The organism is Brucella haematophila (assembly GCF_005938105.1).
Classification (GTDB): Bacteria; Pseudomonadota; Alphaproteobacteria; order Rhizobiales; family Rhizobiaceae; genus Brucella; species Brucella haematophila.
Genome location: NZ_VCPE01000013.1, coordinates 1 through 56,444, shown reverse-complemented (window position 1 = coordinate 56,444; position 56,444 = coordinate 1). Strand labels below are relative to the sequence as shown.

Genomic DNA, 56,444 nt, shown 5'->3' with positions numbered 1-56,444 from the left:
CGGGAAGCTGTTTCAGGTCTGTCATGAGAAAGCCGGGATTGCAACGATCATTCTTTCGTCATGTTCTTTCTTCTCGCTGGGACTGCGTTGACATCACCGGCGAAACTGCCGAAAAGAGAGCGACCGAAATGGGATTTCCAGACGTGAAACAAAAGCGATTGCGGGCTGAAGGGGTTCGGCGGATGCGACTTCCACACTTCCTAGCTGTATTTTCCGCTGTGTTGCTTGGCGCACTCGGCATGACATCTGTGGAGGCGCGGGCCGATTTCCGCGTATGTAATTCGACGCAGAATCTTGTTGGCGTCGCCATCGGTTACCGGGCCAAGACCGGCTGGGTAACGGAAGGCTGGTGGCATATCGAAGGCTCAACGTGCAAAACGCTGATCGAAGGCCCGCTGACTTCGCGCTATTATTACCTCTATGCCGAGGATGCCCAGGGCGACGGTCGCTGGCAGGGCAATGTGAATATGTGCGTCGCGGAAAAGGAATTCCGCATTTCAGGCGTACAGGATTGCTTTGCGCGCGGCTTCCAGCGCAACGGCTTCCAGGAATATGATACCGGGGAACAATCGAGCTGGATGGTTCAGCTTGCAGACGAAACACCGCCGGAAACCCCCACTGTTACAGGAACGAATAGTCAATGAAGCGCAACCGCAAGGTCAAGATTCTCGCAACGCTGGGTCCGGCGTCTGGCGAGGAAGCCGTCATCCGCAAGCTCTTTGAAGCCGGTGCCGATGTTTTCCGCATCAATATGAGCCATGCCGACCATGACCTGATGCGCACCCTCGTGAAGCGCATCCGCAATGTGGAAAAGGCTGTTGGCCGCCCGATCGGCATTCTCGCCGACCTTCAGGGCCCGAAGCTGCGCGTCGGCAAGTTCAAGGATGGAAAGGTCGATCTCGTTCCCGGCCAGACCTTCACGCTCGACAATAACGAAGCACCAGGCGACGAAACCCGCGTATTCCTCCCGCATCCGGAAATTCTGGAAGCGGTCGAGCCGGGCCACCGCCTGCTCATCGACGATGGCAAGCTGCATCTGGTTGCGGAAGCAACCGACGGCAAGTCCATCCGTTGCAAGGTCATTTCCGGCACCCGCATTTCCGACCGCAAGGGCGTCAGCCTGCCGGACACCACGCTCGGTGTCGGCGCGCTGACCGAAAAGGACCGCAAGGACCTTGATGCCGTTCTGAAGGAAGAAATCGACTGGGTTGCGCTGTCCTTCATTCAGCGTCCCGAAGATCTGGCCGAAGTGCGCAAGGTTTCGCGCGGCAAGGTCGGCATCATGTCGAAGATCGAAAAGCCGCAGGCTGTCACGCGTCTTGATGAGATCATTGAGCTTTCCGACGCACTGATGGTTGCCCGTGGCGATCTCGGTGTCGAAATGCCGCTTGAAAGCGTTCCCGGCATTCAAAAGCAGATCACCCGTCGTGCCCGCCGCGCTGGCAAGCCAGTCGTCGTGGCGACCCAGATGCTCGAATCCATGATCACCGCACCGGTGCCAACCCGCGCCGAAGTGTCGGACGTTGCAACGGCTGTGTTCGAAGGCGCGGATGCCATCATGCTTTCGGCTGAATCCGCATCGGGCCAGTATCCGGTTGAAGCGGTCGCCACCATGAACCGCATTGCCGAGCAGGTTGAGCAGGAACAGACCTATTCGACCATCATCGATGCGCAGCGTGCAGCACCTGAGCCAACCGGCGCCGATGCGATTTCGCTCGCAGCCCGCCAGATCGCCGAAACGCTGAAGCTCTCGGCCATCGTGACCTACACGGCTTCCGGCACCACCGGCCTTCGTGCTGCCCGCGAGCGTCCACGCACGCCGATCATCGCGCTGTCGCCGGTCGTCGATACTGCCCGCAAGCTGTCGCTCGTCTGGGGCCTGCATTGCGTCGTGACCGCCGATGCGCACGATCTGGAAGATATGGTCGATCACGCCTGCCAGATCGTCTTCGAAGAAGAATTCGGCAAGGCTGGTTCCCGCATCATCATCACCGCCGGTGTGCCTTTCGGTACGCCAGGCGCGACCAACATGCTGCGCATCGCCTATATCGGCGCGGACGGCAAGTCCGGCGTCTAAACTGGCGATATTCGGGCTCTGGTGGCCTGCAAATGGCGCGTCTTTGAGCTTCCGGTGCTCATGTACCTTTAAGTACATTCCGCTCCGGGTCTCAAAGCCCCACCATTTTCGGCACACCATCATCCCGAATCTCATCCAGTTTTAGGTGCTCATCCGCATAAGTTCGAAAAACGCGCTCCTTTCGGGGCGCGTTTTGCTTTGTGGGATAGTTCTGTTTGCAGATTAGCACTACAGTTGCAAATTCGTCAGGCCGTGGCGAAACGAGTGATTTTCGAGCACCGGAGCGGAGCGTACTTCAACGTACGTGAGCACCGGAGCACAGGAAATCGCTCGTTGCAGACCGGCATCACGAAGAATGCAGCTGTAGTGCTAGGTGCGGGTGTCGGCCAACTCGTCGGCAAGATCGGTGACACTCTTCTGGGCGTCGCGCATCATCGGATAAACGATCAGCGCCTGCTCATAGGCCTTCATCGCCTGCTCCTTGAGGCCACGGGCGCGCAGAATCGCCGCCATGCCCGTCAGGGCGCCGTAATGGCGCGGTTCCAGCTCAAGCGTACGATTGATATCGTACATGGCGTGGGCATAGTCTTTTTGCAGGAAATAAACGGTCGCGCGGCGGTTCCATGCTTCAGCATAATCCGGATTGAGAGCGATGGCCTCATTCAGGAAATCGAGCGCCGATGTATAACGACGTTCGAGCAGGGCCGCATTGGCCCATTGCACCAGAAGGTCAATCGTGGCGCTGCCGGATTGCGACCAGAGCGTATTGATCTGTGAGGCGATGCGCCGTGCCTTTGCCTCGTCCGTCGTTTTGCGCAATTCCGCAAACAGCTTGTCGAGGCGCTCTTCCGGCGTCTGGGGCTCGGCAGTTTTGGCAGGGGCAGGTTGCGCCGAATCTGGTTTCTGCTCGCTGTCTGCGCCAATCTGCACGGGCGTGAGTGGAGCGATCAGCGGCGAATTCAAAGGCGCCTTATTAGGCGTCATCTCGGCGCGTGCGCCGTCGACGGCCAATGTCGCCGCGCTGAATGCGGCAACTGCCGCAAAGATCTTCAGACATGCAAAAACGTTCCGCATATGCATAGATTTCCCTATGCACGGCGGAACGTCAAATGCAAAATCAAAAATAAGATTAGCCCTGACGAGCCTTGTAGCGCGGAGCAGTCTTATTGATGATGTAAACGCGGCCCTTGCGGCGGACCAGCTGGCAGTCGCGATGACGGCCCTTAAGCGCTTTAAGCGAGTTCTTGATCTTCATGTCAATCACCGGTCTGGTTGGCCCATCGACATGAACACGCCGCCGGGCTTCATAAAAACAGCGCCCAAGGCGCCAATTGATTACAGACACGGTATATGTGCCTGAAGGGTTGGCCGAAATACACAAGGTTTCGGGTAAATGTCAACTCCTGCGCGGCAGATTCACGGGCGAGGGGCCGAAAATCTTGTCGCAGACGGCGGAGTCATCGGGAATCGTCAAGATTCCCGACAAAGCCTAGCTGGCGCGCGGCTTGATATGGGTCACATGGCCCATTTTCCGGCCTTCACGGGCTTCCTTTTTGCCGTAGAGATGCAGCACGGCATTGGGTTCTGAGAGAATCGCTGGCACCTTGTCGACATCATTGCCGATCAGGTTTTCCATCACGCAATCGGAATGCCTGTCTGTATTGCCAAGCGGCAGTCCGGCAACGGCACGGATATGCTGCTCAAACTGCGAGATCGCGCAGGCGGCTTCCGTCCAGTGGCCGGAATTGTGCACGCGCGGTGCAAATTCATTGGCGAGCAGCGAGCCGTCCTTCAAGACGAAGAATTCAAGCCCCAGAACGCCGACATAGTCCAGCGCATGCAAAAGCTTCTCTGCGGCCTGTCGCGCAGCATCAGCCGTCTGTGCGGTGATGTGGGCAGGAACAGTCGACGTCGAGAGAATGCCGTCCTTGTGTACGTTTTCGGCAATGTCATAGATGGCGACATTGCCGCTGCGGTCGCGCGCGGCAATGACCGAGACTTCACGTTCGAAATCGACAAAACCTTCGAGGATGGCCGGGGCCTTGTTGATGGCGACCAGTGCGGCATGGGCCGCTGTCTCATCCAGCGACGTCAGGCGAACCTGTCCCTTGCCGTCATAGCCGAGGCGGCGGGTTTTCAGGATGCCGCGTTCGCCAAGCGCACCGAGCGCTGCGATCAACGTTTCCTCGTCATCGACCAGACGCCAGGGCGCGGTCTCGATGCCGCTTTCGTTGAGGAACTGCTTTTCGTTGAAGCGGTCCTGCGAAATTTCCAGCGCTGCCGGAGGCGGCAGCACAATTGCGGTCTCAGCGAGCTTGTCGGCGGCGCTGACCGGCACGTTTTCGAATTCATAGGTAATGACGTCGGACGCAGCGGCGAGTTCGGCGAGCGCTTTTGGATCGTCATAGGCCGCTACGATCTGGCGGTTTGCAACCTGCGCCGCCGGGCAATCTGCCTGCGGTTCGAGAATGACCGTCTGGAAGCCGAGGCGCGCGGCGGCCATGGCGAGCATGCGGCCCAGCTGTCCGCCACCGATGATGCCGATCGTCGCTCCGGATTGAAGTGCGGAATTTTCCATATCAGACCTCATTGGTGGGACGTTCAGCCACGCTCTCGGTCTGGGCGCTGCGCCACTCATCAAGACGGGCGGCAAGGGCGTCGTCGTGAAGCGCCAGCACGGCAGCGGCGAGCAGGGCGGCATTGACGGCGCCGGCGCGTCCAATGGCCAGCGTGCCGACCGGAATCCCTGCGGGCATCTGCACGATGGAGAGGAGTGAGTCCTGACCCGACATCGTCTTCGACTGGACCGGTACGCCGAAGACAGGCAGCGGCGTCATGGCGGCGGTCATGCCGGGAAGATGCGCCGCGCCGCCTGCACCGGCGATCACGACCTTGAAGCCTTCAGCCTTCGCGCCCTTGGCGAAAGCGACCAGCCGGTCCGGCGTGCGATGAGCGGAAACGATACGGGCGTCGAAGCTGATACCCAGCGCCTCCAGCGTGTCTGCGGCATGGCGCATGGTTTCCCAATCAGATTGGCTGCCCATGATAATGGCGACGTTGGCTGTAACGCTCATTGATCTGTCCTGCTCCGTTTCACTCGTTCGCGGATGAGATGTTGCGTGGATAAAAATGATAAAGCCGGGCGAACCCCGGCTTTGCTTTCGATATGAGGCGCAATCAGGCGATGATGTCAGGAATGACCTGATCTTCCATTTCCTGAAGCTTGTCCTTGATCGCGAGTTTTTTCTTCTTCATGCGCTGGACGCGCAACTGGTCGCAGCCGACAGCGATCATCGCATTGATGGCTGCATCGAAATCCGCGTGTTCCTGTTTCAGACGTGCGACGGCCAACCTGATCTCGGCCTGTTCCTGATCGGACATGCGGAACCCCATTCTGTTGAATAGTTTTACGGGCTGCGCCGAACCTTGATCAAGGCACGGCACCAGCCCGTTTCGGGCAAGCCCTTATCACATTTTTCGCGATTGGAAAATGCTACCACGACAAAATCGACTTTGCACCAAACTCATGCCAAACTGTCATGGTTCTGTCATGGATAGCGGCTGTCGAAGGCGACAAATCAAAACCGCGTCTCTGACAGCCGGGACTGTGTGTTTGGCCCGGATAAACAGGAGGTGTGCCGGGCGTTCATGCAGTTGAGCAAATGGAACAACAGCACCTGCCACGGAGGTTGGTCTGGCTGTTTCATTATTGTGTGGAAATCAACCAAGGAGAACTGATGATGGCTATCGAGTCCCATCTTGCCACGCTTGAAAAGAAGCACGGCGCTCTGGAGCAGGAAATTTCCGATGCTTTGGCGTCACCGGCAATGGATGATCTTCACGTTGCGTCTCTCAAGCGCAAGAAGCTTATGCTGAAGGACCAGATCGAGAAGCTTAGATCTCAGGTAACGCGTCACTGACGCCAGCGCCCGCCGGGCGCACAAACAGGGAAAGCCGCAAAGGCGCTTCAAGCCATTTCATATCGGACGTGGGACAGACCGGCGAAAGCTGGGTGTTGCTGCCCTGATATCGCGTTAAGCATCTCGGCCAGAACGGTCGAATGGCGGTTGCGCCTTTAACGGTAACATCTGGGGCTAGATTTGGCGGCTGTGCCTCAGCCGCCGAACATTTCGATTCACATATTTTATCAGCGCATTTTTTTTCGCTTTGGCGCTTCACACGGCCTGACCAATCACATCAGCTTTCTGCCTCAGCTCTCGGATCGAGGTTCATCGCTTCCGGTGTCGCACCACGTTCGGAAGGCATGCTCTTAAACTGATCTTTTTCTTCTTTCGGCACAGCAGCACGCTGGCGCGAGCGGAACAGCGCGTATCCGGTAATGGAAATATGCGCGAGCATGGTGATGGCAAAGAGCCCGGACGGCCAGAATATATCCATGGCCGCAGCGGCCAGAAGCGGGCCGAGCATGGTGCCGAAGCCGTAAAGCAGCAAAAGACCGCTGGAGACCTTCACAAAGCTTTCCGCCGTTGCATGGTCGTTGGCATGCGCAACCGCGACCGGATAGAGCGCATAGGCAAGCGCGCCGTAGCAGCCTGTCATGACGATGATGACCGGCCCGCTCGATGGTCCGACGAGGAATGCGATCAGACCGACGAAGGCGGCCAGCGCTGCGACGCCGGCCAGCACAAAACGGCGATCCACCAGATCGGAAATACGTCCGATGGGGATCTGCATCAAAGCGCCCGCAGCGATGGTCACGCTAACCATGAGAGCGATTTCGGTGGTCGAAATGCCGGATTTCGCGCCAAAGACAGCGCCAAGCGTGCCCCATGCGCCATTTGCAATGCCGATCAATATGCAGCCGACGAAGGCGGCGGGTGAGTTGCGGTAGAGCGCCTTGAGATCAAGCTGGACTTCGGTGAGTGGTCGCGGGCTGACAGCGGTGGAAATGGCGGTCGGAATGAGCGCGAGGCAGAAGAGAATGCCGCAGATCATGAACAGATGGTCGGAGTGCACATCACCGCCAGCAACCAGCATCTGGCCGGTCATGGTGGCCCCGTAATTGACCATCATGTAGAGGCCGAAAATCTTGCCGCGCGATTCATTGGTGGCGCGTTCGTTGAGCCAGCTTTCGATGACCATGAAGGCGCCCGCCATTGAGAAGCCGGTGAAGGCGCGCAGGATGACCCACATCGTTGCATCGACGAAGATGCCGGAAAGAAGCGCAATGACTGCCGCCGATGCGGCAAAGCAGCCGAAGGCGCGCACGTGGCCGACACGGCGCACAAGGCGCGGGGCAAAGAGGCAGCCTGCTACGAAGCCGCCTGCCCAGGTGGTGCCCAGCATGCCGAGCGATGCGACTGAGAAGCCCTCGGCGCCGCCGCGCAAGGGCAGCAGCAACCCGTGTAGACCCGATGCCATCAGGAGAAAGGCTGTGCCACAGAGAAGGGACAGGACCTGAATGTAAACGCGCACAACGACATTCCTATGTGATTGCCCCGTGGATGAATGCCCGGAAACTGGCCGAAACCGCCTTATGCGGCTTCGATGGGCATCAAGGGGTTTGGTCTGGTTGAGGTGGCTTCAATATGTGTGATCGGATTGAAGCCGCTTCAGCTCTGTCAGAGCTTATCGAACCGGCAAAGCCCGGAGGCTTTCATTCTAGCGAAACAGGGCTTCGGCCGCCGCGCGGCTGTCGCCTTTCTTCAGTCTCTGGGTTTTCAGTCGCTCGATTTCCGATTGCAACAAGACAATGCGCTGATCGATCTCCGCGACTGAAAGCAGCGACAGTTCATCTTCGCTGAGCACCGCGCTGTCACGTGGCTTTATTGCATCTTCTTCGAAACCGCTCATGGCCTTCCTCCGTGGTCAATGATGGCTTAGTCACCGAGAAAAGATTTAACACCTTGAATCTTCGCATATATATTTGGGAAAATCGATTACGATTTCTCTAACGGAATTGCGTGTGTCCCATATCGGACCCAGATCAGACCTTATGTGAGGCATTTCTGCGACGGTGCGAAGCTGTGTAAGGCGCACAAGATTCCGGCTGCGTTCGAACAGGAGTTTTGATGATGATGGCCGATTTACCTTCCCGGATGACTGCAATCGAGATTTCCGAACCGGGTGGCGCGCATATGCTGCGCCCCGTTCAGCGGTCCATGCCGGAACCGGGGGAGGGGCAGGTGCTGGTGCGCGTGCGGGCTGCGGGCGTTAATCGCCCCGACGTGTTGCAACGTCAGGGAAGCTATGCGCCGCCGCCCGGCGCATCCGATATTCCGGGACTGGAAATCGCAGGCGATATTGTCGCTCTCGGTGCGGGAGTGAAGCGCTTCAAAAAAGGCGATCAGGTCGTGGCGCTGTTGCCCGGTGGCGGCTATGCCGAATATGCCGTGGTGCATGAAACCAACGCACTGCCACTGCCCTCCGGCTATGGCTATATCGAGGCTGCCGCCATCCCGGAGACTTTCTTCACCGTCTGGCACAATGTTTTTCAACGCGGTGGGCTGAAGGAAGGCGAAACTCTGCTGATTCACGGTGGTTCGTCGGGCATCGGTACGACCGCCATCCAGTTGGGCAAGGCGTTTGGAGCAAAGGTCATTGTGACCGCCGGTTCGAAGGACAAATGCGATGCCTGTTTGAAACTTGGCGCAGACCGGGCAATCAACTATCGCGATGAGGATTTCGTCACCGCCGTCAAGGACGCGACTGGTGGCAAGGGCGCCGATGTTATTCTTGACATGGTGGGCGGCGATTATGTCGACCGTAATTATAAGGTCGCAGCCGAGGATGGCCGCATCGTGCAGATCGCCTTCTTGAATGGCGCCAAGGCAACCGCCAATTTCGCGCTGCTGATGACCAAGCGTCTGACCCACACCGGATCGACCTTGCGCGCCCGCCCGATTGAGTTCAAGGCAGGTCTCGCACGCGAGCTGGAGGCCAAGGTCTGGCCGCTTTTGGCTGAGCGCCGCGTTGCACCAGTCATGGACATGATCTTTTCCCTGAAGGATGCCTGGCGTGCCCATGAGCGCATGGAAGAGGGGCGAAATATCGGGAAGATCGTGCTCGATATAGCCTGAGAATTCCGGCTCTGACGGCCTGCAAATGGTGTGGTTTTGCGCTTCCGCTTATCAAAGCCCGCCATTTTCGGCTCGTTATAGCCGCAATTGGGAATTCACGCACAGATTGTTGTGACGGCTTCAGCGCATTCTTGCCCTGCTGCCAAAAAACCTATATATAGGCCGTGATTTCCCGGAAATTGTGGTTTTTTCCACGTCCCGCACCACCGGAGCGGACGAACAGAAGGATTATATCTAATGGCCACTCAGCTTCTTATGCCGAAGGCAACGGCCGTCTGGCTTGTCGATAATACGGCTCTGTCGTTTGATCAGATTGCAGCTTTCTGCAAGCTGCATCCGCTGGAAGTGAAGGCGATTGCCGATGGCGAGGCCTCGCAGGGTATCAAGGGTCTCGATCCGGTCATTACAGGACAGCTTTCGCGCGAGGAAATCGCGAAGGGCGAAAAAGACCAGTACTACCGTCTGAAACTTGCCGACCCGAAGGTTCGCGTTCCTGAAGCCAAGCGCAAGGGCCCACGCTACACGCCGTTGTCGAAGCGTCAGGACCGTCCGAACGCGATTCTCTGGCTGGTGCGCAATCATCCTGAACTGAAGGATGCGCAGATTTCGCGCCTGATCGGTACGACCAAGTCGACCATCGAACAGATCCGCAACCGTTCGCACTGGAACTCCGCCAATCTGACGGCGATGGACCCGGTCACGCTCGGTCTTTGCTCGCAGATCGATCTGGACATTGAAGTCGAACGCGCAGCGCGCAACCGTCCGGCTGCACCGGAATCCGACAGCACGCTGCTGCCAGCTTCCGCAACGGAAAACTTCGATTATCGCGACGAACCGGCTGCAGAAGAAGAACTCGACGCGGACAAGGTTTTCGCGAAGCTCTCGTCGCTCAAGGGCACGAACACCGACGAAGACGAAGAATAATCGTCAGGCATTCGCCTCTCGATATAAGTCAGTTGACGCCCGGCTTTATGCCGGGCGTTTTCGTTCAGGCCGCTTTGTGATCGGTTGCAACTGACGGTGTTGCGGCTATCCAGTGCTCCAGCGCCTGAACATAGCGGCTTGCCGCGCTTTCCAGTGCATCCGGCGCTAGTTTGTCTGCTGCATAAAGAAAGAATGGCTCGGTCCATCCCAGTCCGCAACGATTGGCCGTTGCACGCAAAGGGGCCATCAGTTCGCTCATTGGAAACATATTGCGTCCGCCCGGCGTGTAGGCCTCTGGCACGTTGCCTGCGGTCGCGGCGATCATGAAAGGCGTTCCTTCCAGCGCCCGCCCTTCCTGTTCATAGTTCACGTAGAACATGCGGGTCAGCACGGCATCCTGCCAGGCTTTTAAAAGCGGCGGTGTTGAATACCACTGGACCGGGAATTGCAGAACGATGCGGTCCGCCGTGAGAAGGCGTTGCGCTTCACGCTCGCCATCTTTGTAAAAGTCGATCCCGTCGGGACAGGCTGTCTGCATATCGACAATGGTCACCCCCGGCAGTCGGGCGGCCGCGGCAGCCAGCGCGGCATTGGCTTTTGACCGCGACGGATCGGGATGAAATAGCAAAATCAACGTTCTGGACATCATCTGTTCCTTCCAACTGTTGCTGATGTTGGAGCGATGATGAAATCGAACCGATGATTATTCCAATCTATTATCGGTATATGCTATTATTCAATTTATGAATTTAAGAGCGCTCGATCTCAATCTTCTGGTCATTCTGGATGCGCTTCTCGATGAGGCGCATGTCAGCCGCGCGGCGGATCGCCTGAACCTCACCCAGCCTGCCGTATCCAACGCCTTGCAACGCTGCCGCGCCGTTTTCGGCGATGTGCTGCTCGAACGCGGGCGTGGCACGATGCGCCGCACGGCGCGTGCGGAAGCTTTGCGCGCACCGTTGAAGACACTGCTTTCCAGCGTCGTGGCGCTGGTCGATCCGCCGCAGGTTTCATTGGCTTCAGTCCGTCAGACAATAAAAATCTGCACGGCTGATTATCCGGCCATTTTTGTCATCAAGCCGTTGTTGCAAGCTCTTGCCGTCGACGCGCCGGGTATCGATATTGTGATGCAACCCTGGCATGGTGCGGCGGCGGCAAAAGAAGCGCTGGTGAGCGGCGCAAGCGATCTTGCTGTATCGGTGTTTCCGGAGACTGACGACGATCTCCAGCGCAAGCACTTGCTGGATGAGGATTACCGCGTCGTCATGCGGCGTGAGCATCCGGCGGCAAGTGAGTTCACGCTCGATCGCTGGTTGGCATATCCGCATATATTGGTGTCGGGACGCGGTGATATGAGCAGCCCGACAGACAAGATTCTCGCTGAAAAGGGGTTGAAACGGCGCATAGGTCTCGTGGTGCCCAATTTTGGCATGGTGCCGGATCTACTGAAAAGCACGGATATGATCGCCATGCTGCCATCGCACTGCATTCCGAATGCCGATGCCGATCTTGTTGCCTTTCCACCGCCCATCACGGTCGGTGGTTTTCCACTGCATATCGCATGGCATAAGCGCCGAGAAGATGATCAGGGCCTTCAATATATCGTCGCGCAGCTCGGTGCGATTTTGACTGACCGCTGAAGAATGAACTCCGCCGAATGCAGAACATTCGACGGAGTTTGAGTTGCAGTCGTCTTGGGTGATATCAGTCCTTGAAAGCGTTGTACTCGCTCATTTCCATCAGGCGATAGAAGTCAGCCAGCGTCTTGCCGCGCTCGGCCCGAAACCGGCGGCCAGCTTCACTTGCCTCGACAATGCGGTCGGTGCGGAAGGTGCGGAACGCATTGCGCAGTTCGCACCAGCCGATCACGGTCCATACCTTGCCCCAGAACCACAGGCCGAGCGGGCGAATGTCGCGTTCGCTCTCGCGTGCTTCGAGATCGCGGTAGCGGATATTGAGTACGCAGCTTTCGTCCACCGCGCGCTCGACGGCGTCGATGATGCGGCGCTCGTCGATGCTGATTCTGGCAGTAGGGGCGTGGATTTGTGTGCCGGTGATCCGCGCGCGCTCTTCCTTGGGCAGCACGGCCTCGATCTTGACCAAAGCTTCTTCGGCGCCGCGCGCCATGGATACGCCGCCCCAGGCGCGAATGAGGCGCGCACCCGCTACCAGCGCGACGATTTCATCACGTGTGAACATCAGGGGCGGCAGCTCGAAACCCTGCCGCAATATATAGCCGACACCGGCCTCGCCATCGATCGGAACGCCGGTCGATTGCAGGTCGGATATGTCGCGATAGATGGTTCTCTCGGAGACTTCCAGCCGTTCGGCAAGCTGGCGCGCGGTGACAAGCCTGCCACCGCGCAGGTGCTGAACGATCTGGAAAAGACGGTCTGCTCTGCGCATTCCGGGTTCACTCTCCGTTGCAATATGTTGTCTTGCGCTGTTCCAGATAGCGATCTGGCCAGCCCAAATCCTTGCGCAGATCTTTCGGCAAACCGTCCAGTGCGCGTTGGGTGCGGACAAAACGGCGACGCTCATCATGCCTGCGCCGGTATTCCTTCAAGATTGCGATCAGCGGTGCGATTGCGAGTGCCATAGTTCATCTCCCTCATCCTTAGGGAAACACTATCGCACACCCCTCCTGACAGCTTTCTGTCAGGAGCAAAGCGATATTATTATGTCGCTAATATATAGGTATCGGTACGAGCGCTTCGCAAGCACTTACGGTTTGAAACGTGGTTCGGCCATATAGCTGAGCGGCAGACGTCCGCCATCGGCATAGATCGTCTGGCCAGTGATATAACTGGCGTCCCGCGATGCGAGGAAGGAGGCGATGGATGCGATTTCCGCCGGTTCTCCGATTCGGCCAAGCGGCGTGCGTGACAGGATCGTCTTGCGCGCCTCGGCGTCGGTATTCACTGCCGACAGCATGTCTGTCTGGATGGAACCGGGACCGATGGCGTTGACGCGGATGCCCCATTTCGCGAGCGCTATGGCCATGGTGCGTGTCAGCTGGCTCAGTCCGCCTTTGGAGACGGAATAGGCGAGCTGTTCCGGCAGTCCGAAAATGGCGTTGATAGACGACATGTTGATGATCGTGCCCGCTTCGCCACCGGCTTCCACACGGGCGACCATGCGCTTGGCGACAGCCTGTCCGCACAGGAATGCGCCCTTCAGATTGACGCGCATGACGCGGTCGAAATCCTCTTCCTTGAGGTCGAGAAAATCCGCCTTGTGCACGATACCGGCATTGTTGACGAGAATATCGATCTCACCGAGATTGGTGACGGTAAAGGTCATCAGATTATGGATATCGAGCTTGTCGCCGACATCCGCCGCCATGGCACGCACATCGCCGAATTGTTCGAGGTCTTTGACCGCCTGCGAGGTGGCCGTGGCGTCAATATCTGAAAGAACGACGCTGGCGCCGTCCATGAGGAAGCGTTTTGCGATGGCATAGCCAATACCGCGGGCAGCACCGGTGACGATGGCTACCTTGCCTTCAAGCTGCATGGTCTGTTCTCCGTTTCGCGCGGAGAGTGGACCGGCGAAAACCGCCGGTCAATAGTTTGGGTCTGATGCCGCCACCAAGCTCAGGCGAAGGCCATGCCGATGTGGCGTTCGCGCAGGATCGTGCTGATTTCATCGAGAACCGCCGGATCTTCGATGGTGGCGGGCATTTTCCATGTTTCGCCATCGGCGATTTTCTGGATGGTCGAGCGCAGGATCTTGCCGGAACGGGTCTTGGGCAGACGCTTGACGGTCAAGGCCAGACGGAAGGCTGCGACCGGGCCGATAGCATCGCGAACCATGGCGACGCATTCCTTTTCGACCTCGCTTGTATCGCGGTCAATATTGGATTTCAGCACCAGAAACCCGCAAGGCGCCTGACCCTTGACCGGATCTGAAATGCCGAGAACCGCGCATTCCGCCACATCGGGATGGCTGGAAAGGACCTCTTCCATCGCGCCCGTCGACAGACGATGGCCCGCGACATTGATGATGTCGTCGGTGCGGCTCATGATGTAGAGATAGCCGTCACTATCCATATATCCGGCATCGGCGGTTTTGTAATAGCCGGGGAACTCCGCGAGATAAGCTTTCCTGAAGCGCTCATCGGCATTCCACAGCGTTGGCAGACAGCCGGGCGGTAGCGGCAGCTTGATCAGGATATTGCCGAGCTGGCCGCGTTCGACCTCGTGGCCTTCATCGTCCAGCACGCGGATATCATAGCCCGGAAGACAGACTGCCGGCGATCCATATTTCGTTTCCAGAAGGCCGAGGCCAAGCGGATTGGCGACCATTGGCCAGCCGCTTTCGGTCTGCCACCAGTGATCGATCACCGGGCGTCCGATCAGGTTTTCTGCCCAATGGATCGTGTCCGGATCGGCGCGTTCGCCCGCCAGAAACAATGCGCGGAATTTCGACAGGTCATATTTGCGGACGAAATTCCCGTCAGCATCTTCCTTCTTGATGGCGCGTAGTGCCGTTGGCGCGGTGAACATCACCTCCACACCATGTTCGGCGATGATGCGCCAATAGGTGCCAGCATCGGGTGTTCCGATGGGCTTGCCTTCGAACAGGATCGTCGTGGCTCCAGCCAGCAGCGGCGCATAGACGATATAGGAGTGGCCGACCACCCAGCCGACATCCGAGGCGGCCCAGAAAACCTGTCCCGGTTCCACGCCGAAGACGTGTTTGAGCGACCAGGCCAGTGCCACCATGTGCCCGCCATTGTCACGCACCACACCCTTCGGCTCGCCAGTGGTGCCGGACGTGTAGAGCACATAAAGCGGATCGGTCGCGGCGACAGGCGTGCAGGGGATGTGACGACCGCGCGCCGCGTCGACGGTGGTTTTGTAATCGATGTCGCGCCCGTCAACGGGGGCGTGCGCATATTGTTCGCGCTGCAAGATGATACAATGGCCGACCTTGTGATCGGCGGTTGCAATGGCCTTGTCGAGCATGTCCTGATAGGGCACCACACGCGTCGGTTCGATGCCGCAGGAACCGGCAATGATCATCACCGGCTTTGCATCGTCGATGCGCGTTGCGAGTTCATTGGCGGCGAAACCACCGAAGACCACGGAATGCACAGCGCCGATTCGTGCAGATGCGAGCATGGCGACGGCAGCTTCAGGCACCATCGGCATATAGATCAGGACGCGGTCGCCCTTCGTCACGCCGTTGTCGAGCATGACAGCCGAGAGCGCCTCCACTTCCTCCAGCAGTTCGCTATAGGTGAATTTGCGCACCTTGCCGGTGACGGGGCTTTCATAGATCAGCGCCAGCTGATCGCCGCGCCCATTGGCGACATGACGGTCGAGCGCATTGTAGCAGGTGTTGCATTCCGCGCCGGTGAACCAGCGGCCATAGACGCCTTCGTCGCCTGCAAAAACCTGATCCCATGGCTTGAACCAGTCGATCGCCTGCGCGGCTTCCGCCCAGAAACGCTCAGGACCGGCCTGCCAGGCGGCATAGGTCTCGGCATATTTCGAAGTCATGCTGTTCCTCCCAGAAACACGCGCCAGTCACCGCCCGCATGACGGGCGTTTCATGATGCGATTTTTCATCAGATGTCAGCGCGAGAGCGGCCTCCTCAGACCGAAATCCTCCCGGATTTCCCAGTGCGCTTTCATCTCCTCCATCCTTAATTTACGCCGAGCCGCAAAGCTTCGTCCATGGGACTTAAGATGAAGATGGGAACATAAAGCGGCGGCATTTTGAGGGCGGTCTAATTGTTTGTTTTTACGCGCATCTTGACGGAATGGCGCTTTGCATTTTTCGAGATGCGCTTCAGCAAGAGTGCTTGCAGCTTGCAGGCACCTGCGTCACAAGGAGGGGAGAGGTGTCGCCGTGACCAAAGTTCTGCCTGTGCTGCTTGTCCTGCTGATGGGACTGCACATCATCAAACCGCTCGGCTTGCCGGGATTGAAGCGTCGCGGCGATTTCTGGAAAATTGCCGTCATCGCCTTGTTCGTCATGGCGCTGGCTGTCGGCTTTCATTTCCGCGAATCATAAAAAAGCCCGGTCAAAACCGGGCTTTTCTTCATATCTCTGGCTCTGAAATGGATCAGGCAGCCTTTTCGAGTTCTTTTTTCCAGCCGCCGGTTGCGGCAAGGCCGTTCATGCGGGCGCGGTGCGTGAAGGCGCGCTGACCAGCAGCAACATTCTCCGGCTTGCCGCCCCATGCCTGGAGCGCTGCTGCCTGAAGAGCACGACCGTAGGAGAAGGTCAGCTGCCACGGCATGTCATAGCCTGCATTCATGGCCGAGAGATGCGCGGTTGCTTCTTCGTCGGACTGGCCGCCCGAAAGGAAGGCGATGCCCGGAACGGTTGCCGGTACGGTCGCCTTGAGGCAACGCACGGTCTTTTCCGCAACTTCCTCGACCGATGCCTTGCGGGCATTCTTGCCGTCGATGACCATGTTCGGCTTGAGGATCATGCCTTCCAGCTTGACGCGGGCGTCATAAAGCTCGGCGAAGACCGTCTTCAGAACCAGTTCGGTCACTTCATAGCAGCGGTCGATGTTGTGATCGCCCGGCTTGCCGTCCATCAGAACTTCCGGCTCGACGATCGGCACAATGCCAGCTTCCTGGCAAAGCGCTGCATAGCGCGCCAGCGCCTGTGCATTCTGCTTGATCGCACCCCAGGTCGGCACGCCATTGGCAATGGCGATGACGCCGCGCCATTTGGCGAAACGTGCGCCGAGACCGTAATATTCGTTCAGGCGTTCGCGCAGGCCGTCCAGACCTTCGGTGATGGTTTCACCCGGGAAACCGGCCAGCGCCTTTGCACCAGCATCGACCTTGATGCCCGGAATCGAACCCGCATTGCGGATGATCTCTGCGAGCGGCGTGCCGTCCTTGGCTTTCTGGCGGATGGTTTCATCGTAAAGGATGACGCCGGAAATGTAGTTCTTCATCGCATCGTCGGCGCGGAAGAGCATCTCGCGATAATCGCGGCGCGCATCTTCCGTGGACGTCAGATTGATCGAATCGAAGCGCTTCTTGATGGTTCCGGAGCTTTCATCAGCGGCCAGAATGCCCTTTCCGGAAGCGACCATGGCAATCGCAATATCTTCGAGACGTTCGGTCATTCGTAAAGCTCCTCTACAGGCCAGGCCGACAGATATGGCTTCCGTCGGCATCGGAAATTAATGGCTCACCGCCGATAGCAGAAGTGTTCGGTAAAACAAATGGCAGCGCAACCGATTGAAACGATTGAAATTTTTTTAAACGATTTAGATTGGACAAGTTTTCTTACCGTCTGTCAGACGAGGCCCGTTCAAGGTTTTTTCGATGAGGGGTTTCATCTCGGCGACAAGACCCCATGTAACAATAACCTGCCATTCTCATCGTCAAAGCCTCCGAGGAGAAGACATGCGCGCCGCTCACCTCAGTCTACTATTTGCTCTCGCCGCATCGGTGACGTCTGTTCCGATCCATTCCGCCTGGTCCGCCAGCATCAATGCGGGCGACCGGAAAGCCGAGGCCGAGCTGCCCTTCAACGTCACAAGCGTTGCAGAATTTAACACGCCATGGGCAATTGCCTTCCTGCCCGATGGCCGTCTGGTTGTGACCGAAAAGCCCGGGAAGATGTTTATCGCCACCGAGGCCGGTAAAAAGACTGAAGTGTCCGGCGTGCCCAAGGTCGCCTATAGCGGACAAAACGGTTTGCTGGATGTGGAGCCAGCGCCAGATTTTGCGAAGAGCAAGGCGCTTTATTTTACCTATAATGAGCCGGCTGAAGGCGGAAGCAGTGTTGTGCTGGCGCGGGCCAAACTGGCGGAGAGCGACGGCAAGGCCGCGCTCGAAGACGTGACCACGTTGTGGAAGCAGGATGTGGTGGCCAAGGGCGGGCAGCCGGGCGGAAAGATCGCCTTCGCACCCGATGGCAAGCACTTGTTCCTATCGGTCGGTGAACGCATGCAGCCTGCCACCGCACAGGATGACAAAGCCCCCATGGGCAAGATCCTGCGCATGAATCTCGATGGGTCCGTGCCGGAAGACAATCCCCATGCGAGCGAGGGCGGTATTCGCGGCCTGACCTGGACGACCGGCCACCGCAATCCTTACGGGCTGGCCTTTGCGCCGGATGGCAAGCTCTGGGAAAACGAGATGGGGCCAAGGGGCGGCGATGAATTCAATCTGATCAAGCCCGGTCTCAATTATGGCTGGCCGCTGGTCTCCAATGGCGATAATTACAGCGGCAGGCCGATCCCCCGCCACAGCACCCGGCCGGAATTCGAAGCGCCGTTGCTGTACTGGACGCCGGTGATTTCACCGGGCGGTCTGGTCTTCTACAAGGGCGACATGTTCAAATCCTGGGATGGTTCGGCGCTGATTGCCGGTCTTTCATCCATGGCGCTGGTGCGAGTGTCATTCGATGGCAAAGGCCAGCCCGACGAGGCGCAGCGCTTCGATATGGGTAACCGTATCCGCGATGTGACTGTGGGCCCGGACGGCGCGATCTGGCTGATCGAGGATGATAATCCCGGACGCCTTTTGAAACTGACGCCGAAATCGTGACCAAATCCAGAAAAGAAAAGGCCCCGAAAACGGGGCCTTTTCTTTTGTTCATACGCATTTTCCCGCACGAAACCGCTTCGCACGTTTGCTGGAAATGCTTTATTTCTTGAGTACGTCGACACCCGGAAGCGGCTTGCCTTCCATCCATTCGAGGAAAGCGCCGCCTGCTGTCGAGATATAGGTGAAGTCGTCGGCCACACCGGCATGGTTCAGCGCTGCAACCGTATCGCCGCCGCCGCCGACCGAAACAAGCTTGCCAGCCTTGGTGCGGGCCGCAACGTGCTTGGCGGTCTTGACCGTTGCCGTATCGAACGGGCGCAACTCGAATGCGCCGAGCGGGCCGTTCCAGACCAGCGTTGCCGCATCATCGATAGCCGAAGCAATCAGGTCGGTCGACAAAGCGCCTGCATCGAGAATCATGCCGTCGCTTGGCACAGCATCGACGCCATAGGTCTTGTTTGGCGTGTCGGCGGCAAAATGCCAGCCCACAACCGCATCGACCGGCAGGATGATGGCGCATTTGGTCGTTTCGGCCTTGGCCATGATTTCACGCGCGGTATGGGCGAGATCATGTTCGCAGAGCGATTTACCGACATCGTGGCCCTGAGCCGCGAGGAAGGTGTTGGCCATGCCGCCGCCGATCACCAGCGCATCGACTTTTTCGATGAGGTTCGACAGGAGGTCGAGCTTGGTCGAGACCTTCGCGCCGCCGACAATGGCGACAACCGGACGGGCCGGATTGCCAAGGCCTTGTTCCAGTGCTTCCAGTTCAGCCTGCATGGCGCGACCGGCAAATGCGGGTAGCACATGGGCCAGACCTTCGGTTGAAGCATGGGCGCGGTGGGCCGCCGAGAAAGCGTCATTGACGTAGAGATCGCCATTGGCGGCCAGCGCCTTGACGAATTCCGGATCGTTCTTTTCTTCGCCCTTGTGGAAACGGGTGTTTTCCAGCAGCAGAACGTCACCGTCCTTCAGCGCGTCGACAGCGGCCTTGGCCTTGTCGCCGATGCTGTCTTCCGCGAAATGAACGCCGTGGCCGAGAACCTTGGCGAGCGGCTTCACGACATGCTTCAGCGAATTTTCGTCGGAAGCAACGCCTTTCGGGCGACCGAAATGGGCGAGCAGAATGACCTTTGCGCCCTTCTTCGACAGTTCGGCAATCGTTGGAACGATGCGCTCGATGCGGGTGAGGTCGGTCACCTGTCCGTCGGCCATAGGCACATTGAGGTCAACGCGGACCAGAACGCGTTTGGATTTGACGTCGGCGTCGTCGAGAGTGCGGAAACCCATAAGTTTTCTCCCTGGCTTGTTCCGGCGCTTCGCAAAGCAACTATCTGTTCGATAGCATGGCTTAAACGGGCAGGCGCTGGAAAAGGGTTGGATAATCGGTCACAAGCCCGTCTTCATCGACGGGCAGATCGGCGGTGAAAGAGCGGTCCGCTGCCGCGTAACGATAGAGCTTGCCGTCTTCCAGGCAGCTGTAACGCTGACGGTCGCGCAGCGGCTGAAAACTGTCAAACGGCACATAAAGCATATCGAGCTGAATGGTGCCGCTTTCCGGTGTCAGGCCCAGCCTGCGTATTGGCAGTGAGTTGGTGAATGGCGTTCCTGCCAGATCGATATCGATACAACCATCGAATTCCGGCAGAGAATCGCCGTTCATCGTCTGCCAATGGCCTTCGCCATCGGAGGAAAGTTCCAGCTTCTGGCCGGATGTGGTCTCGATAAGGAAATGAAGAACGCGCCAGGTGCTGTCGCAGTCGATGCTGTAGCGGACGCCGTAAGCATCGCCGCCGCGATTGCCGATCACCACGCTTTCGGCATGAATATTGCGGCCCGAGGGCGCAAGATTCAAATGTTCGAGCCCTTCTCCTTCCAGCGGACGCCAGCGGGCGACAGTGGGGAGAAGGGCTCGAAACATAGTCAGGCCACGAGGCTTAGATCAGCTTGCCGAGAGCGACGGCAGTGTCGCCCATACGGTTGGAGAAGCCCCATTCATTGTCGTACCACGACAGGATACGAACCATGGTGCCGTCCATGACCTTGGTCTGGTCCATGTGGAAGACCGAGGAATGCGGATCGTGGTTGAAGTCGTGCGAAACCAGCGGCTCGTCCGTGTAGCCGAGGATGCCCTTGAGGCGGCCATTGGCAGCAGAGCGGATCGCGTCGTTGATTTCCTGTACGGTGGTCGAACGCTTGGCGATGAAGGTCAGGTCAACGACCGAGACATTCGGGGTCGGTACGCGGATGGCGACGCCGTCCAGCTTGCCCTTCAGTTCCGGCAGAACGAGACCAACAGCCTTGGCTGCACCGGTCGAGGTCGGGATCATGGACAGGGCGGCCGCGCGGGCGCGGTAGAGATCCTTGTGCATGGTGTCCAGCGTCGGCTGGTCGCCCGTGTAGGAGTGGATCGTGGTCATGAAGCCTTTTTCGATGCCGATGGCATCGTTGAGAACCTGTGCCACCGGTGCAAGGCAGTTGGTGGTGCAGGAGGCATTGGAGATGACCAGATGGTCCTTGGTGAGCTTGTCGTGGTTGACGCCGTAAACGACCGTCAGGTCAGCGCCGTCGGCTGGAGCAGAAACGATGACGCGCTTTGCGCCAGCTTCGAGATGCATCGCTGCCTTGTCACGCGCGGTGAAAATGCCGGTGCATTCGAGCGCGATGTCGACGCCTTCTTCCTTCCACGGCAGTTCGGTCGGGTTGCGAACGGCATGTACCTTGATCGGACCATAGCCGACGTCGATGGTGTCGCCTGCGACCTTTACTTCCTTGGGGAAACGGCCATGGACGCTGTCATAGCGCAGAAGATGCGCATTGGTTTCCACCGGGCCGAGATCGTTGATCGCGACGACCTGAATGTCGGTGCGGCCCGATTCCACGATGGCGCGGAGAACATTGCGGCCAATGCGGCCAAAACCGTTGATTGCGACGCGGACTGCCATTTTCTGTAAATCTCCCGATAGGATACTGCACTTGCAGTGCTTCATAATTCAGCCGGTGCCGGGCATTCGGACGAATCCCGCGCGGCACTGACCGGAAACTTAAACGCCGGCGTTTTTGAGACGCCGGCGTTCAAAAATCATGCTGCGGCGTTAAGCTTCTTTTCCGCGGCTTCAGCGGCGTGTTCCGCCGTGATGCCGAAATGCTTGTAGAGATCGTTGATCTCGCCCGAAGCGCCGAAGCCCTTCATGCCGATAAACACGCCGTTTTCACCGATGAAGCGTTCCCAGCCGAGCGAGATTGCCGCTTCGATGGCAAGCTTGACCGGCGCATTGCCGATGGTTGCCTGCTTGTAGGCGTCGCTCTGGCCTTCGAACAGTTCGAAGCACGGTACCGAGACAACGCGCGTGGCAATGCCCTTGCCTTCAAGAAGGTCGCGGGCCTTGAGCGCGATTTCCACTTCCGAGCCGGTGGCGAAGATCGTCACCTTGGCTTCGTCGCTGGCGGTCGCCAGTTCGTAAGCGCCGTAAGCGGAGAGGTTTTCTTCGCGATGCTCGGTGCGGACGACCGGCAGGTTCTGACGGGTCAGAGCCAGCGTGGACGGGGTCTTGGTCGAATGCAGGGCGATCTGCCAGCATTCCGCCGTTTCCACAGCGTCAGCCGGACGGAAGACATTGTGGTTTGGAATGGCGCGCAGTGCCGCCAGATGTTCAACCGGCTGGTGGGTCGGGCCATCTTCACCCAGACCGATGGAATCATGCGTCATGACATAGATGACGCGGATGCCCATCAGGGAGGACAGACGCATGGCCGGACGTGCATAATCCGAGAAGGTCAGGAAGGTGCCGGAATAAGGGATCAGGCCGCCATGCAGCGTGATGCCGTTCATGGCAGCCGACATGCCGAGTTCGCGGATGCCGTAATGGACATAACGGCCGCCGTAGTTTTCCGGCGTGACAGCCTTGGTCTGGCTGGTCTTGGTGTTGTTCGAACCGGTGAGGTCGGCAGAGCCGCCGATGGTTTCCGGTACGATGCCGTTGATGACTTCCAGCGCCATTTCCGAAGACTTGCGGGTGGCGACCTTCGGCTTTTCAGCGGAAAGCTTCTTCTTGTATTCGACGATGGCTGCATCGAAACCGGCAGGCAGATCACCACGCATACGGCGTTCGAATTCCGCACGGGTTTCCGGATCGACAGCGGCAAAGCGCTTTTCCCACTCCTGGCGCTTCTTGGCGGCGTTGAGGCCTGCCACGCGCCATGCGTCCAGAATTTCAGCCGGAACGACGAAAGGTTCTGCCGACCAGCCAAGCGACTTGCGGGTGGCGGCGATTTCGTCAGCGCCGAGCGGCGAACCATGCACCTTGTTGGTGCCGGCCTTGTTCGGTGCGCCGAAGCCGATGGTCGTCTTGCAGGCGATCAGGGTCGGCTTGTCGGAAACCTTGGCCAGTTCGATGGCCTTGGCGATGGCGTCCTGATCGTGACCGTCAACAGCCAGCGTGTTCCAGCCGGAAGCGGCGAAACGGGCAGGCTGATTGGTGTTGTCGGCGATCGAGATCGGGCCATCGATGGAAATGTTGTTGTCGTCCCAGAAGACGATCAGCTTGCTGAGCTTCAGGTGACCGGCAAGCGCAATGGCTTCCTGGCTGATGCCTTCCATGAGGCAGCCGTCGCCGACAAGCGTATAGGTGTAGTGGTTGACGAGGCTGTCGCCGAACTGTGCGTTCAGGATGCGTTCGGAGAGCGCCATGCCGACGGCATTGGCAATGCCCTGGCCGAGCGGGCCGGTCGTCGTTTCGATGCCGGCTGCATGACCGTATTCCGGGTGACCGGCGGTACGTGCGCCGAGCTGGCGGAAATTCTTGATTTCATCGATGGTGATGTCTTCGTAGCCCGAAAGATAGAGCAGCGAATAAAGCAGCATCGAGCCGTGACCGGCGGAAAGCACGAAACGGTCGCGATCCGGCCAATGCGGGTTCTGCGGGTCGTGCGAAAGGAAGCGGGTGTAAAGCGTCGTCGCTATGTCAGCTGCGCCCATCGGCAGGCCGGGATGGCCGGAATTGGCTTTCTCAACCGCATCCATCGAGAGGAAGCGGATCCCGTTGGCCAACTGGTTCTGTTTGTCGGAATTGCTCATGGTCTCAGCCGTCTTTCCATGGGAGGGTTTAACGGGGTTGCGGCGATGCCTTTTGGCTGAGCACGAATGGCGCCGAAAACCGTCCTCCGTTTTTCGGGTCCGTACTCCAGAAGGCACCGGGACACATAGCACCTGCGCATGAGGAGTCAATAAATGCGTGGCTTTTGGGTAATAAACTGTCTGCGACTAATCGATTGAGTTCTGTGGAAAGCGACGCTGCAATCCCTTAAAAGCCATTTTTGCACCGATTAACGGTGCATGAAAGCTCATATGGACACCTCATTTGTTGCTTATCCGGCGGTCGATTATTACAATCTTTTCAAAGAGGCCTGTCCGGCAGACGCGATTCGATGCCGGTAAAAGGCATCAGAAAGGACATGGATGGCACCCGAAGCGACCCTCAGGCACGTTTTGGAACGGCTGGAAAAAGCACTCAACACGCTCGAAGGCGCGGTTGATCTGCGGCTGGACAAGGAAGGCGATTTCGCCGAAGCCGAGGAAGAGGTGCAGCGCATGAATGCTGACCGCAGCCGTCTCGCTCAGGAACTCGACCAGTCCGAAGCCCGTGCTGAACGGCTTGAAGCTGCCAACCGCGAAGTTTCGCGGCGCCTTGTCACGGCGATGGAAACCATCCGCGCCGTTCTGGATCGATAGGAGGCTATCATAGCGACCGTTACCGTAACCATCGATGGCAAGGCTTATCGCATGGCGTGCGATGAGGGGCAGGAAGAGCACCTCAGCGGACTTGCCGACCGTTTCGATCAATATGTCACGCATCTCAAATCGTCTTTCGGAGAGATCGGCGATCTGCGCCTGACCGTCATGGCCGGGATCATGGTGATGGACGAGATGGCCGAGATGCAGAAGCGCATCAATGGTCTGGAGAGCGAAGTTGAAACGCTGCGCCGCGCGCGCGATGAAGCGCTTGGCCGCGCCGACAGCAACGATGCGGCGCTGACCGGCATGCTGTCGGATGTCGCATCGCGTCTGGAACAGGTGGCATCGCGCATCGCGCCACGTGCCGGCTCGTAACACCCTTCTGAATTTTCTGAAAAGAATTCGTGGCGAAAGCTTGCGGACCACTGGCGCAGCCCGTCACGAGCGACTATATTCATCAGCGGCGTACTGCGCTTCCCGACAGGTGTAACAGCATCCCCGGGGCCTTATTGATCTCTAAGGGAACTGTCCCTGTGAAGGCTTGCGGGCTTTCGCATATGGTGCCCACCTACTTTGTAGGTTCCCGGGATCAATCACTACCATCGGTTGTCGTGGTCGCCGCTTTCCTTTCAGCTTGCAATGCTGATGCAAATTAAGTCCTCAAGACTTGATCTGTTCTGCGTATTGCCCGTAAACATGCGATAACATTCAATTATTCGCATGTTCTGATGGAAACGCCCCAAGCCACGCCTCCCCATACACCTCGCCCGTTTGAGAGACTGTCGGTCGCCGTGCCGGTGGCTTTCATCTATGGCCTGATTTTGTACATGCTGATCTGGTCCGGCGTGGCCGACGACGCGATGCCTTTCTTCGCCGGTCTCATGCTGCTGCCGATGGCGGTGGCGAGCCTTGCGTCCAGTCTGGCCGATCCGCGTGCCGAGAAGGACCTGTGGCGGCATGTCCGTATGGGCTGGGCCATCATCGGTGTGCTGGTCGTTGTCAGCATGGTGCTGTTTCGCGAGGCGGGCATCTGCGTCGCCATGGCCGCGCCCTTCTTCGTTGTGTTTTCTACGCTTGGTTCGACATTGACCTTGTGGATCATCCGCAAGCTGCGCTCGCGCCGTTCAACTATGCTGGTGATCGCCCTGCCGCTGGTTGTCTTTCCAGCCGAACTTCAAGTCTCCTACACTCCGCATGACGGGGTAGTGACGACTGTGATCGACATTGCCGCACCGCCGGAAGTGGTGTGGAAGCAAACCGTCGAAATCCGCAATGTGCGCGCGGATGAACTGTCCTGGACATTCAGCCACGGTGTTCTGGGCGTCCCGCAGCCGGTCGATGCGCGTATTGAAGGCGTTGGCGTCGGCGCTGTGCGTCAGTTGCAGTGGACGCGCGGGGTAAACTTTCAGGAGATCGTGACGCAGTGGGAAGAAAACCGCCTGCTGGCCTGGGATTTCCGTTTCGTGCCGGGCTCCATTCCCTCTGCCGTCGAAGCCCATATCAAGGTGAACAGCAGCTATCTGCAACTGGCCAATGGCGATTACCGGTTGGAACCTTTGCCGGATGGCCGCACCCGTCTGACACTGACCACGCATTATCGCATCGCAACGCCGATCGACTTCTATTGCGACCTGTGGGGCAAGGTGTTTCTCAACGATTTCCATGGTGTCGTGCTGAAAGTCATCCGCGACCGGTCGGAGCGGATTGCGGAGGCTGTCTGATCCATCACTTGACGGATCGTCTCATTGCGGTTCCACTGTTATAGTCGGATTATGCAAGCGGAGAGGTTTTGGGGATGGCAGCTACGAAACCGGAAAGCAGTCAGGAAAAACAGGCGCTGCGGCGTGCCGTGCTTGCCCGTCGTGATGCGCTGGATCCGCGCTTTCAATATGAAGCGTCGCTTGCGGCTGCAAAACATGGCGAAGAGGCGCTGGTCATTCCCAAGGGAACGCTGGTGGCGGGCTATTGGCCGATCCGCTCTGAAATCGATCCGCGTCCGCTTTTGTCCGTCTTGCGTGGCAAGGGCGCAAGGCTCTGCCTGCCGGTCGTGCTGGACAAGGAAACGATTGCTTTTCGCGAGTTTTTGCCTGATGCGCAGCTTGTGCAGACGGGCTTTGGCACCATGGGCCCCGATGCACGTGCACCGCTGGTCGATCCGGTCATCATGCTGATGCCGCTTGCCGGTTTCGACCGGCGCGGGCATCGCCTCGGCTATGGTGCTGGACATTATGATCGCGCGCTGGCGCGCTTTGCCGAGCGCGACTTGCAGCCGCTGCTTATCGGTATGGCCTATGACTGTCAGGAATTGGAGCGTGTGCCCGATGAGCCGCACGATATCGCGCTCAATCAGATACTGACGGAGAGCGGCTTGCGTTCGCTGGGCGCAGGCTTATAAGGCTCATCTCATGAGATTGCTTTTTCTTGGTGACATGGTGGGCCGGTCGGGGCGCACGGCAGTGTATGAAAAGCTGCCGGGGCTGATTTCCGATCTGAAGCTGGATTTCGTGATCGTCAACGGTGAGAACGCCGCGGGCGGTTTTGGCATTACCGAAGAGATTTTTCATGAAACGATCCGCGCTGGCGCGGATGTCGTGACCACGGGCAATCACGTCTGGGATCAGCGCGAGGCGCTCGATTTTTCCAAGCGCGAGGATCGCTTCCTGCGTCCTGCCAATTTTCCGAAAGGAACGGCAGGCAAGGGCGAGGGACTTTACATCGCCAAGAACGGCGCCCGCGTGCTCGTCTCCAATGTGATGGGGCGCGTTTTCATGCATCCCGATCTGGATGATCCGTTTATCGCGGCGGAGAAAATCCTCGAAGCCTGTCCGCTGGGCGAACAGGCGGATGCCGTGTTCTTCGATTTCCATGCGGAAGCAACCAGCGAGAAGCAGTGCTTCGGCCATTTCGTCGATGGTCGCGCCAGCGCTGTCGTTGGAACGCACACACATGTGCCGACTGCCGATTGCCAGATTCTGCGCAACGGCACGGCCTATATGTCGGATGCCGGCATGTGCGGCGATTACGATTCTTCGCTCGGTATGGATAAGGAAGAGCCGCTTAACCGCTTTCTGTCCAAGGTACCGAAGGGACGTTTCGAAGCGGCCAATGGTCCGGCAACTATCTGCGGCGTGGGTATCGAGATTTCCGACCGCACCGGCCTTGCCGAAAAGGCCGCCCCTCTGCGCATCGGCACACGTCTGGAAGAAACCATTCCGGAATTCTGGCGCTAGAGCGGTTCCAGCGGTGATTGAATCGTCGCAATCGCTCTAGCTGCTTGTTTTTGGCGCACATCTTATCCGAAAACCGCTTCGCACTTTTCGGGATGTGCTTTAACCCACAATCGCAAAAGAATCGCGCACCTTGCCGGAGGCCGTTCTGACTGGGCGGTGCCCGATCCACTGCACGTGGCGGGCGAGAATGGCGGCGGCGTGGTCGATGTCGTTCTTGCGCAGGGCACCCAGAATCGCCCGGTGATCATGATCGGTGCGCGTTTCCCATTCCGACCGCCAGGTCGCAAACAGAAACCGTGCGCTGGCCGCGTGCAGGTCGTCAATGGCGGCAAGCAGACGCGGCATCCGGCATGGTTCCAGAATGAGCCGGTGAAAGCGCCGGTTGGCATCTTCCCAGCTTCGTACATCCCGTGACTTGTCGCCGTCGAGCGTGGCGCGTTCCGCAGCGTCGAGCGTAGCGCGGGTGATGTGCGGGGCCGCGTGCCGCAAAGCGAGCACTTCAAGCGCTGCGCGCATCTCCGCCACTTCGCGAATCTCGCTGATGTCGAAGGATGCGACCCGCACGCCCCGGCGCGGCTCCGAAACGGCAAGTCCCTGCGCTTCCAGCCGCCGAAACGCTTCGCGTACCGGCACATGGCTGGTCTGGAACTCTTCGGCGATGTGATCCTGCCGCAATTTGGTGCCCGGCTCGATTTCCCCTTCGATGATGCGGTCGGCCAGAACACGGCTGATGCGGGCAGCGATGGTCTCGTTCGGGGCCTTTGGGGACGGGTCTTGCGGGCGTTGATTCATGATTTTATCGATAAGCTGCTTTGTCCCCCCGGTCGAGCACTATTGAATTTTTTGACAGGTGCGGGCGTCGATCCGCGCTTTTGCTGGACGAATGAGGCTCAATTCCTTATAACGCCGCCATTCTGCACGGAAAGCATTGTGGCCGGACTTGCGGCCCCGCCTGCGTGATACTCTCTGCGTGAGATTGTCTGTTCATGCGTAACGCTTTTCCGTGCGCGTTGATTAGAACAGAACAGGGGTGCCATGGCTGGCCATTCACAGTTTAAGAACATCATGCACCGCAAGGGCCGTCAGGACGCCGTGCGGTCGAAAATGTTTTCCAAGCTCGGACGCGAAATTACCGTCGCCGCCAAGCAGGGTCTGCCTGACCCGACGATGAACCCGCGCCTGCGTCTGGCAATCCAGAACGCCAAGGCGCAGTCGATGCCCAAGGACAACATCGAGCGCGCCATCAAGAAGGCTGCCGGCAATGACGGCGAAAACTATGATGAAGTGCGCTATGAGGGCCGCGGCCCCGGTGGCGTTTCGGTCATCGTTGAAGCACTGACCGACAACCGCAATCGCACCGCATCCAACGTCCGCGCAGCCTTCACCAAGTCTGGCGGCGCACTGGGCGAAACCGGTTCGGTTTCCTTCATGTTCGATCGCGTTGGCGAAATCGTTTACAAGTCCTCCGTCGGCGATGCCGACAAGGTCATGGAAGCGGCCATCGAAGCTGGCGCTGAGGATGTGCAGTCCGGTGAGGAAGAGCACGTCATCATCTGCGCTTTCGAAGATATCGGCGAAGTGTCGAAGGCGCTTGAAGCAGCCCTTGGCGAAGCCGAATCGATCAAGACGATCTGGAAGCCGCAGACCAACACCGAGCTGGACGAAGAAAAGGCCCGCTCCGTTCTCAAGCTTCTCAACACGCTTGAAGATGATGACGACGTGCAGAACGTCTACACCAACTTCGAAGTCAGCGACGAAGTGATGGAAAAGTTGAGCGCCTGATTTTCAACGCTCATGGATTTTCGTAACTCCCGGCCAAAACCCAAGTTTGTCCGGGAGTTTTTTATGCCCGCTTCTGGCAAAGAGCAGGCAATAAAAAACCCCGCCGAAGCGGGGTTCTTTGAATAGGTAACCCGGTATTAGATGCCGAGGTTGCCGAAACGGTTCTTGAACTTCGTAACGCGACCGCCGCGATCGAGCAGGGTCTGCGAACCGCCAGTCCAGGCCGGATGGGTGGTCGGGTCGATATCGAGGTTCATCGTATCGCCTTCTTTGCCCCAGGTCGAACGGGTCTGGTATTCGGTGCCATCGGTCATCACGACCTTGATGGTGTGGTAGTCGGGATGGATATTGGCTTTCATCTTCTCAATCCTGATAGTCTGGCCTGAAAGTCTGGAAGAAAAGCGCAGCCTGAATGTCAAAACTGCGGCACTTTCGCCCAATGGCATTTATGAAGACCCATCACCCGCAAGCGACGGCTTCCAAAAGGGTTGCCGAGCCTATACATCAGGCGCACGGCAATAACAAGGGCACAATCTCAAGAATGGCCGATCATAATAATCCAACGGGTGTGAATCCGGAATCGAATGCAGAAGAGGCGCGCAAGCGCCGTTCCCTCAAGCCTCTCCGGCGAATGGTTCCGTTCGTCGCGCGCTACAAGCGGCTGGTCATTGGCGCTCTTTTTTCGCTGGTTCTGGCTGCGGTCACAACGCTTGCAGTGCCTGTCGCGCTGCGCCGCATGATTGATCACGGCTTCACCGGCGCCAACGCCGTTTTCGTGAACAACTATTTCGGAATGCTGGTGCTGCTGGCGCTGGTTCTGGCGGTTGCATCGGGGCTGCGTTATTTCTTCGTGATCTCGCTGGGCGAGCGGGTCGTGGCTGATCTGCGCAATGCAGTCTTCGCGCATGTGACGGCGCTTTCGCCGGAATTCTTCGACCGTTCGCAGTCCGGTGAAATCGTGTCGCGGCTTTCCGCTGATACGACCCAGATCAAGTCGGTGGTGGGTGCCACCGCTTCGGTGGCGCTGCGCAATGTCATTCTGGGCGTCGGCGCGCTGGCGATGATGGTTGTCACAAGCCCGAAACTGTCCGTGCTGGTGATTGCAGCCATTCCGGTGATCGTCGTGCCGCTGATTGCTTTCGGGCGCTCCGTGCGGCGTCGTTCGCGCCTGACGCAGGACATGCTTGCCAATGCCAATGCCTATGCCAGCGAACAGATTGGCGCGATGCGCACCTTGCAGGCCTTCACCAATGAAAACATGGTGGTCGGGCGTTTTGCCCGTGCGGTGGAAAATGCCTATCTGGCGGCGCGCTCGTCCATCAAGGCGCGTGCGGTACTAACGGCCTTCGCCATCTTCCTGATCTTTTCCAGCGTGGTTGCGGTGCTGTGGTTCGGCTCGCGCGATGTGCTGTCCGGTACCATATCACCCGGCACGCTCGGCCAGTTCGTGCTCTATGCCGTTTTTGCGGCCAGTGCTTTCGGCGCGCTATCGGAGGTCGGTGGTGAACTGGCACAGGCTGCCGGAGCCACAGAGCGTCTTGCCGAAATTCTTGACGAAGATCCGGATATTTCCGCCCCTCGCAATCCGGTCGCCTTGCCGGAGCCGGCGCGTGGCGAAATCGTCTTCGATGATGTTTATTTCTCCTATCCGACGCGTCCCGATGCGCCGTCGCTCAATGGTGTGAGCTTTGCGGTCAAACCCGGCGAAACGGTCGCTATTGTCGGCCCGTCAGGGGCGGGAAAGAGCACGGTGTTTTCGCTGGTGATGCGTTATTATGATCCGCAGTCCGGCAAGGTGCTGATGGATGGCGTTGCCTTGCCGGAAGCCGATCCCGCAGCCGTGCGCGGGCGCGTGGCGATGGTGCCGCAGGACGTGGCGATCTTTGCCACCTCGATCCGGGACAATATCGGCTTCGGCAGACCGGATGCAAGCGATGCGGAAATCGAGGCTGCGGCCAAGGCTGCACTGGCGCATGATTTCATCATGGCGCTCGCCAATGGCTATGATACTGAGGTCGGTGAGCGTGGTGTGACCTTGTCCGGTGGCCAGCGTCAGCGCATTGCCATTGCCCGCGCCATCCTGCGCGCTGCGCCGATCCTGCTGCTGGATGAAGCGACCTCGGCGCTTGATGCGGAAAGCGAAATGCTCGTGCAGAAGGCGCTTGATGGTCTCATGCAGGGGCGCACGACACTAGTGGTCGCACATCGTCTTGCAACGGTGCTGAAAGCCGACCGCATTCTCGTGCTCGATAAGGGCAAGATCGTCGAAGAAGGCACGCATCAGAGCCTTGTGGAACGCGGCGGCATCTATGCGCGTCTGGCCAAGCTGCAATTCGAGACCGGGGCAGGGGTGTATTGATCAATCCAACGAATTAGAGAAAAAGGGCGCTTTTGCGCCCTTTCTTTATCTCTCGGTCAGTTTCAGCTCGATACGACGGTTTCGGGCGCGTGCGTCCGGTGTATCCGAGGCTTCCAGCGGCTGATATTCGCCAAAACCTGCCGCAACGAGGCGGTTGGCCGGAACGCCATTGGCGATCAGGAATTTAACGACTGACGTTGCACGGGCCGAGGAAAGCTCCCAGTTGTCGCGGAAGCGTCCGGTACCGGCGAGCGGTACATTGTCGGTGTGACCATCCACACGCAGCACCCAGTTGATATCGTCCGGGATTTCCTTGTTCAGTTCGATGACGGCGTCGGCGAGCTTTTTCATCTCTACTTCGCCAGCCGGATTGATATCCGACGATCCGGTGGGGAACAGCACTTCCGACTGGAAGACGAAACGGTCGCCGACAATGCGGATATTGTCCTTGTCGGAGAGAATTTCACGCAGCCTTCCGAAGAAGTCGGAGCGATAGCGGTTCAATTCCTGCACGCGCTGGGCCAGCGCCACATTGAGGCGTTTGCCGAGATCGGCAATCTTGGCATTCGATTCGCGGTCGCGGCTTTCCGATGCGTTGAGCGCATCTTCAAGCGCGGCGATCTGCCGACGCAGGGCTGAAATCTGCTGGTTCAGCAGTTCCACCTGGCTGAGCGCACGGGCGCTGACCTGCTTTTCCGCATCGAGACTATCGGACAGTTCACCGGCGCGCTTTTCAGCGGCGGCACCAGCCCCGCTGCCTTCGCTCAGCAGTGTTTGCAGGCGCGAGCGTTCGCTCTCGACATTGGATAGCGAGGCTTGCAGATTGGCGATGGTGTCCTGCATGTCCTGCGAATTGCTCTTCTCCAGCGATAGAAGCTGCGTCAGCTCCTGAATCTGGCTGTTGAGGCGGGCCAGCACGCTGTCCTTATTGTTTACCTCTCGGCTGAGGAGAAACTGCGCCAGCACGAAGACCGTGAGCAGAAACATGATCGCCAGAAGCAGCGTGGTCAGCGCATCGACGAAGCCGGGCCAGTAATCGACATGCCTTTGCTGGCGGCGGTTGCGGGCAAGAGCCATGGGGCTTACTCCGCCTTGTCGCTTGGATGAGAATCGGTCCGGTCAGATTTGCGCTCATGTGGTGGCGTGCCGATGGCCTTGGAAAGCCGGTCGAGCGTCTGGCGAATAGCCTTTTGCTCGTCAGCCTGCTTTTCCACCCAATCACGCATGATCTGCTGTTCGCTGCGCATGCTTTTCACCAGGCCCTGAATGCCCTCGGCCAGATTGGCAAGGGCTGCGGTCGTCCGCTGGGTGGAGGCGTCGCCGCCTTGTGTCTTCAGCCGGTCGGCCAGCGCATGCAGTTCGCCTGCCTGTCCGTTTTCGGCGTTGAGGTCGGAGCCGAGATCGGTAACCGAGGAAAGCCAGTTTTCCAGCTCGGTATAAAAGCGGTTCTGCGCACGACCCGCCTGCAGGTCGAGGAAGCCGAGAATAAGCGAACCCGACAGACCGAACAGCGAGGACGAGAAGGCGGTGCCCATGCCGGACAGCGGCGCCTGCAATCCGGCCTTCAGCGCATCCAGAACATCGCCCGTACTGCCGGAGCTGGGGTCCAGCGTCTGGATGGTGCGTCCGATGGAGCCAACCGTTTCAAGCAAGCCCCAGAATGTTCCGAGCAGGCCGAGGAAAACCAGAAGTCCGATGAGATAGCGCGAGATGTCGCGGCTTTCATCGAGGCGGGTGGCGATGGAATCGAGGATCGAGCGCATAGACGAGGTCGACAGCGCCATGGACTGGCGACGCCCGATCAGCGCGCGCATCGGCGCAAGCAGAACTGGCGGGCGGGTGGTGCCGTCGCGGTCACCATCGCGGAAGGAATTGACCCAGCGGATTTCCGGCAGAAGGCGCAGAACCTGTCCGAAAGCCAGCAAGATACCGACCAGCAAAACGCCGAGAATGAGGCCGTTGAGACCGGGATTGGTGACGAAGAATGTATGGATCTGCCGCATCAGAACCGCTGCCAGAAAGGCAACGATGATCAGGAAAATCACCATGGATAGTATAACAATACGCGGGCTGCTCAGGCGATAGGGGTCATAATCGCGTCCCTCATCCAGACGTGTTCTCGTTTCCCTAAAGTCACTCATGCGCTCCGCTCCATCGTCGGCTGTTTGATGCGGAGCCTACTTCATAATTATGTGAAGCGGAATCGTCTGAGCATGAAAAAATGAGCTGTAAAAAACTTCAGCGCGCCATGGGCGCGCTGAATGCAATTTATCGGTGAGGGAGGGCGATCCGGATCAGATCGGCTTCTTCAGCGTCTTGAGAAGCGCACCCTGAATGGCTTCATTGCCAGCAACGATGTTCTTTTTGTCGAACATGTCCTGTCCGCCGTCCTTGTCGGAGACGAAACCACCGGCTTCGCGCACCATCAGAATGCCGGCGCCGATATCCCATGGGCTGAGGCCATCTTCCCAGAAACCATCCAGACGACCGGCAGCGACATAAGCGAGGTCGAGTGCGGCTGCGCCCATGCGGCGCACACCGGCCGTTTCGGCCATGACATTGCGCAGTTCAACCAGATAATGGCCGTGATGACCGCGGCCCAGATGCGGGATGCCGGTGCCGATCACCGTATCGACCAGCTTGTTGCGGGCTGCAACGCGCAGACGGCGATCGTTGAGGAAAGCACCGCCACCGCGTTCAGCGGTGTAAAGCTCGTCCATGGCCGGATTGTAGATGACGCCAGCCACGATCTGTCCCTGACGCTCAAGAGCGATAGAGACTGCGAAAACCGGGATACCGTGCAGGAAATTCGTTGTGCCGTCGAGCGGATCGATCAGCCAGCGATGCTGTCCGTCCTTGGCTTCCACCTCGCCGGATTCTTCCATCAGGAAGCCGAAATCCGGGCGGGCGCGGCTCAATTCCGTATAGATGATCTGTTCCGCTTTGCGGTCGGCCTGACTGACATAGTCGCCGGGGCCCTTGAGGGATACCTGAAGATTCTGGACTTCGCCGAAGTCGCGGGCAAGGTTACGGCCAGCTTTCATAGCGGCCTGTACCATAACGTTAAGAAGGGCTGAGCGGGCCATTTCTTTATCCTTTTTGGCATGATCCCACGGCCATTGATAAGGCGTGGATATGAGCGTGGACCATGCAGTTAAACAGATCCTTGAAAATCCGAGGCGCATGCGAGCGCACAGACTTTCGAGGAATTGAGCAATCTGAGAAAGAACAGTCGCGGTTCAATCGCGACAAGCTGCGATGCCCGTGTGGGCATCGCAAAAGTTCGGCGCTGGATTAAGCGCGGCTGACGTAGGTCAGTTCGTTGGTGTCGACGATCACGCGTTCACCGGAAGCGATGAATGGCGGAACGAGGATACGGATGCCGTTTTCAAGCACGGCAGGCTTGTAGGACGAGGCAGCAGTCTGGCCCTTGACGACCGGATCGGCTTCGGTGATCGCCAGCGTGACCTGATCCGGAAGACGAATACCGATTGGCTTGTCTTCGTAGAGTTCAACCGTGACCATCATGCCGTCCTGAAGGAAGGCAGCGCGGTCGCCGACGAAATCCTTCTGGAGTTCGAGCTGTTCGTAGGATTCCGTGTCCATGAAAATCAGCGCTTCGCCCTGTTCATAGAGGAACGAGAAGTCCTTCTGCTCGAGGCGCACGCGCTCGACAGTTTCAGCAGCACGGAAACGCTCATTGAGCTTGGTGCCGGTGATGAGGTTCTTCAGTTCAACCTGATTGTAGGCGCCGCCCTTGCCGGGCTTGACGGCGTTGGTCTTGACGGCAACCCAGAGCCCGCCGTCATGTTCGATGACGTTGCCGGGACGGATTTCGTTACCATTGATCTTCATGAGCTTGATCCGGAATGAATTGAAAACAATTGCGGTCCGGCGCATGACGACAGAAAGGCAACCGCCCGCTCTGTTACGGGGATTGCGTCAGCGTCTTATACTCGAACCACGATAATCGGCGTCTCCAAGACCACAAAACGGCGCTTTGTGCAAGCCTGAGCACGAAAAGAGAATCTTTTGGAGACGTAGAATCGTCAGAATTGCTAGCGCACGCGCAGATCGTTAGCCGTCTCGATAGCTTGTTTGATCTGATCATCGGCCAGTCCGTCCATCAGGTCGTTGAGGTCCGGAGAGCGAAAACCGGCGCGCTGCGCAATGATATACCATGCCGCAGCCTTCACCGTATCGCCGTCGGTGCCGATCCCGTCGCGATAAAGGCGGGCGAGCCAGACCTGCGCCATGACCATGCCGCGTCCGGCGGCAAGCTGCATCCAGCGGAAGCCCTGTTCATAATCCTTGTCGCCGCCACGGCCTTCCACCAGCCAGCGTCCGAGATCGAACTGGGCAGTGTCATAACCCTTGCGGGCTGCAAGGATCAGATAGACGCGGGCCTTCTTGTCGTCACGCGCGATCTTTTCGGTGCCGTTGGCGTAGATCTGGCTTATCGCATATTGGGCGTCGGCTAGCTTGGCGTCAGCCGCCTTTTCAAACCACGGGAAGGCGAGATCAAGGCCCGCTTTGCCGGGATGCTTCACCATCAGCATCTGGCCCCAGTTGAACTGCGCCATGGCGTTGCCGCCATCGGCGGCCTTTTGCATCAGGGCTTCGGCCTTGGCCTGATCCTTCTTGACGTAAGTGCCCTGAAGCAGCAGGGCCGCATAACGGAACTGCGCTTCGGTGATGCCGTTATCGGCGGCTTTGCCATACCACTCGGCTGCAAGTTTCTGATCCGCAGGAATGCCCATGCCGCGTGCATACATTTCAGCGATCAGCGCCTGCGATGCCGGATCGCCTTTTTCGGCCTGCGGTTTCGCGAGATTGAATGCGGTCAGATAAAGCCCGCGCTGAAAAGCGCCGAAGGCCTCGTCGGCAGGTCTGTCACCGAACCGGCTGAGATCGATGGGCGGCATCGGTGCGGTTGTCGCGGGCTGCGGCAGCATCACCGGCTGCTTGGCGGGCTTGTCGCTCTTCTTGTCCTTGTGGGTGCCCTTGGCGCTGTCGCTCTGGCTTTTCGCTGGCTCGCCAGCGGCGACCGCCGGCAGGGCAGGCAGCGCGAATGTCAAAGCGGCAGCGAGAAGAAGTTTGCTCTTCATGGGCATCAACAGGACCTTGGGAACCAAATCTGAAGGATTAGTTTTCAAAACGCGGCGCGTGTTCATCAAGAAGCCGGTTGGCTTCCGCAACGGCTTTCGCCGGATCTTCCGCCTCGAATACGGCACGACCGAGCGCCACGAAATCCGCGCCGGTTTCGGCTGCGGGGATGATGCTTTCGAGCGTGTTGCCAGCCTGCGCGATGGACGGAATCTCGACCATCTGCGCCCACCATTCGGCTAGCGCAAGATTACGCGGATGTGCATCCGGCTTGTTGTCCGCGCCAACTTTGCCGAAGAAGATGTAATCAGGCTGCAATTCGCCGATTTCCATCGCGCCATGGCGGTCCCGCAGATTGCCGGTGCCGACAATCATCTTCGGCGTGTGCTTTTCGATGGCGTCGGCGAGTTCAGCCGCCTTGCCTTCGATATGCACGCCATCGGCGCCCACGCGGCCCGCAATGCGCGTATCGTTCAGAATAAGAGCGGCTGCACCCTTTTCCTGAATGATCGGCACTGCCTTGGCGGCGACGGCCTGAAAGGTTGCTTCATCCAGATCGCCGGTGTCGAGAATAACGCTTGCGACATCACCGCCGGAAAGCGCTTCCGTCAAAAGCCTGGCCAAAACCGCGCTATCGGCAATCGGCGGGGCGACCAGCACGATGCGGCAGCGTTCGGGTTCGGTTTTGGGGGCGGACTTGTTCATGGGGCGAAGCCTAACGAGAAAAACATGATGGAATTCGGGCAAGAGTGAAGTTCTGTTTATCCGAAACGGAAGCTGCGCTCTATCTAATTGTTTTGACGCAGATATGCGTCAGGCTAATTGTTTTGGCGCATTTATGCGATCCGACGGACAGACGGCAAGTCCTGTCTTCCTTGCAGGCTGTTCAAGCCTCCGGTTCATCGCCCGGTCTGGCATTATGTTATCCACTGGAACGAAAGTTGATCGGAACCAACCCCGTTCTGCCGGGATTAATGCGTATATAGGTCCCATCAAACGTCGGGCAATAAACGCCCCGATGAAGCATGTGGCTTTCATCCGATCTCCCATTCGGAGAGCTGCAACTGAGAGATTGGAGAGTGTCGCGGTCCCAAGCGCCGGTACTTTCCAGCAGAGACAGACAGGCTGGTAAATGACGATTGCGACCGCTAGAGAAGCGATGCCCGCACCAACCGTGAAGGTGCGCGACACGCGCATTGACGTGTTCCGTGCGCTCGCCCTGTTGACCATTTTCATCAACCACGTGCCGGGCACCATCTACGAGCATTTCACGCACAAGAACCTCGGTTTCTCCGATTCGGCAGAAGCGTTCGTGCTGATTTCCGGTATGGCTGTGGCATTGGCCTATGGCAGCAAGTTCGGCCCGGGCAACCGTCTTCTTCTGACATTGAAGATGTGGCGTCGCGCGGGCGTGCTTTATACCACCCACATCATGACGACCATGGCGACAATCGCCATCTTCTCTTCCGCTGCGATCTTCCTGAAGCGTTCCGAACTGCTCAAGGAAATCAATATCGAGCCGCTGCTCAAGCATCCGGTGGAATCGCTGTTCGGTCTCGTCACGCTCGGCCATCAGCTTGGCTATAACAACATCCTGTCCATGTATGCCGTCATGCTGGTTCTGACGCCGCTCCTGCTTTTGCTGGCGCGCATCAGCCTGCCGCTGATGCTGGGCGTTTCGGGCATGGTCTGGTTCCTGTCCGGTCTTTATCAGGTCGCACCGATCAATTATCCGACGGAAGGCGTCTGGTTCCTGAATCCGCTTTCCTGGCAGTTCCTGTTTGCCATCGGCATCGCAGGTGTCATGCATGTGCGCCGTGGCGGCCAGCTGCCGACGCATCCGGCCCTGATTGGCCTTGCGGTCGGCTATCTGGTGCTGGCACTGGCCTGGGTCCGCATTCCGCTTTGGGGCATTGACGCCTCTATGGGCATGCCGATGGTCATCACTGGCTTCGACAAGACCTTTCTGTCGGGTCCGCGTCTCCTGCACATTCTGGCTATGGCCTATCTCATTGCCGTGGTGCCGACGCTTAACAATATCGCCCGCACCGCACCGGACAATCCGCTGGCGATCCTCGGCAAGCATTCGCTGCCGGTCTTCATCGCGGGCACGCTGCTTGCCATGGTGGCACAGGTCATGAAGCTGGTGAATCCGGGCGGCCTTCCTTATGACACGCTGCTGATTGCAACCGGTATCGTGATGCAGTTCGCACTGGCCTATTATCTGGAATGGCTGCCGACTATCGGCTGGGGCAAACAGGGCGCAGTCAAGCCTGCCGTCCCTGCCGCCGAGCCGGTCAAGGTTCAGGCGACACCGAAACCCCAGCCCGCAATGCAGCGCTATTGATCCCAGCCTGCCACGCAGCGCTATTGATAATGAGCCGCCTTCGGGCGGCTTTTTCGTTCTGCGCGGGGCCGGGCCTGCCGGTATTTTCCACAGGGCGAGGCCGAAATTAACCATTCATTAATCTTAAGAGGGTTTAATCATTTACATCCAGTTCGGCTGGATTCTTACCGAGTGGTTTAGCCACTCTGTTTGACGCCTCCCTGTTAAACTCCTGAGAGCCGCCATCGCGGCTCTTTTTTTTGTGCCTGCAAGGCTCTGGCCGTTTGCTTTTGCGCATTATCCCGCGCAAAACCGCTTCGCACTTTTGCTGGAAATGCGTTTATCACTGCTGTTTTGAACGCATAAGGGGAACCGGAAACCGGTTCGACCCGTTTTGCTTGCAGGGACAGTTAACCACCCCTTGAAAATGTTAACCGAACGTTAAACATAATCTTGCGCGACCGTGCATGAAGGTGCAGTTTATCGTGGACTTGTTTGATGTGACTGTTCCGTCCGAACGTCCCGCGTGGTCGAACGGCGGTTCAGTAATTTTCAGTCGCGTTCATCCTCCAGTGGATGCGATCAACGGAATGGGCCGCCGATGCAGGCGGTCATGCAGGGTGACAGAGCAGTGATTAGCGAACAGAGACAGGTGCCGAGCAATATGATCAGCCTCGCAGAGCGCATGGTCTTCTCGGATTCGTTCAAGCCGATCTACAGCCAGGGCATGGATATGGTCGAGGAAGCGGCGAGCTATCTCGACGGCGAAGGCCGTGAAGAAGCGCGCAATCTGTCACGGATTGCTGCGACGCTTTATGCCGCCGAATCGATGCGTCTCACCACCCGTCTGATGCAGATCGCTTCCTGGCTCCTGCTCCAGCGCGCGGCCCGCAATGGCGAGATGAACCGCCAGCAGGTGTCTGCCGAAAAGGCCAAGGTGCGTCTCGACACGCCATCGGCTGGCGAAGGCGCTCCGGGCTGGAGCGAACTGCCTGCCGCTTTTGCCGAACTGGTGGAGCGTTCGATGCGCTTGCAGGCGCGGGTGCGCCGCATGGACCGCGAAGTCTATGGCGATGTGGTTTCCTTGCAGGCCAACCCGCATGGCAATCCGGTTTCCGAACAGATTGTACTGCTGAAGACGGCTTTCGGCGCTTCTTAAGGGCCGCTGATATTTAGGCTCTGACGGCCTGCAAATGGCGTTCTTTTCCGCTTCCGCTGCTCACATACCTTATGTACGCTGCGCTCCGGTTCTCAAAGCCCACCATTTTCGGCGCGTCATAACCAAAATCTGCGCTGTCCCGTCCGTGCTTTCGGCGCATGTTTCTCTTTTGTTCACTTTTCTGCTGTCAAGTGAATCCGTCTGAGGATAGGGTTCGCTTATGAAAGAAACGATTCGCATTATTGGCATCGATCCGGGCCTGCGCCGCACGGGGTGGGGCATTGTCGAATCGCTGGGCAATTCACTGCACTTCATCGGCTCAGGCACGGTGACGTCGAACGCCGAGATGGATCTTGCTTCACGTCTTTGCCAGTTGCATGAGGGGCTTTCCAAAGTTCTGCATGAATTCATGCCGCACGAGGCGGCGGTCGAGCATACTTTCGTCAACAAGGATGCGACCGCAACGCTCAAGCTCGGCCAGGCGCGCGGCATTGCCTTGCTGGCTCCTGCACAGGCGGGCCTGCCGGTTGCGGAATATGCGCCGAATGCGGTCAAGAAAGCGGTGATCGGTGTCGGTCACGGTGAAAAACAACAGATACACATGATGGTCAAAGTGCTGATGCCGCGCGCGTCGTTCGATACGAGCGATGCCGCCGATGCGTTGGCTATTGCTATTTGCCATGCCCATCATCGTCAGAGCATTGTAAGCGCCCGCCGGATGCAGGCGTTGTTAGCGGGGTAGGACCAGAATGATCGGCAAGCTTAAGGGCGTGATCGATGAAATTGCTGATGATCATGCTGTCATCGACGTGCATGGCGTCGGCTATGTGGCGTTCTGTTCGCCGCGCACGCTGGGCAATCTCGGTGGTGCCGGCGAGGCGGCCATTCTGTTCATCGAAACCTATGTCCGCGAGGACATGATCCGTCTTTACGGTTTTGCCAATCAGCTTGAGCGCGAATGGTTCCGCCTGCTGCAAAATGTGCAGGGCGTCGGCGCCAAGGTGGCTTTGGCGGTGCTTGGCACATTGTCGCCGTCGGAACTGGCCAATGCGATTGCGCTGCGAGACATCGCCATGGTGTCGCGCGCGCCGGGCGTCGGCAAGAAAGTGGCGGAGCGCATCGTCACCGAATTGAAGAACAAGGCCCCGGCTTTCGCCGGTGAGGCGAGCGGTACCATCGGGCTGAAGCAGGAGCTTGGAGCCGGTGCGGCCCCGGCCCCCGTCGCGGATGCCGTGTCGGCGCTTTCCAACCTCGGTTACTCGCGCGATCAGGCGGCAAATGCCGTCGCGGCTGCGCTGAAAGAGGCGGGCGAGGATGCCGATTCGGCAAAGCTCATCCGTCTTGGTTTGAAGGAATTGTCGCGGTGATTAGCTTGTCTCGGCAGAGTGTTCATGCGAGGAGGAAGGCATGAGCGACCGCAACCCTCTCATTGATGCCGACAGACGCGTGGACGAAGACAATACGCTGCGCCCGCAGATGCTCGACGATTTTGTGGGGCAGGCGGCGGCGCGCGCCAATCTCAAGGTCTTCATCGAAGCAGCCAAGGTGCGCGGCGAAGCGCTCGATCACGTGCTGTTCGTCGGACCTCCCGGTCTCGGCAAGACGACGCTGGCGCAGATCATGGCCAAGGAACTGGGCGTCAACTTCCGCTCTACTTCCGGCCCGGTTATTGCCAAGGCGGGCGATCTGGCGGCTCTGCTTACCAATCTCGAAGAGCGCGACGTGCTCTTCATCGATGAAATTCATCGCCTCAGCCCGGCAGTGGAAGAAATTCTCTATCCGGCGATGGAAGATTTCCAGCTCGATCTGATCATCGGCGAAGGCCCGGCGGCGCGTTCGGTGAAGATCGATCTTGCCAAATTCACGCTGGTTGCGGCGACGACGCGTCTTGGTCTCCTGACCACGCCTTTGCGCGATCGCTTCGGCATTCCGGTACGACTCAATTTCTATACGGTTGAGGAACTGGAATATATCGTGCGCCGCGGCGCGCGCATCATGCAGATGGGCATTTCGTCGGATGGCGCGCTGGAAGTTGCGCGCCGGTCGCGGGGCACACCGCGTATCGCCGGACGCCTGTTGCGGCGTGTGCGCGATTTTGCGCTGGTCGCCGGTAGCGACGTTATCGACCGCAAGATTGCCGATGAGGCGCTGTCGCGGCTTGAAGTGGACAATCGCGGGCTGGACCAGCTCGACCGGCGTTACCTCAATATCATCGCGCGCAATTTTGGTGGCGGTCCGGTCGGGATTGAAACCATTGCGGCGGGGCTTTCCGAGCCGCGTGATGCGATTGAAGACATTATCGAACCCTATCTCATCCAGCAGGGCTTTTTGCAGCGCACGCCGCGCGGTCGCGTTCTGACGGCGATTGCATGGCAGCATCTGGGATTGCCTGCGCCAGCGGAAATCATCCAGCAGGCGCAATTCGGCCTCTTCATGGAAGACAATGACTAAGACTATCGGGACTGATCAAAACGAACATGCGGCGCTTAAAGCCGTATCGGGTGCGCTGAAAGACGGGGCGCATCATCTTTATGCGCGCATCTATTATGCCGACACGGATTTTTCCGGCTTTGTCTATCATGGTCGCTATCTGGAATTTTACGAGCGCGGACGCACCGATTTCCTGCGCTTGCAGGATGTGCACCATATCGAGCTTGCCGAAGGTTCGCTCGGCGAAGAAATGGTCTGGGTCGTGCGGCGCATGGAGATCGATTACAAGTCTCCGGCCAGAATGGACGACCTCATCCTGATTGAAACATGTGTCAGCGAAATTCGCGGCGCACGGGTCATCATGGCACAGAAGATCACTTGCGACGGCCGCTTGCTTTCGGAAGCGAAAGTGGAAGCGGTGATGATCACCAAAGAAGGCCATCCGCGCCGGATACCGGATGAGTGGCGCGAGGCTTTCACGAAGGAAAGCTGATTTCCAGCGCGCTCCCAAGAATTGAGGGTGCGCCTGTCGCGTTTATTTTAAAGCGCAGGCTCATTTGATGGCCGATTTTGGCGTGTTGGGCCGATATAGGCGCAAATGCTAACGCATCTTTAACCATAATCTCCGATTAATCATCCTGACGGAATCGGTTGAAGGGTCGGGCTGAAGCGCAGCGCCTTCCTTTCACCAAAATTAACCGTAACAAGCGCCGTAGGGATTTAAAGTTGCAAATCCGGCATGTGTGCTTTGGGGCGGTTGTGATGCGAGTGTCTGCATGTCCTGTCTGGATGTGCGAACAGCGCGCGAAGCAGTTTCGGGAAAAGTGCCGAGCGTTTTTCCTGGCCGAACTGCATCGAACAAGACGTAAAGCTGCGCAGATTTGGGTCACCCGCGTTTAGGGGCGATCCGTGACGATTTGCGATGCCGCCCGGTCCCGTGCCGGGCGTTTGGATTCAAAAACAGGATATTTCCAGCAGAAGTACGAAACGGCTCTGCGGATGGAAATGCCTAAAGACAGAGAAGGTTGGGGTCATCGGTCTGCGCGCCAGACCGACACGAACCTCGAAACGGTGGATCGATGGAAAATGTTGCGTTAGCGGCCCCCGCCGCCGATGTTACCCTCTGGGGCCTGTTCATGCAGGCAAACTGGGTGGTCAAGCTGGTCATGCTGGGCTTGCTTGGCGCTTCGGTCTGGACCTGGGCTATCGTCGTGGACAAGGTGATTGCCTATAGCCGCGCGCGCCGCGCCATCGACCGCTTCGAACAGGCTTTCTGGTCGGGCCAGTCTCTGGAAGAACTCTATCGCAATCTCGGCGAACGCCGCACCACCGGCATGGCGTCAATCTTCATGGCCGCCATGCGCGAATGGAAGAAATCCTTCGAGAAGGGCGCACGTTCTCCCATCGGTCTTCAGATGCGTATCGACAAGGCGATGGATGTTGCGCTGGCGCGTGAAAGCGAAAAGATGGAATCGCGCCTAGGCTTCCTTGCCACCATCGGTTCCGCTGCACCGTTTATCGGCCTGTTCGGTACGGTGGTCGGTATCATGACATCGTTCCAGGCCATTGCGGCCTCCAAGAATACCAGCCTTGCGGTTGTGGCGCCGGGTATCGCGGAAGCCCTTCTGGCCACGGCCATTGGTCTTCTGGCCGCTATTCCGGCCGTTATCGCCTACAACAAGCTCTCGTCCGATGCGGGCAAGATCGGTGGACGGCTCGAGGGCTTTGCGGACGAGTTCTCCGCCATACTGTCGCGCCAAATTGATGAGAAGCTGACGCCGCGCAGTTGAGCGCCTTCCAGCGAATACGGCAAATCGAGCTTTCGGGAATCTTGCAATGGGCATGTCGGTAGGAAATGGAATGCAGTCGGGCGGACGCCGCAGGCGTGGTCGCAAGAAGGCATTGATGAGTGAAATCAACGTTACGCCGTTCGTCGACGTGATGCTGGTGCTGCTCATCATCTTCATGGTCTCTGCGCCGCTGCTGACGGTTGGCGTGCCGATTGATCTGCCGGATACGCAGGCCAAGGCGATGAACGCCGATACGCAGCCGATCACGGTTTCGGTCAGCAATGATGGCAAGATCTATCTGCAGGAAACCGAAATTCCGATCGAAGAAGTCGTGCCGAAGCTTCAGGCCATTTCCAAGACGGGCTATGAGGAGCGCATTTTCGTGCGCGGTGACAAGGCTGCCGATTACGGCACCGTCATGAAGGTCATGGCCCGCATTTCCGCCGCCGGTTTCAAGAATATCGGCCTTGTGACCCTCCAGGAGCAGGATAGCTGACGCCATCATGAAGGCTGGCCTGACATCTTCTGTAGCGCTCCATACCATCGTCATTGCGCTGGGGCTCTTTTCCTTTTCCTCGCCGAAGGCATTCGACGTGCAGGATTCGGAATCGTTCCCGGTCGACATCGTGCCGATTGAATCCATCACGCAAATTCAGCAAGGCGAAAAGACGGCTCCTATGAAGGAGAAGTCTGCGCCGATTCCGACCACCAAGCCGCAAACCGTTCCCAATGCCCAGAATGTCGGTGATCAGGAGGTCGATACCACGACCCCACCGAAGCCTGACACCAAGGCAAAGCCAATTGAGGCGGCGGAAGAGCCAAAGGCCCAGCCGGAACCGGTGAAGAAGCCGGAACCGAAGCCTGAGCCCAAGCCCGAACCGAAGCCGGAAGAAAAGCCGACGCCGGTTCCCGCGACCGAAATGCAGGCCAAGCCTGAGCCGAAGCAGGAAGTGAAGCCTGACCCGGTGGCCGAAGCCATCGAGAAGCAGGCCGAAACGCCGGATGCGAATACGCCGAAGCTGCCGGACAATGTTCCCGCTCCGCAGACCAAGCCGAAGCCGCCGCAGGCGCAGACCGCCAAGACGCCGGACCGCAAACCGACGGAAGAAAAGAAGCCGACGCAGTCCGCATCGCAGACGTCGCAGTCGAAAAATGATGCGATTGCCGATGAAGTGTCGGCGCTGCTCAACAAGCAGAAGGCTTCCGGTGGCGGCGCAAAGCGCTCGACCGATCAGGCATCGCTGGGCGGCAAGAAGAATACTGGTGGCTCCAAGCTGAGCCAGAGTGAAATGGATGCGTTGCGCGGTGCGATTTCCAAGTGCTGGAACGTGCCTGCCGGTGTGGCCGATGCGCCGGGGTTGGTTGTGACAGTGAAGATGAAACTGAACCAGGACGGCTCCATCCAGGGCGTTCCGGAAGTGACATCCGGCGGTGGCGGCGATGGTGTTGGTCGTGCAGCGGCTGAAAGCGCCAAGCGCGCGGTCGCACGCTGCGCCCCGTACAATCTGCCAGTCGACAAATATGATTCATGGTCGGAAGTGATCGTCAACTTCGACCCGAGCGAAATGTTCTGATCGGGGTTTCCCGATCACCAGACCAAATGAAGCCCACTATGGGCAAAGGACAAAAGAGGTCCCAGAAGATATGAAAACCGGCATCATGAAAACAAAGATCCGGACAGTCCTCTCGGCTTTCGCCTGCATGATTGCCGCAAGTCTTGTCTGCACCATGCCTGCACGCGCCGTGGTGGAAATCAACATCAACAAGGGCGTGGTCGAGCCTCTGCCGATCGCCATCACGGATTTCCTGTCCGCAGACCAGCTTGGTCCGAACATCACGTCGGTCATTGCTGCCGATCTTGAGCGGTCTGGCCTGTTTGCGCCGATCGACAAGGGCGCCTTCATTGAAAAGATTTCCAATCCCGATGCCGCTCCGCGCTTCGAGGACTGGAAGGTCATCAATGCACAGGCTCTGGTCACCGGCCGCATCACCAAGCAGCCGGACGGCAGGCTGAAGGCGGAGTTCCGCCTCTGGGACACGTTTGGCGGTCAGCAGATGATCGGCCAGCAGTTCTTCACCTCGCCGGATAACTGGCGTCGCGTTGCCCATATCATCGCTGACGCCATCTATGAGCGCCTGACCGGTGAAAAGGGTTACTTCGATACCCGCGTGGTTTTCGTCGATGAATCCGGCCCGGCCCAGAAGCGCATCAAGCGCCTCGCGATCATGGATCAGGACGGCGCGAATGTCCGTTATCTGTCGGACGGTCGCGATATTGCCCTGACCCCGCGCTTCTCGCCAAACCGCCAGGAAGTGACCTATATGTCGTTTGCCGGCGGCCAGCCGAAGGTTTACCTGCTGCAGCTCGAAACGGGCCAGCGTGAACTGGTCGGCAACTTCCCCGGCATGTCCATCGCGCCGCGCTTCTCGCCGGACGGGCAGAAGGTTGTCATGAGCCTGCTTCAGGACGACGGCAGCGCCAATGTCTATGCGATGGATCTGCGTTCGCGCACCACGACCCGCCTGACCAACAGCCAGGCTATCGACACCAGCGCATCCTATTCGCCGGATGGTTCGCAGATTGTGTTCTCGTCTGACCGCGGCGGTCGCCCGCAGCTCTATATCGCCGGTGCTGATGGTTCCAATCCTCGCCGCCTGTCGATGGGCGACGGCAGCTACTCGACGCCGGTCTGGTCTCCACGTGGCGATCTCATCGCCTTCACCAAGCAGTCGCAGGGCCAGTTCTCGATTGGCGTGATGAAGACCGACGGCTCGGGCGAACGCCTTCTGACATCGGGCTTTCACAATGAAGGTCCGACCTGGGCTCCGAATGGCCGCGTGCTGATGTTCTTCCGCAAGGCGGCAGGCGCAGGTGGTCCGAAGCTGTTCACCATCGACCTGACGGGCCGTAACGAACGCCAGATCCAGACGCCGAATTTCGCATCCGATCCGGCCTGGTCGCCGCTGCTCGAATAGGCTGAGGTTCGGAGAATCAAATAAAGATTAAGGCGCGGGATTTTGGTTCCGCGCCTTTTTCATGCCTGTTGGCAGCGGTTTAGAGCGTGATATGCGATGTTTTTGGCCTGTCTTTACGGTGATTGCCACAATCGACCTCTATAGCCGTGTTTCTGCCGCATTTTGCCATCAAGGCCTAAAAACAGAATGGCAGCCGGAAAACGCCGGTTGCATTTGGTCTCAAGACAATATTAACCATACTTCTTGAGCCTGCATTAACCTCGATATGATTATTGGTTGGTTACGCAGGAACATCAAATCTTAAGGAGCCTCGGCCCATGCGCCGCATCCAGTCGATTGCACGTAGCCCGATCGCTATTGCCCTTTTCATGTCGCTCGCCGTCGCCGGTTGCGCATCCAAGAAGAATCTCCCGAACAATGCCGGTGATCTCGGCCTCGGCGGTGCAGGCGCGGCAACGCCCGGCTCGGCGCAGGACTTCACGGTCAATGTCGGCGACCGCATCTTCTTCGATCTCGACTCGTCGCTGATCCGCGGAGACGCACAGCAGACGCTTTCGAAGCAGGCCCAGTGGCTGCAGCGTTACCCGCAGTATTCGATCACCGTCGAAGGTCATGCTGACGAACGTGGTACCCGTGAATACAACCTCGCTCTCGGCCAGCGTCGCGCTGCCGCCACCCGCGACTTCCTCGCTTCGCGTGGCGTGCCGACCAACCGTATGCGCACCATCTCGTATGGTAACGAACGTCCGGTCGCCGTTTGCGATGCCGACTCGTGCTGGTCGCAGAACCGCCGCGCAGTCACCGTTCTCAACGGCGCAGGCAGCTAATAGCTGGCTATTTGTATTTGCAAACGCACAACAGCGTTGCAGGAAAAGCGGCCTTCGGGCCGCTTTTTTCATTTTCATGTCTGTTGATCAGGCATTTCGACAAACTTTGGCCGAAGTCGCCCCTGTCATAGTGGGAGCGATTAAGGGAAAGCATCTTTGCTTTTCACGGATTTGCTCTAAAAGCGGAACTGGCCGTGCGGTATGGCATGTTCAGCAAGCATTCAGGCGCGGCACTCGATCATCCTGTTCATTGTAAACTCGCAGGGGCAATAGGGAATGAGGACAACAATGAGGAAAGTGACACTGGCGATTGCCATGCTGCCGCTTTTGGCGAGTGCTCCGGTTTTGGCGCAGACTGGCGATCCGGGTGCAAACCAGTATTCGCAGCAGGTGTGCAATCTCGCACGTCAGAACGCGCAGTCTTACAGCAAGATCTTGCAGCTCCGCGACAAGATGGTGAAAATCCATCGCGATAATGAAGCCCGTTTTCAGGCCCTCGAAAAGGGTAAGGGCGGCGGCCAGAATCGCGTCAGCGTCGGTTCGACCGCAATTCTCGACGATGCCATGCGTGGCGGTGGTGCTTCGGCGCAGAACGGCGGCTACCAGAGCCCCGGCATGATCCAGGAGCTGGTGCGCAACCTGACCGGCAAGATCGAGGATGTGGACGCCCAGATCGCATTCACCGACAATCAGCTGCAAAAATCGCAGGAAGACAACGAATTCCGCTTCGAGGAACTCGAAAAGAAGAATGGCGTCGCGTCACCGGCTGCAAACAAGGCTGGCCAGCCTGCTGCTGCCCCGGCTCCGGGGGCTGATCTTTGCGCACAGGGCGCGGGCGATCCTGCCAGCATGGCCGATACGCTCGGCATGCGTGCCGAGGCCATGAACTTCCAGATCCTCGAAATGCAGGATCAGATGCAGAAAATGCAGGAAGAATATGAGCAGCGCTTCCAGTTCCTGGAAACCGGCAAGCGCGCGGACACGGGTGACAGGCCCGGCAATGGCGGTGGTGCGGGCGATGGTAGCGCTCTCGCCAGCGCCGGTTCATCCGGCAATATGGGCCAGAACACCTATGATGGCGGTACCGCCGGAAATCCCGATGCCGGGGTTTCCGCAGATGCTGGTCAGGACGGTTCCATCTCGGACAGGACGCCGGCACAGGAAGCACCGCAAACTGCACAATCGGGCGCAATTGGCGCCGATTCTCTTGCCACTGGTACGACTGGCCCGGGCGCCCCGACGCAGGGCGGACCGCAGCGCGGCGAGCCGCCGCAGACGCTGGGCTCCATCCGGTTTGATTCCAGTGGCAATGTAATCGGCGATTCGCTCAATGCCGCTCCGCGTCCGGTCGAACAGGGTGGCTTGCCCGGCGGTCAAGGTTCCACTGGACAGGGCAATGCGCAGAACGGCACGGCTGTTGCCTCGCTGCCATCGGGCGATAATCCGAACACGCTCTATCAGGCGTCGTATCAGTATCTGATGTCGGGCGACTACAAGGCAGCCGAATCCGGTTTCCGCCAGCATGTGAAGCGGTATCCGGCTGATCCGCAGACTGCGGAAGCCCGCTTCTGGCTGGGAGAATCGCTTTACGGTCAGGCACGTTATCCGGAAGCTGCAACCGTGTTCATCGACACGCAGCGCGACTATCCCGATTCCCGCCGTGCGCCGGAAAACATGTTCAAGCTCGGCATGACGCTTGAGAAGATGGACAATCACGACGTTGCCTGTGCGACTTTCGAGCAGATCCCGCAACGTTATCCCAAAGCGGCTCCCGCCATTCTGAAGCGCGTTGCCGAAGAACGTACACGTGTAAAGTGCTGATTGCGGAGTTATTTCGTGGGGCTTTCCCCGGCTGATATTTTTAAACCTTTTCAACTGGATCAAGCAAAGGCTGTCATTGCGGCCGTTTCCGGCGGCAGCGATTCGCTGGCAATGCTCTTCCTGCTCAAGGATCATTTGGCGACGCTCGATCCTCGTCCTGCACTTCTCGCAGTGACCATCGATCATCGCTTGCGTGCCGAATCAGCCGAGGAGGCTGAAAATGTTGGCGCGCTGTGCCGTGAGCACGGTATTGCGCACCGCATTCTGGCATGGGACGATCCCAAGCCGTCACAGGGGCTGGCCGCAGCGGCGCGTAGCGCACGCTACCGGCTTCTGGTTCAGGCTGCGCATGAAGCGGATGCCAGCGTGATCGTGACCGGCCACACGCAGGATGACCAGATCGAGACTTTCCTGATGCGCAAGGAGCGCAGCCACCACGCTGAGGCGAGGGGGCTTGCCGCCATGGCGCCCCAGTCATGGCTGGAAGGGTCAGTGCAGCTGATCCGCCCGCTGCTTTCGGTTTCCCGGCAGGCCCTGCGGGATGAGCTGACAGCGAAAGATATTCGCTGGGTTGACGATCCGAGCAACACCAATACCGACTATGAACGCCCGCGTGTCCGGCAAGGCGCTGCTGCCGATGCCGATCCGCAGATCGTTCTGGCGCAGGTGGCTCTGGCGAGCGCGGCACGCAAGCGCGATAATGCTGCTCTCGTTGCGGCACTGGCTGATCCTGCAAGTCTGCAGGTTGATGATTGCGACCGGATGGAAATCGATCCGGCCATTTATGCCGCTTTACCGGAAACAGTTCGGCGGCTTTTTTCCGGCCTTGTTGCCTCGCTGGCTGGCGGGCGTCGATTCCTGCCGGGCGATGCCGAGCGTTTGCGCATCGAGCGCATTCTGTCGGGCGAGGCAGAACACGAAAGCCAGAAACACGAAAGCCAAAGACACGAAAGATTGACCATTTTCGGCGCGCTGATCGAGCGCGGCGCGAAGGGGCTGCCGCATCGCTTCCGGCGGGAGCGACGCAATTTGCCGTCCGCGCTATTGCCTGCTGGCGGCAGCTGTATCTGGGATGGGCGCTTTCGCTTTTACAATTCAGGCGAGTGCGATTTTGAAATCGCCGCGCCGGGACGACAGGCATTGATTGACTTTCTGGCCGATTCTCCCGCGTCTCTTCCAGAAAATGCTTCTGAAACAAATGCGCGCTGGCGCGAAGCGCTTCTGGTGCTGCCCGCAATCTATTCGGATGGAAAGATTGTCTCTTTGCCGTTCCTTGCCGGAGAGAATTTCCCGGCGCATATCCGCATGGAGCGGCATTTCGCGCTGTTTGACCATGTTCTGCCGGGATATGATTTCGCTCTGGCCGAGGCGATCGAGAAGCGAATTGGTCGCCAATCTTCACCAAACTCCTAATTTTTATAAACCAGAGTAGGAAGAATCTCCCATGCGGCGTGTTACGCGCCTTGGCAACGCCTTCCTTCGATCCTATGTTAGATCGAAACATCGTTCCGCGGTTGCGGAATGGCCGTGGTATCGATTGGACCCGATATGAATCCGAACTATCGCAACTTCGCCCTCTGGGCGATCATTGCTCTTCTTTTGATCGCGCTGTTCAACCTGTTCCAGAGCCCTGGTCAGCGCACGAATTCCCGTGAAGTTTCCTATTCGCAATTTATTGACGACGTATCCAATGGTCGCGTGAAATCGGTCACGATTACCGGCGAGCGCATCACTGGCACCTTTGCCGACAATGGCTCGACGTTCCAGACCTATTCGCCTGGCGATACAGGCCTGGTTGCGCGGCTTGAAAGCAAGGATGTTGCGATCACTGCCCGTCCTGAAAGCGACGGCTCCAGTTCGCTGATCGGCATTCTCCTGTCGTGGCTGCCGATGATCCTGATCCTTGGCGTGTGGATTTTCTTCATGCGCCAGATGCAGGGTGGTTCGCGTGGTGCGATGGGCTTCGGCAAGTCAAAGGCGAAGCTTTTGACCGAAGCGCATGGCCGCGTCACCTTCCAGGATGTTGCAGGCGTTGACGAAGCCAAGCAGGATCTCGAAGAAATCGTTGAATTCCTGCGTGATCCGCAGAAGTTCCAGCGTCTCGGCGGCAAGATTCCGCGCGGCGTGCTGCTCGTTGGCCCTCCCGGTACCGGTAAGACCCTTCTGGCGCGCTCTGTTGCGGGTGAAGCCAATGTGCCGTTCTTCACCATTTCCGGTTCGGACTTTGTTGAAATGTTTGTCGGTGTCGGTGCAAGCCGTGTCCGCGACATGTTCGAGCAGGCGAAGAAGAATGCGCCTTGCATCATCTTCATCGACGAAATCGACGCTGTCGGTCGTCATCGTGGCGCCGGTCTCGGCGGTGGCAATGACGAACGCGAACAGACCCTCAACCAGCTTCTGGTCGAGATGGATGGTTTCGAAGCCAACGAATCGATCATTCTGATCGCGGCGACCAACCGTCCGGACGTTCTTGATCCGGCACTGCTGCGTCCGGGCCGTTTCGACCGTCAGGTCGTGGTGCCGAACCCGGATATCGTCGGTCGCGAACAGATCCTGAAAGTGCATGTGCGCAATGTGCCGCTCGCACCGAATGTTGATCTCAAGGTTGTCGCACGCGGCACGCCGGGCTTCTCCGGTGCCGATCTGGCCAACCTCGTCAACGAAGCTGCTCTCATGGCAGCGCGCCGTAACAAGCGCCTGGTGACCATGCAGGAATTCGAAGACGCCAAGGACAAGATCATGATGGGTGCGGAACGCCGCTCCGCCATGACGCCGGAAGAAAAGGCCAATACGGCCTATCACGAAGCAGGCCACGCCATTGTTGCGCTCAATGTGCCTGCATCTGATCCGGTCCATAAGGCGACGATCATTCCGCGCGGTCGTGCGCTCGGCATGGTTATGCAGCTCCCGGAAGGCGACCGTTATTCGGCCACCTATACCTGGATGGTGTCGCGTCTTGCCATCATGATGGGCGGTCGTGTGGCTGAAGAGCTGAAATTCGGTAAGGAAAACATCACTTCCGGTGCATCGTCGGACATCCAGCAGGCAACCAAGCTCGCCCGGTCCATGGTCACGCAGTGGGGTTATTCCGACAAGCTCGGTCGTGTGGCTTACGGTGACAATCAGGAAGAAGTCTTCCTTGGTCATTCGGTGTCGCGCACGCAGAATATTTCGGAAGAAACCGCGCAGATCATCGATGCCGAAGTGCGTCGCCTGATCGACGAGGCCTATGCCGAAGCGACCCGCATCCTGACCAAGAAGAAGAAGGACTGGATCGCGCTCGCCGAAGGTCTTCTGGAATATGAAACGCTGAGCGGCGACGAGATCAAGGAACTGATCGCAGGCAACAAGCCGTCACGCGATCAGGGCAATGATACGCCGTCGCGCGGTTCGGGTGTTCCGAAGGCCGGCAGCCCGCGCAAGCGCAAGAGCAGCGGCGAACCGGGCAACGAGCCTGGCATGGAGCCGCAGCCGCAATAAGCCGCTCATTCCAAACAGACGACGAAAGCCGGGTTTCGCCCGGCTTTCTTTTTGCCTATGTCTCGGCATAGCTTCATACCGCCGCAAAGGCTCGGTTAACGATTTCGGCGCATGATCTTTTGAAGGATACAACTTTAGAAGCCGGGATCGCTTTGGACCCTGCCAAAGACGAAATTGCATAGAACAGGCATTTTAGGATATTAACACTCGAAATTCGCTGTCAAAGTTGCGGGCCTGCGCGACTCTTGCGCTCTGGTTGAAATGAGCGGCATATATCGACGGCACCGGGATGGCGACGTGGCTCAACGCAAGGCTAAACATATGACACGGAAATACTTCGGAACTGATGGCATTCGCGGACAGGCGAACAGCTTCCCCATGACGCCGGATATTGCCATGAAAGTTGGCATGGCGGTGGGGCATATTTTCCGTCGTTCGGGTCAGGTTTCGCGGGTGGTGATCGGCAAGGATACGCGCCGTTCAGGCTATATGCTGGAAAACGCGCTGGTTGCCGGTTTTACAGCGGCGGGCATGGACGTGTTCCTGCTCGGACCGATTCCGACGCCCGCTGTGGCCATGCTCTGCCGCTCGCTGCGTGCCGATATCGGCGTGATGATTTCGGCTTCGCACAATCCGTATTACGACAACGGGATTAAGCTGTTCGGCCCTGATGGCTTCAAGCTGTCTGACGAGATCGAAATCCAGATTGAAAAGCTGATTGAGGGCGATCTGTCGTCCCTGCTGGCAAGCCATGGCGCCATCGGCAAGGCCAAGCGCGTTGACGGCGACATTTACCGCTATATCGAGTTTGCCAAGCGCACCATGCCGCGCAATATCGCGCTCAATGGCCTGCGTGTGGTGATCGATTGCGCCAATGGCGCGGGCTATAAGGTTGCTCCCGCGGCGCTCTGGGAGCTTGGCGCTGAAGTCATCACCATCAACAACGAGCCGAACGGCATCAACATCAATGAGGATTGCGGTTCGACGCATCCGATTGGCCTGATGAAGAAGGTTCAGGAGCTGCGCGCCGATGTCGGCATTGCGCTTGATGGCGACGCGGATCGCGTGCTTCTGGTCGATGAAACCGGATCGGTGATCGACGGTGACCAGCTGATGGCAGTGATTGCCGAATCATGGGCCAATACCGACCGCCTGACCGGTGGCGGCATTGTTGCGACCATCATGTCCAATCTCGGACTGGAGCGCTTTCTGACTGATCACAACCTGACGCTTGCCCGCACCAAGGTTGGCGACCGCTATGTCGTCGAGCATATGCGCGAACACGGCTTCAATGTGGGTGGCGAACAGTCTGGCCATATCGTTCTGTCGGATTTCGCGACGACGGGCGACGGCCTGATTTCTGCCTTGCAGATTCTTGCTGTCATGCAGGAAGCCCAAAAGCCGCTCAGCGACATTTGCCGCAAGTTCGAGCCGGTGCCGCAATTGCTCAAGAATGTGCGTACCACTGGCGGCAAACCGTTGGAAAACAAGAATGTAAAGCATGCCATCGATGAAGCGCGTGAGCGCCTTGGCGTGCAAGGTCGCCTCGTGATCCGCCCTTCGGGAACCGAGCCGCTCATCCGCGTAATGGCGGAAGGCGATGATCGCGTTCTGGTTGAAAAGGTGGTTAATGATATCGTTGATGTTATTTCGTCGGTGGGTAACGCCGCGTGATTTGACAATAACCTTAATAGTTAAAATGGCGCGTCTCTGGCGCGCCATTTTTATTTTAGCTATCTCTAAGATTTATTAAAAAGTATCGTTAAAAAACAAGGTTAAGTTGTAATTAACTTTTAAAATCTATTGTCCTTATTGAAAGCGAGGATAACGCTCCGGCGTTATGATATTTCTATGGGGCAGACGATGAACGGTCTTGTGAAAACTTTTTTCGGCGGCTTGGCTGCATCTGTCGCCATGATGGCCACGGGCGCACTGGCAGCGGATCTGATTGAACCGCCAGTGGTTCCAGAAGTGGTTGTAGCGCCGCCTGCTGTTGGCGGCTGGTATCTGCGTGGCGATCTCGGCTATTCGAAGCCGAAATTCAAGGACGCGGATTATGCAACCATCGACAATTGCGAATGCGGTCCTTCGACATTCGGCAGCAACACGCTGTCAGGTGATCTGAAAGGTTCGTTCCTGATCGGCGGCGGTGTCGGCTATCAGCTGACGGATTACTTCCGTACCGATCTGACGGTCGACTATATGACCCGTTCGAAATTCGAGGGCCATACCTACGGTTCGGCCTGTAACGGCGACGCTTCCTGCGCCTCCGACGAACGCAGCCATTTCTCGGCGCTGTCCATCCTGGCCAATGCTTATGTCGATCTCGGCAATTTTGCTGGCTTCACGCCTTATGTCGGCGCCGGTATCGGTGGAACCCGCGTACGCTGGAACGACATTGAGGACGCACGTTACGGCGGTTCTGTGGATGGTGCGGCCAACTGGCGTTTCACCTATGCCCTCATGGCTGGTGCTTCCGTCGATCTGACGCAGAACCTCAAGCTGGATGCAGGTTATCGCTATCGCCATATCAACGGCGGCAAGATGTTCGAGGGCGGTCAGTATCTCGGCGACGGTTACGACAAGGGCATGGACATCCACGACGTCCGCGTCGGCCTGCGTTATATGTTCGGCGGATCGAGCGCGCCTTACGCGCCGCAGCAGGTTTCGACCATTGTGGATGGCCCCGTCTACAAGTAAGACACCTCTGTTATCTGATCGTCAAAGGCCCGGTTCTCCGGGCCTTTTTCTTTCATGAGAAGAAAACCTTCGCCTCTGGCGGAGGATTGGAAGAGTTTTACGCTGTATGAAAGAAACCTCCGGCTTGGATCACGAAGTGATCGAAACCG

At 58.3% G+C, this 56,444-nt stretch carries 56 protein-coding genes and 1 other RNA gene; 32 read left to right on the top strand and 25 right to left on the bottom strand.

Going from position 1 to position 56,444, the window contains the following annotated elements; translation table 11 throughout:
• Positions 1-182: 182 nt before the first annotated feature.
• Positions 183-644 (top strand): DUF1036 domain-containing protein, encoded by a 462-nt coding sequence (locus tag FGI60_RS18385; RefSeq protein ID WP_078339515.1) that lies wholly within the window; start codon positions 183-185, stop codon positions 642-644.
• On the top strand, positions 641-2,077 hold the full coding sequence (gene pyk, locus FGI60_RS18380; RefSeq protein WP_138786427.1) for a pyruvate kinase: 1,437 nt from the start codon (positions 641-643) through the stop codon (positions 2,075-2,077). Before FGI60_RS18385 ends, pyk begins: the two co-directional genes overlap by 4 nt.
• A 369-nt stretch (positions 2,078-2,446) precedes the next feature.
• Here the strand turns inward: pyk and FGI60_RS18375 are convergent, their stop codons facing one another.
• The 5 genes from FGI60_RS18375 to FGI60_RS18355 all read right to left on the bottom strand — a co-directional run bounded on the left by FGI60_RS18375 (position 2,447) and on the right by FGI60_RS18355 (position 5,458).
• Positions 2,447-3,169 (bottom strand): tetratricopeptide repeat protein, encoded by a 723-nt coding sequence (locus FGI60_RS18375; RefSeq protein WP_138786426.1) that lies wholly within the window; start codon positions 3,167-3,169, stop codon positions 2,447-2,449.
• Between the two features lie 37 nt (positions 3,170-3,206).
• Positions 3,207-3,332 (bottom strand): type B 50S ribosomal protein L36, encoded by a 126-nt coding sequence (gene ykgO, locus FGI60_RS18370; RefSeq protein ID WP_010661422.1) that lies wholly within the window; start codon positions 3,330-3,332, stop codon positions 3,207-3,209.
• Positions 3,333-3,566: 234 nt separating this feature from the next.
• Positions 3,567-4,655: a 5-(carboxyamino)imidazole ribonucleotide synthase gene (locus FGI60_RS18365; RefSeq protein ID WP_138786425.1), complete on the bottom strand. Its 1,089-nt coding sequence runs from the start codon at positions 4,653-4,655 to the stop codon at positions 3,567-3,569.
• Between the two features lies 1 nt (position 4,656).
• Entirely contained in the window at positions 4,657-5,151 is a 495-nt protein-coding gene (purE, locus tag FGI60_RS18360; RefSeq protein WP_138786424.1) for a 5-(carboxyamino)imidazole ribonucleotide mutase, read from the bottom strand.
• 103 nt (positions 5,152-5,254) lie between these two features.
• Positions 5,255-5,458, bottom strand: a complete 204-nt coding sequence (locus FGI60_RS18355) for a YdcH family protein (RefSeq protein ID WP_078339590.1) — start codon at positions 5,456-5,458, stop codon at positions 5,255-5,257.
• Between the two features lie 356 nt (positions 5,459-5,814).
• Here FGI60_RS18355 and FGI60_RS18350 point away from each other — a divergent pair, with 356 nt between their 5' ends.
• Positions 5,815-5,997: a YdcH family protein gene (locus FGI60_RS18350; RefSeq protein ID WP_171058804.1), complete on the top strand. Its 183-nt coding sequence runs from the start codon at positions 5,815-5,817 to the stop codon at positions 5,995-5,997.
• A gap of 277 nt (positions 5,998-6,274) precedes the next feature.
• Here FGI60_RS18350 and FGI60_RS18345 read toward each other — a convergent pair whose 3' ends face one another.
• Both FGI60_RS18345 and FGI60_RS18340 read right to left on the bottom strand, forming a co-directional pair.
• A complete protein-coding gene (locus FGI60_RS18345) occupies positions 6,275-7,513 on the bottom strand; it encodes an MFS transporter (RefSeq protein WP_138786423.1) in 1,239 nt (412 codons plus the stop codon).
• 186 nt (positions 7,514-7,699) lie between these two features.
• Positions 7,700-7,891 (bottom strand): DUF1192 domain-containing protein, encoded by a 192-nt coding sequence (locus tag FGI60_RS18340; protein WP_078339509.1) that lies wholly within the window; start codon positions 7,889-7,891, stop codon positions 7,700-7,702.
• A gap of 221 nt (positions 7,892-8,112) precedes the next feature.
• Here FGI60_RS18340 and FGI60_RS18335 point away from each other — a divergent pair, with 221 nt between their 5' ends.
• Both FGI60_RS18335 and FGI60_RS18330 read left to right on the top strand, forming a co-directional pair.
• Positions 8,113-9,117 (top strand): NAD(P)H-quinone oxidoreductase, encoded by a 1,005-nt coding sequence (locus FGI60_RS18335; protein ID WP_138786499.1) that lies wholly within the window; start codon positions 8,113-8,115, stop codon positions 9,115-9,117.
• A 237-nt stretch (positions 9,118-9,354) separates the two neighbouring features.
• Positions 9,355-10,041, top strand: coding sequence for a DUF1013 domain-containing protein (locus tag FGI60_RS18330; RefSeq protein ID WP_078339508.1), 687 nt, complete (start codon positions 9,355-9,357; stop codon positions 10,039-10,041).
• 64 nt (positions 10,042-10,105) lie between these two features.
• On the opposite strand, the gene FGI60_RS18325 is transcribed toward FGI60_RS18330, so the two are convergent.
• Entirely contained in the window at positions 10,106-10,687 is a 582-nt protein-coding gene (locus FGI60_RS18325; RefSeq protein WP_138786498.1) for an NAD(P)H-dependent oxidoreductase, read from the bottom strand.
• 97 nt (positions 10,688-10,784) lie between these two features.
• On the opposite strand from FGI60_RS18325, the gene FGI60_RS18320 reads away from it, so the two are divergent.
• Positions 10,785-11,681, top strand: coding sequence for a LysR family transcriptional regulator (locus FGI60_RS18320; protein WP_138786422.1), 897 nt, complete (start codon positions 10,785-10,787; stop codon positions 11,679-11,681).
• 64 nt (positions 11,682-11,745) lie between these two features.
• Here FGI60_RS18320 and FGI60_RS18315 read toward each other — a convergent pair whose 3' ends face one another.
• From FGI60_RS18315 to FGI60_RS18300, 4 genes are all read right to left on the bottom strand, one after another.
• On the bottom strand, positions 11,746-12,447 hold the full coding sequence (locus FGI60_RS18315; protein WP_138786421.1) for a helix-turn-helix transcriptional regulator: 702 nt from the start codon (positions 12,445-12,447) through the stop codon (positions 11,746-11,748).
• 7 nt (positions 12,448-12,454) lie between these two features.
• Positions 12,455-12,640 (bottom strand): hypothetical protein, encoded by a 186-nt coding sequence (locus FGI60_RS18310; protein WP_138786420.1) that lies wholly within the window; start codon positions 12,638-12,640, stop codon positions 12,455-12,457.
• A gap of 125 nt (positions 12,641-12,765) precedes the next feature.
• Positions 12,766-13,557, bottom strand: a complete 792-nt coding sequence (locus FGI60_RS18305; protein ID WP_138786419.1) for an SDR family NAD(P)-dependent oxidoreductase — start codon at positions 13,555-13,557, stop codon at positions 12,766-12,768.
• Between the two features lie 80 nt (positions 13,558-13,637).
• Positions 13,638-15,548: a propionyl-CoA synthetase gene (locus FGI60_RS18300; RefSeq protein WP_138786418.1), complete on the bottom strand. Its 1,911-nt coding sequence runs from the start codon at positions 15,546-15,548 to the stop codon at positions 13,638-13,640.
• 352 nt (positions 15,549-15,900) lie between these two features.
• Between FGI60_RS18300 and FGI60_RS26325 the strand changes: the two genes are divergently transcribed.
• Positions 15,901-16,065, top strand: coding sequence for a hypothetical protein (locus FGI60_RS26325; RefSeq protein ID WP_171058803.1), 165 nt, complete (start codon positions 15,901-15,903; stop codon positions 16,063-16,065).
• A gap of 52 nt (positions 16,066-16,117) precedes the next feature.
• On the opposite strand, the gene FGI60_RS18295 is transcribed toward FGI60_RS26325, so the two are convergent.
• A complete protein-coding gene (locus FGI60_RS18295) occupies positions 16,118-17,143 on the bottom strand; it encodes a class I fructose-bisphosphate aldolase (protein ID WP_138786417.1) in 1,026 nt (341 codons plus the stop codon).
• A 283-nt stretch (positions 17,144-17,426) separates the two neighbouring features.
• Between FGI60_RS18295 and FGI60_RS18290 the strand changes: the two genes are divergently transcribed.
• Positions 17,427-18,575, top strand: coding sequence for a PQQ-dependent sugar dehydrogenase (locus FGI60_RS18290; protein WP_138786416.1), 1,149 nt, complete (start codon positions 17,427-17,429; stop codon positions 18,573-18,575).
• A gap of 99 nt (positions 18,576-18,674) precedes the next feature.
• On the opposite strand, the gene FGI60_RS18285 is transcribed toward FGI60_RS18290, so the two are convergent.
• The 4 genes from FGI60_RS18285 to tkt all read right to left on the bottom strand — a co-directional run bounded on the left by FGI60_RS18285 (position 18,675) and on the right by tkt (position 23,652).
• Positions 18,675-19,865 carry a phosphoglycerate kinase gene (locus FGI60_RS18285; protein ID WP_138786415.1) on the bottom strand — a complete coding sequence of 397 codons (1,191 nt, stop codon included), beginning with the start codon at positions 19,863-19,865 and terminating at the stop codon, positions 18,675-18,677.
• Positions 19,866-19,926: 61 nt separating this feature from the next.
• Positions 19,927-20,496: a putative glycolipid-binding domain-containing protein gene (locus FGI60_RS18280; protein ID WP_138786414.1), complete on the bottom strand. Its 570-nt coding sequence runs from the start codon at positions 20,494-20,496 to the stop codon at positions 19,927-19,929.
• A 16-nt stretch (positions 20,497-20,512) separates the two neighbouring features.
• Positions 20,513-21,520 (bottom strand): type I glyceraldehyde-3-phosphate dehydrogenase, encoded by a 1,008-nt coding sequence (gap, locus tag FGI60_RS18275; RefSeq protein WP_138786413.1) that lies wholly within the window; start codon positions 21,518-21,520, stop codon positions 20,513-20,515.
• Between the two features lie 137 nt (positions 21,521-21,657).
• Positions 21,658-23,652 (bottom strand): transketolase, encoded by a 1,995-nt coding sequence (gene tkt, locus FGI60_RS18270; protein WP_138786412.1) that lies wholly within the window; start codon positions 23,650-23,652, stop codon positions 21,658-21,660.
• Positions 23,653-24,033: 381 nt separating this feature from the next.
• On the opposite strand from tkt, the gene FGI60_RS18265 reads away from it, so the two are divergent.
• The 6 genes from FGI60_RS18265 to FGI60_RS18240 all read left to right on the top strand — a co-directional run bounded on the left by FGI60_RS18265 (position 24,034) and on the right by FGI60_RS18240 (position 27,539).
• Positions 24,034-24,306, top strand: a complete 273-nt coding sequence (locus tag FGI60_RS18265) for a DUF4164 domain-containing protein (protein WP_078339498.1) — start codon at positions 24,034-24,036, stop codon at positions 24,304-24,306.
• Between the two features lie 9 nt (positions 24,307-24,315).
• Complete coding sequence (locus FGI60_RS18260; protein ID WP_078339497.1) at positions 24,316-24,684, top strand: cell division protein ZapA; 369 nt, start codon at positions 24,316-24,318, stop codon at positions 24,682-24,684.
• An 87-nt stretch (positions 24,685-24,771) separates the two neighbouring features.
• Positions 24,772-24,930, top strand: a non-coding RNA gene (gene ssrS, locus FGI60_RS18255) — 6S RNA.
• 107 nt (positions 24,931-25,037) lie between these two features.
• Positions 25,038-26,030: an SRPBCC family protein gene (locus tag FGI60_RS18250; protein ID WP_138786411.1), complete on the top strand. Its 993-nt coding sequence runs from the start codon at positions 25,038-25,040 to the stop codon at positions 26,028-26,030.
• 74 nt (positions 26,031-26,104) lie between these two features.
• Positions 26,105-26,704 carry a 5-formyltetrahydrofolate cyclo-ligase gene (locus tag FGI60_RS18245; RefSeq protein WP_138786410.1) on the top strand — a complete coding sequence of 200 codons (600 nt, stop codon included), beginning with the start codon at positions 26,105-26,107 and terminating at the stop codon, positions 26,702-26,704.
• A 10-nt stretch (positions 26,705-26,714) separates the two neighbouring features.
• The gene (locus FGI60_RS18240; protein ID WP_138786409.1) at positions 26,715-27,539 is read left to right on the top strand and encodes a TIGR00282 family metallophosphoesterase; all 825 of its coding nucleotides are present in this window, start codon (positions 26,715-26,717) and stop codon (positions 27,537-27,539) included.
• Between the two features lie 99 nt (positions 27,540-27,638).
• Here the strand turns inward: FGI60_RS18240 and FGI60_RS18235 are convergent, their stop codons facing one another.
• On the bottom strand, positions 27,639-28,331 hold the full coding sequence (locus FGI60_RS18235) for a GntR family transcriptional regulator (protein WP_138786408.1): 693 nt from the start codon (positions 28,329-28,331) through the stop codon (positions 27,639-27,641).
• A gap of 243 nt (positions 28,332-28,574) precedes the next feature.
• Between FGI60_RS18235 and FGI60_RS18230 the strand changes: the two genes are divergently transcribed.
• Entirely contained in the window at positions 28,575-29,321 is a 747-nt protein-coding gene (locus FGI60_RS18230) for a YebC/PmpR family DNA-binding transcriptional regulator (RefSeq protein WP_078339492.1), read from the top strand.
• Positions 29,322-29,458: 137 nt separating this feature from the next.
• On the opposite strand, the gene rpmE is transcribed toward FGI60_RS18230, so the two are convergent.
• Complete coding sequence (gene rpmE / locus FGI60_RS18225) at positions 29,459-29,680, bottom strand: 50S ribosomal protein L31 (RefSeq protein ID WP_078339491.1); 222 nt, start codon at positions 29,678-29,680, stop codon at positions 29,459-29,461.
• An 80-nt stretch (positions 29,681-29,760) separates the two neighbouring features.
• Between rpmE and FGI60_RS18220 the strand changes: the two genes are divergently transcribed.
• A complete protein-coding gene (locus FGI60_RS18220; protein ID WP_138786407.1) occupies positions 29,761-31,680 on the top strand; it encodes an ABC transporter transmembrane domain-containing protein in 1,920 nt (639 codons plus the stop codon).
• A gap of 45 nt (positions 31,681-31,725) precedes the next feature.
• On the opposite strand, the gene FGI60_RS18215 is transcribed toward FGI60_RS18220, so the two are convergent.
• The 6 genes from FGI60_RS18215 to FGI60_RS18190 all read right to left on the bottom strand — a co-directional run bounded on the left by FGI60_RS18215 (position 31,726) and on the right by FGI60_RS18190 (position 37,491).
• Positions 31,726-32,757, bottom strand: a complete 1,032-nt coding sequence (locus FGI60_RS18215; RefSeq protein ID WP_138786406.1) for a peptidoglycan -binding protein — start codon at positions 32,755-32,757, stop codon at positions 31,726-31,728.
• 5 nt (positions 32,758-32,762) lie between these two features.
• On the bottom strand, positions 32,763-33,821 hold the full coding sequence (locus tag FGI60_RS18210; RefSeq protein WP_078339488.1) for a MotA/TolQ/ExbB proton channel family protein: 1,059 nt from the start codon (positions 33,819-33,821) through the stop codon (positions 32,763-32,765).
• Between the two features lie 153 nt (positions 33,822-33,974).
• Positions 33,975-34,766 carry an inositol monophosphatase family protein gene (locus FGI60_RS18205; RefSeq protein WP_078339487.1) on the bottom strand — a complete coding sequence of 264 codons (792 nt, stop codon included), beginning with the start codon at positions 34,764-34,766 and terminating at the stop codon, positions 33,975-33,977.
• Positions 34,767-34,974: 208 nt separating this feature from the next.
• Positions 34,975-35,535: an elongation factor P gene (gene efp / locus FGI60_RS18200; RefSeq protein ID WP_138786405.1), complete on the bottom strand. Its 561-nt coding sequence runs from the start codon at positions 35,533-35,535 to the stop codon at positions 34,975-34,977.
• 203 nt (positions 35,536-35,738) lie between these two features.
• Positions 35,739-36,788: a tetratricopeptide repeat protein gene (locus tag FGI60_RS18195; protein WP_138786404.1), complete on the bottom strand. Its 1,050-nt coding sequence runs from the start codon at positions 36,786-36,788 to the stop codon at positions 35,739-35,741.
• A 37-nt stretch (positions 36,789-36,825) separates the two neighbouring features.
• Complete coding sequence (locus tag FGI60_RS18190) at positions 36,826-37,491, bottom strand: thiamine phosphate synthase (protein WP_138786403.1); 666 nt, start codon at positions 37,489-37,491, stop codon at positions 36,826-36,828.
• Positions 37,492-37,945: 454 nt separating this feature from the next.
• Here FGI60_RS18190 and FGI60_RS18185 point away from each other — a divergent pair, with 454 nt between their 5' ends.
• From FGI60_RS18185 to FGI60_RS18105, 16 genes are all read left to right on the top strand, one after another.
• Positions 37,946-39,133: an OpgC family protein gene (locus tag FGI60_RS18185; RefSeq protein WP_171058806.1), complete on the top strand. Its 1,188-nt coding sequence runs from the start codon at positions 37,946-37,948 to the stop codon at positions 39,131-39,133.
• 631 nt (positions 39,134-39,764) lie between these two features.
• The gene (gene rcdA / locus FGI60_RS18180; protein WP_078339585.1) at positions 39,765-40,271 is read left to right on the top strand and encodes a protease adaptor protein RcdA; all 507 of its coding nucleotides are present in this window, start codon (positions 39,765-39,767) and stop codon (positions 40,269-40,271) included.
• Positions 40,272-40,491: 220 nt separating this feature from the next.
• Positions 40,492-41,013, top strand: coding sequence for a crossover junction endodeoxyribonuclease RuvC (gene ruvC, locus FGI60_RS18175; RefSeq protein WP_002964793.1), 522 nt, complete (start codon positions 40,492-40,494; stop codon positions 41,011-41,013).
• Positions 41,014-41,020: 7 nt separating this feature from the next.
• Entirely contained in the window at positions 41,021-41,638 is a 618-nt protein-coding gene (gene ruvA, locus FGI60_RS18170; RefSeq protein WP_078339483.1) for a Holliday junction branch migration protein RuvA, read from the top strand.
• Between the two features lie 40 nt (positions 41,639-41,678).
• Entirely contained in the window at positions 41,679-42,722 is a 1,044-nt protein-coding gene (gene ruvB / locus FGI60_RS18165) for a Holliday junction branch migration DNA helicase RuvB (RefSeq protein ID WP_138786401.1), read from the top strand.
• Entirely contained in the window at positions 42,715-43,194 is a 480-nt protein-coding gene (locus FGI60_RS18160) for a YbgC/FadM family acyl-CoA thioesterase (RefSeq protein ID WP_138786400.1), read from the top strand. The genes ruvB and FGI60_RS18160 overlap by 8 nt, the downstream gene beginning before the upstream one ends.
• 586 nt (positions 43,195-43,780) lie before the next feature.
• A complete protein-coding gene (gene tolQ, locus FGI60_RS18155) occupies positions 43,781-44,491 on the top strand; it encodes a protein TolQ (RefSeq protein WP_078339480.1) in 711 nt (236 codons plus the stop codon).
• 46 nt (positions 44,492-44,537) lie between these two features.
• Positions 44,538-44,987 (top strand): protein TolR, encoded by a 450-nt coding sequence (gene tolR / locus FGI60_RS18150; RefSeq protein ID WP_138786399.1) that lies wholly within the window; start codon positions 44,538-44,540, stop codon positions 44,985-44,987.
• A 7-nt stretch (positions 44,988-44,994) separates the two neighbouring features.
• Positions 44,995-46,065, top strand: coding sequence for a cell envelope integrity protein TolA (locus FGI60_RS18145; protein ID WP_078339478.1), 1,071 nt, complete (start codon positions 44,995-44,997; stop codon positions 46,063-46,065).
• Between the two features lie 70 nt (positions 46,066-46,135).
• A complete protein-coding gene (gene tolB / locus FGI60_RS18140; protein ID WP_138786398.1) occupies positions 46,136-47,467 on the top strand; it encodes a Tol-Pal system beta propeller repeat protein TolB in 1,332 nt (443 codons plus the stop codon).
• Between the two features lie 317 nt (positions 47,468-47,784).
• Positions 47,785-48,294 (top strand): peptidoglycan-associated lipoprotein Pal, encoded by a 510-nt coding sequence (gene pal / locus FGI60_RS18130; protein WP_078339475.1) that lies wholly within the window; start codon positions 47,785-47,787, stop codon positions 48,292-48,294.
• Positions 48,295-48,570: 276 nt separating this feature from the next.
• Positions 48,571-50,115 carry a tol-pal system protein YbgF gene (gene ybgF / locus FGI60_RS18125; protein WP_138786396.1) on the top strand — a complete coding sequence of 515 codons (1,545 nt, stop codon included), beginning with the start codon at positions 48,571-48,573 and terminating at the stop codon, positions 50,113-50,115.
• Between the two features lie 15 nt (positions 50,116-50,130).
• Positions 50,131-51,528 (top strand): tRNA lysidine(34) synthetase TilS, encoded by a 1,398-nt coding sequence (tilS, locus tag FGI60_RS18120; RefSeq protein WP_138786395.1) that lies wholly within the window; start codon positions 50,131-50,133, stop codon positions 51,526-51,528.
• 135 nt (positions 51,529-51,663) lie between these two features.
• The gene (ftsH, locus tag FGI60_RS18115) at positions 51,664-53,595 is read left to right on the top strand and encodes an ATP-dependent zinc metalloprotease FtsH (RefSeq protein ID WP_078339584.1); all 1,932 of its coding nucleotides are present in this window, start codon (positions 51,664-51,666) and stop codon (positions 53,593-53,595) included.
• A gap of 321 nt (positions 53,596-53,916) precedes the next feature.
• Entirely contained in the window at positions 53,917-55,269 is a 1,353-nt protein-coding gene (glmM, locus tag FGI60_RS18110) for a phosphoglucosamine mutase (protein ID WP_138786394.1), read from the top strand.
• Positions 55,270-55,458: 189 nt separating this feature from the next.
• On the top strand, positions 55,459-56,295 hold the full coding sequence (locus FGI60_RS18105; protein WP_078339583.1) for an outer membrane protein: 837 nt from the start codon (positions 55,459-55,461) through the stop codon (positions 56,293-56,295).
• The last annotated feature ends 149 nt before the right edge of the window (positions 56,296-56,444 follow it).

Bases quoted from the DNA above. Each gene is read 5' to 3' on its own strand.
- FGI60_RS18385 (WP_078339515.1), top strand. From the start codon at position 183: ATGCGACTTCCACACTTCCTAGCTGTATTTTCCGCTGTGTTGCTTGGC.
- pyk (WP_138786427.1), top strand. From the start codon at position 641: ATGAAGCGCAACCGCAAGGTCAAGATTCTCGCAACGCTGGGTCCGGCG.
- ykgO (WP_010661422.1), bottom strand. From the start codon at position 3,332: ATGAAGATCAAGAACTCGCTTAAAGCGCTTAAGGGCCGTCATCGCGAC.
- FGI60_RS18365 (WP_138786425.1), bottom strand. From the start codon at position 4,655: ATGGAAAATTCCGCACTTCAATCCGGAGCGACGATCGGCATCATCGGT.
- purE (WP_138786424.1), bottom strand. From the start codon at position 5,151: ATGAGCGTTACAGCCAACGTCGCCATTATCATGGGCAGCCAATCTGAT.
- FGI60_RS18355 (WP_078339590.1), bottom strand. From the start codon at position 5,458: ATGTCCGATCAGGAACAGGCCGAGATCAGGTTGGCCGTCGCACGTCTG.
- FGI60_RS18350 (WP_171058804.1), top strand. From the start codon at position 5,815: ATGATGGCTATCGAGTCCCATCTTGCCACGCTTGAAAAGAAGCACGGC.
- FGI60_RS18340 (WP_078339509.1), bottom strand. From the start codon at position 7,891: ATGAGCGGTTTCGAAGAAGATGCAATAAAGCCACGTGACAGCGCGGTG.
- FGI60_RS18335 (WP_138786499.1), top strand. From the start codon at position 8,113: ATGATGGCCGATTTACCTTCCCGGATGACTGCAATCGAGATTTCCGAA.
- FGI60_RS18330 (WP_078339508.1), top strand. From the start codon at position 9,355: ATGGCCACTCAGCTTCTTATGCCGAAGGCAACGGCCGTCTGGCTTGTC.
- FGI60_RS18325 (WP_138786498.1), bottom strand. From the start codon at position 10,687: ATGTCCAGAACGTTGATTTTGCTATTTCATCCCGATCCGTCGCGGTCA.
- FGI60_RS18320 (WP_138786422.1), top strand. From the start codon at position 10,785: ATGAATTTAAGAGCGCTCGATCTCAATCTTCTGGTCATTCTGGATGCG.
- FGI60_RS18315 (WP_138786421.1), bottom strand. From the start codon at position 12,447: ATGCGCAGAGCAGACCGTCTTTTCCAGATCGTTCAGCACCTGCGCGGT.
- FGI60_RS18310 (WP_138786420.1), bottom strand. From the start codon at position 12,640: ATGGCACTCGCAATCGCACCGCTGATCGCAATCTTGAAGGAATACCGG.
- FGI60_RS18305 (WP_138786419.1), bottom strand. From the start codon at position 13,557: ATGCAGCTTGAAGGCAAGGTAGCCATCGTCACCGGTGCTGCCCGCGGT.
- FGI60_RS18300 (WP_138786418.1), bottom strand. From the start codon at position 15,548: ATGACTTCGAAATATGCCGAGACCTATGCCGCCTGGCAGGCCGGTCCT.
- FGI60_RS18295 (WP_138786417.1), bottom strand. From the start codon at position 17,143: ATGACCGAACGTCTCGAAGATATTGCGATTGCCATGGTCGCTTCCGGA.
- FGI60_RS18290 (WP_138786416.1), top strand. From the start codon at position 17,427: ATGCGCGCCGCTCACCTCAGTCTACTATTTGCTCTCGCCGCATCGGTG.
- FGI60_RS18285 (WP_138786415.1), bottom strand. From the start codon at position 19,865: ATGGGTTTCCGCACTCTCGACGACGCCGACGTCAAATCCAAACGCGTT.
- FGI60_RS18280 (WP_138786414.1), bottom strand. From the start codon at position 20,496: ATGTTTCGAGCCCTTCTCCCCACTGTCGCCCGCTGGCGTCCGCTGGAA.
- gap (WP_138786413.1), bottom strand. From the start codon at position 21,520: ATGGCAGTCCGCGTCGCAATCAACGGTTTTGGCCGCATTGGCCGCAAT.
- tkt (WP_138786412.1), bottom strand. From the start codon at position 23,652: ATGAGCAATTCCGACAAACAGAACCAGTTGGCCAACGGGATCCGCTTC.
- FGI60_RS18265 (WP_078339498.1), top strand. From the start codon at position 24,034: ATGGCACCCGAAGCGACCCTCAGGCACGTTTTGGAACGGCTGGAAAAA.
- FGI60_RS18250 (WP_138786411.1), top strand. From the start codon at position 25,038: ATGGAAACGCCCCAAGCCACGCCTCCCCATACACCTCGCCCGTTTGAG.
- FGI60_RS18245 (WP_138786410.1), top strand. From the start codon at position 26,105: ATGGCAGCTACGAAACCGGAAAGCAGTCAGGAAAAACAGGCGCTGCGG.
- FGI60_RS18240 (WP_138786409.1), top strand. From the start codon at position 26,715: ATGAGATTGCTTTTTCTTGGTGACATGGTGGGCCGGTCGGGGCGCACG.
- FGI60_RS18235 (WP_138786408.1), bottom strand. From the start codon at position 28,331: ATGAATCAACGCCCGCAAGACCCGTCCCCAAAGGCCCCGAACGAGACC.
- FGI60_RS18230 (WP_078339492.1), top strand. From the start codon at position 28,575: ATGGCTGGCCATTCACAGTTTAAGAACATCATGCACCGCAAGGGCCGT.
- rpmE (WP_078339491.1), bottom strand. From the start codon at position 29,680: ATGAAAGCCAATATCCATCCCGACTACCACACCATCAAGGTCGTGATG.
- FGI60_RS18220 (WP_138786407.1), top strand. From the start codon at position 29,761: ATGGCATTTATGAAGACCCATCACCCGCAAGCGACGGCTTCCAAAAGG.
- FGI60_RS18215 (WP_138786406.1), bottom strand. From the start codon at position 32,757: ATGGCTCTTGCCCGCAACCGCCGCCAGCAAAGGCATGTCGATTACTGG.
- FGI60_RS18210 (WP_078339488.1), bottom strand. From the start codon at position 33,821: ATGAGTGACTTTAGGGAAACGAGAACACGTCTGGATGAGGGACGCGAT.
- FGI60_RS18205 (WP_078339487.1), bottom strand. From the start codon at position 34,766: ATGGCCCGCTCAGCCCTTCTTAACGTTATGGTACAGGCCGCTATGAAA.
- efp (WP_138786405.1), bottom strand. From the start codon at position 35,535: ATGAAGATCAATGGTAACGAAATCCGTCCCGGCAACGTCATCGAACAT.
- FGI60_RS18195 (WP_138786404.1), bottom strand. From the start codon at position 36,788: ATGAAGAGCAAACTTCTTCTCGCTGCCGCTTTGACATTCGCGCTGCCT.
- FGI60_RS18190 (WP_138786403.1), bottom strand. From the start codon at position 37,491: ATGAACAAGTCCGCCCCCAAAACCGAACCCGAACGCTGCCGCATCGTG.
- FGI60_RS18185 (WP_171058806.1), top strand. From the start codon at position 37,946: ATGCCCGCACCAACCGTGAAGGTGCGCGACACGCGCATTGACGTGTTC.
- ruvC (WP_002964793.1), top strand. From the start codon at position 40,492: ATGAAAGAAACGATTCGCATTATTGGCATCGATCCGGGCCTGCGCCGC.
- ruvA (WP_078339483.1), top strand. From the start codon at position 41,021: ATGATCGGCAAGCTTAAGGGCGTGATCGATGAAATTGCTGATGATCAT.
- ruvB (WP_138786401.1), top strand. From the start codon at position 41,679: ATGAGCGACCGCAACCCTCTCATTGATGCCGACAGACGCGTGGACGAA.
- FGI60_RS18160 (WP_138786400.1), top strand. From the start codon at position 42,715: ATGACTAAGACTATCGGGACTGATCAAAACGAACATGCGGCGCTTAAA.
- tolQ (WP_078339480.1), top strand. From the start codon at position 43,781: ATGGAAAATGTTGCGTTAGCGGCCCCCGCCGCCGATGTTACCCTCTGG.
- tolR (WP_138786399.1), top strand. From the start codon at position 44,538: ATGGGCATGTCGGTAGGAAATGGAATGCAGTCGGGCGGACGCCGCAGG.
- FGI60_RS18145 (WP_078339478.1), top strand. From the start codon at position 44,995: ATGAAGGCTGGCCTGACATCTTCTGTAGCGCTCCATACCATCGTCATT.
- tolB (WP_138786398.1), top strand. From the start codon at position 46,136: ATGAAAACCGGCATCATGAAAACAAAGATCCGGACAGTCCTCTCGGCT.
- pal (WP_078339475.1), top strand. From the start codon at position 47,785: ATGCGCCGCATCCAGTCGATTGCACGTAGCCCGATCGCTATTGCCCTT.
- ybgF (WP_138786396.1), top strand. From the start codon at position 48,571: ATGAGGACAACAATGAGGAAAGTGACACTGGCGATTGCCATGCTGCCG.
- ftsH (WP_078339584.1), top strand. From the start codon at position 51,664: ATGAATCCGAACTATCGCAACTTCGCCCTCTGGGCGATCATTGCTCTT.
- glmM (WP_138786394.1), top strand. From the start codon at position 53,917: ATGACACGGAAATACTTCGGAACTGATGGCATTCGCGGACAGGCGAAC.
- FGI60_RS18105 (WP_078339583.1), top strand. From the start codon at position 55,459: ATGAACGGTCTTGTGAAAACTTTTTTCGGCGGCTTGGCTGCATCTGTC.